This window comes from Weissella confusa (assembly GCA_041871065.1).
Classification (GTDB): Bacteria; Bacillota; Bacilli; order Lactobacillales; family Lactobacillaceae; genus Weissella; species Weissella confusa_A.
In genome coordinates this window covers 910,857-968,527 of sequence record CP168942.1, presented here as the reverse complement: position 1 = coordinate 968,527, position 57,671 = coordinate 910,857, and the positions used below count along the sequence as shown (strand labels likewise).

55 protein-coding genes and 1 riboswitch (2 of these 56 cut by a window edge) are annotated in these 57,671 nt (G+C 45.0%); of the genes, 4 read left to right on the top strand and 51 right to left on the bottom strand.

What is annotated here, in order from left to right:
- Positions 1–373, bottom strand: partial view of a hypothetical protein gene (locus ACAW68_04290; GenBank protein ID XGA16787.1) — the 5' portion only. It extends 14 nt beyond the left edge of the window; only the first 373 of its 387 coding nucleotides appear in the window; its start codon is at positions 371–373; the stop codon falls past the left edge of the window.
- A 125-nt stretch (positions 374–498) separates the two neighbouring features.
- Between ACAW68_04290 and ACAW68_04285 the strand changes: the two genes are divergently transcribed.
- A complete protein-coding gene (locus ACAW68_04285; GenBank protein ID XGA16786.1) occupies positions 499–975 on the top strand; it encodes an NUDIX domain-containing protein in 477 nt (158 codons plus the stop codon).
- A 47-nt stretch (positions 976–1,022) separates the two neighbouring features.
- Here ACAW68_04285 and ACAW68_04280 read toward each other — a convergent pair whose 3' ends face one another.
- The 24 genes from ACAW68_04280 to ACAW68_04165 form a co-directional block, all read right to left on the bottom strand.
- Positions 1,023–1,166, bottom strand: coding sequence for a hypothetical protein (locus tag ACAW68_04280; protein XGA16785.1), 144 nt, complete (start codon positions 1,164–1,166; stop codon positions 1,023–1,025).
- Between the two features lie 40 nt (positions 1,167–1,206).
- Positions 1,207–1,737, bottom strand: a complete 531-nt coding sequence (locus ACAW68_04275) for a hypothetical protein (GenBank protein XGA16784.1) — start codon at positions 1,735–1,737, stop codon at positions 1,207–1,209.
- Between the two features lie 114 nt (positions 1,738–1,851).
- Positions 1,852–5,037: an AAA family ATPase gene (locus tag ACAW68_04270; GenBank protein XGA16783.1), complete on the bottom strand. Its 3,186-nt coding sequence runs from the start codon at positions 5,035–5,037 to the stop codon at positions 1,852–1,854.
- Between the two features lies 1 nt (position 5,038).
- Positions 5,039–6,208, bottom strand: coding sequence for an exonuclease SbcCD subunit D (locus ACAW68_04265; GenBank protein ID XGA16782.1), 1,170 nt, complete (start codon positions 6,206–6,208; stop codon positions 5,039–5,041).
- A 69-nt stretch (positions 6,209–6,277) separates the two neighbouring features.
- Positions 6,278–7,210, bottom strand: coding sequence for an L-lactate dehydrogenase (locus ACAW68_04260; protein ID XGA16781.1), 933 nt, complete (start codon positions 7,208–7,210; stop codon positions 6,278–6,280).
- Positions 7,211–7,293: 83 nt separating this feature from the next.
- Positions 7,294–8,502, bottom strand: a complete 1,209-nt coding sequence (locus ACAW68_04255) for an MFS transporter (protein ID XGA16780.1) — start codon at positions 8,500–8,502, stop codon at positions 7,294–7,296.
- A 102-nt stretch (positions 8,503–8,604) separates the two neighbouring features.
- On the bottom strand, positions 8,605–9,114 hold the full coding sequence (locus ACAW68_04250; GenBank protein ID XGA16779.1) for an ECF transporter S component: 510 nt from the start codon (positions 9,112–9,114) through the stop codon (positions 8,605–8,607).
- A gap of 1 nt (position 9,115) precedes the next feature.
- Complete coding sequence (locus ACAW68_04245) at positions 9,116–9,928, bottom strand: bifunctional hydroxymethylpyrimidine kinase/phosphomethylpyrimidine kinase (GenBank protein XGA16778.1); 813 nt, start codon at positions 9,926–9,928, stop codon at positions 9,116–9,118.
- A 497-nt stretch (positions 9,929–10,425) separates the two neighbouring features.
- Entirely contained in the window at positions 10,426–10,701 is a 276-nt protein-coding gene (locus tag ACAW68_04240) for an HU family DNA-binding protein (GenBank protein XGA16777.1), read from the bottom strand.
- Positions 10,702–10,979: 278 nt separating this feature from the next.
- Positions 10,980–12,290, bottom strand: a complete 1,311-nt coding sequence (gene der, locus ACAW68_04235; protein XGA16776.1) for a ribosome biogenesis GTPase Der — start codon at positions 12,288–12,290, stop codon at positions 10,980–10,982.
- A 182-nt stretch (positions 12,291–12,472) separates the two neighbouring features.
- Positions 12,473–13,705, bottom strand: a complete 1,233-nt coding sequence (gene rpsA / locus ACAW68_04230; GenBank protein XGA16775.1) for a 30S ribosomal protein S1 — start codon at positions 13,703–13,705, stop codon at positions 12,473–12,475.
- A 98-nt stretch (positions 13,706–13,803) separates the two neighbouring features.
- Entirely contained in the window at positions 13,804–14,478 is a 675-nt protein-coding gene (cmk, locus tag ACAW68_04225; protein ID XGA16774.1) for a (d)CMP kinase, read from the bottom strand.
- Positions 14,479–14,574: 96 nt separating this feature from the next.
- Positions 14,575–15,162 carry a LysM domain-containing protein gene (locus tag ACAW68_04220; GenBank protein ID XGA16773.1) on the bottom strand — a complete coding sequence of 196 codons (588 nt, stop codon included), beginning with the start codon at positions 15,160–15,162 and terminating at the stop codon, positions 14,575–14,577.
- 82 nt (positions 15,163–15,244) lie between these two features.
- On the bottom strand, positions 15,245–16,687 hold the full coding sequence (locus tag ACAW68_04215; protein XGA16772.1) for an ATP-dependent DNA helicase RecQ: 1,443 nt from the start codon (positions 16,685–16,687) through the stop codon (positions 15,245–15,247).
- On the bottom strand, positions 16,680–17,732 hold the full coding sequence (locus tag ACAW68_04210; protein ID XGA16771.1) for a hypothetical protein: 1,053 nt from the start codon (positions 17,730–17,732) through the stop codon (positions 16,680–16,682). The genes ACAW68_04215 and ACAW68_04210 overlap by 8 nt, the downstream gene beginning before the upstream one ends.
- Positions 17,733–17,808: 76 nt before the next feature.
- Positions 17,809–18,387, bottom strand: coding sequence for an ECF transporter S component (locus tag ACAW68_04205; protein XGA16770.1), 579 nt, complete (start codon positions 18,385–18,387; stop codon positions 17,809–17,811).
- An 87-nt stretch (positions 18,388–18,474) separates the two neighbouring features.
- A riboswitch (FMN riboswitch) is annotated at positions 18,475–18,615 on the bottom strand.
- A 37-nt stretch (positions 18,616–18,652) separates the two neighbouring features.
- Positions 18,653–19,171 carry a hypothetical protein gene (locus tag ACAW68_04200; protein ID XGA16769.1) on the bottom strand — a complete coding sequence of 173 codons (519 nt, stop codon included), beginning with the start codon at positions 19,169–19,171 and terminating at the stop codon, positions 18,653–18,655.
- Between the two features lie 113 nt (positions 19,172–19,284).
- Positions 19,285–19,872, bottom strand: coding sequence for a TMEM175 family protein (locus ACAW68_04195; protein ID XGA16768.1), 588 nt, complete (start codon positions 19,870–19,872; stop codon positions 19,285–19,287).
- A gap of 63 nt (positions 19,873–19,935) precedes the next feature.
- A complete protein-coding gene (locus tag ACAW68_04190) occupies positions 19,936–20,703 on the bottom strand; it encodes a pseudouridine synthase (GenBank protein XGA16767.1) in 768 nt (255 codons plus the stop codon).
- Between the two features lies 1 nt (position 20,704).
- On the bottom strand, positions 20,705–21,340 hold the full coding sequence (gene scpB, locus ACAW68_04185; GenBank protein ID XGA16766.1) for an SMC-Scp complex subunit ScpB: 636 nt from the start codon (positions 21,338–21,340) through the stop codon (positions 20,705–20,707).
- The gene (locus tag ACAW68_04180; GenBank protein XGA16765.1) at positions 21,330–22,124 is read right to left on the bottom strand and encodes a ScpA family protein; all 795 of its coding nucleotides are present in this window, start codon (positions 22,122–22,124) and stop codon (positions 21,330–21,332) included. The genes scpB and ACAW68_04180 overlap by 11 nt, the downstream gene beginning before the upstream one ends.
- Entirely contained in the window at positions 22,117–22,491 is a 375-nt protein-coding gene (locus ACAW68_04175) for a reductase (GenBank protein XGA16764.1), read from the bottom strand. The genes ACAW68_04180 and ACAW68_04175 overlap by 8 nt, the downstream gene beginning before the upstream one ends.
- 19 nt (positions 22,492–22,510) lie before the next feature.
- Positions 22,511–23,422, bottom strand: a complete 912-nt coding sequence (xerD, locus tag ACAW68_04170; GenBank protein XGA16763.1) for a site-specific tyrosine recombinase XerD — start codon at positions 23,420–23,422, stop codon at positions 22,511–22,513.
- A gap of 1 nt (position 23,423) precedes the next feature.
- Complete coding sequence (locus ACAW68_04165) at positions 23,424–24,299, bottom strand: S1 RNA-binding domain-containing protein (protein ID XGA16762.1); 876 nt, start codon at positions 24,297–24,299, stop codon at positions 23,424–23,426.
- Positions 24,300–24,537: 238 nt separating this feature from the next.
- On the opposite strand from ACAW68_04165, the gene ACAW68_04160 reads away from it, so the two are divergent.
- Positions 24,538–25,089: a hypothetical protein gene (locus tag ACAW68_04160; protein XGA16761.1), complete on the top strand. Its 552-nt coding sequence runs from the start codon at positions 24,538–24,540 to the stop codon at positions 25,087–25,089.
- A 64-nt stretch (positions 25,090–25,153) separates the two neighbouring features.
- Here ACAW68_04160 and ACAW68_04155 read toward each other — a convergent pair whose 3' ends face one another.
- The 10 genes from ACAW68_04155 to ACAW68_04110 form a co-directional block, all read right to left on the bottom strand.
- Positions 25,154–26,119: a cation:proton antiporter gene (locus tag ACAW68_04155; protein ID XGA16760.1), complete on the bottom strand. Its 966-nt coding sequence runs from the start codon at positions 26,117–26,119 to the stop codon at positions 25,154–25,156.
- Positions 26,120–26,251: 132 nt separating this feature from the next.
- A complete protein-coding gene (locus ACAW68_04150; protein XGA16759.1) occupies positions 26,252–26,422 on the bottom strand; it encodes a type II toxin-antitoxin system RelB/DinJ family antitoxin in 171 nt (56 codons plus the stop codon).
- A 146-nt stretch (positions 26,423–26,568) separates the two neighbouring features.
- Entirely contained in the window at positions 26,569–27,015 is a 447-nt protein-coding gene (gene dtd, locus ACAW68_04145; GenBank protein XGA16758.1) for a D-aminoacyl-tRNA deacylase, read from the bottom strand.
- Positions 27,015–29,249, bottom strand: a complete 2,235-nt coding sequence (locus tag ACAW68_04140; GenBank protein XGA16757.1) for a bifunctional (p)ppGpp synthetase/guanosine-3',5'-bis(diphosphate) 3'-pyrophosphohydrolase — start codon at positions 29,247–29,249, stop codon at positions 27,015–27,017. The genes dtd and ACAW68_04140 overlap by 1 nt, the downstream gene beginning before the upstream one ends.
- A gap of 228 nt (positions 29,250–29,477) precedes the next feature.
- Positions 29,478–32,855, bottom strand: a complete 3,378-nt coding sequence (dnaE, locus tag ACAW68_04135; GenBank protein ID XGA16756.1) for a DNA polymerase III subunit alpha — start codon at positions 32,853–32,855, stop codon at positions 29,478–29,480.
- A gap of 120 nt (positions 32,856–32,975) precedes the next feature.
- Entirely contained in the window at positions 32,976–33,176 is a 201-nt protein-coding gene (locus ACAW68_04130) for a YjzD family protein (protein XGA16755.1), read from the bottom strand.
- 99 nt (positions 33,177–33,275) lie between these two features.
- Positions 33,276–33,773: a dihydrofolate reductase gene (locus ACAW68_04125; GenBank protein ID XGA16754.1), complete on the bottom strand. Its 498-nt coding sequence runs from the start codon at positions 33,771–33,773 to the stop codon at positions 33,276–33,278.
- Between the two features lie 6 nt (positions 33,774–33,779).
- A complete protein-coding gene (locus tag ACAW68_04120; GenBank protein ID XGA16753.1) occupies positions 33,780–35,669 on the bottom strand; it encodes an ABC-F family ATP-binding cassette domain-containing protein in 1,890 nt (629 codons plus the stop codon).
- Complete coding sequence (locus tag ACAW68_04115) at positions 35,669–36,889, bottom strand: CCA tRNA nucleotidyltransferase (protein ID XGA16752.1); 1,221 nt, start codon at positions 36,887–36,889, stop codon at positions 35,669–35,671. Before ACAW68_04115 ends, ACAW68_04120 begins: the two co-directional genes overlap by 1 nt.
- Positions 36,890–36,996: 107 nt before the next feature.
- Entirely contained in the window at positions 36,997–38,136 is a 1,140-nt protein-coding gene (locus tag ACAW68_04110; protein XGA16751.1) for an acyltransferase, read from the bottom strand.
- 606 nt (positions 38,137–38,742) lie between these two features.
- Between ACAW68_04110 and ACAW68_04105 the strand changes: the two genes are divergently transcribed.
- Positions 38,743–39,819 carry a type I restriction endonuclease gene (locus ACAW68_04105; GenBank protein ID XGA16750.1) on the top strand — a complete coding sequence of 359 codons (1,077 nt, stop codon included), beginning with the start codon at positions 38,743–38,745 and terminating at the stop codon, positions 39,817–39,819.
- Positions 39,820–39,927: 108 nt separating this feature from the next.
- Here ACAW68_04105 and glmS read toward each other — a convergent pair whose 3' ends face one another.
- From glmS to ACAW68_04050, 11 genes are all read right to left on the bottom strand, one after another.
- The gene (gene glmS, locus ACAW68_04100) at positions 39,928–41,745 is read right to left on the bottom strand and encodes a glutamine--fructose-6-phosphate transaminase (isomerizing) (GenBank protein ID XGA16749.1); all 1,818 of its coding nucleotides are present in this window, start codon (positions 41,743–41,745) and stop codon (positions 39,928–39,930) included.
- 467 nt (positions 41,746–42,212) lie between these two features.
- Positions 42,213–43,430 carry an ammonium transporter gene (locus ACAW68_04095; protein ID XGA16748.1) on the bottom strand — a complete coding sequence of 406 codons (1,218 nt, stop codon included), beginning with the start codon at positions 43,428–43,430 and terminating at the stop codon, positions 42,213–42,215.
- A gap of 186 nt (positions 43,431–43,616) precedes the next feature.
- Entirely contained in the window at positions 43,617–44,174 is a 558-nt protein-coding gene (gene frr / locus ACAW68_04090) for a ribosome recycling factor (protein ID XGA16747.1), read from the bottom strand.
- A 1-nt stretch (position 44,175) separates the two neighbouring features.
- On the bottom strand, positions 44,176–44,898 hold the full coding sequence (gene pyrH / locus ACAW68_04085; GenBank protein ID XGA16746.1) for a UMP kinase: 723 nt from the start codon (positions 44,896–44,898) through the stop codon (positions 44,176–44,178).
- A 24-nt stretch (positions 44,899–44,922) separates the two neighbouring features.
- Positions 44,923–45,801, bottom strand: a complete 879-nt coding sequence (gene tsf, locus ACAW68_04080; GenBank protein ID XGA16745.1) for a translation elongation factor Ts — start codon at positions 45,799–45,801, stop codon at positions 44,923–44,925.
- Between the two features lie 181 nt (positions 45,802–45,982).
- A complete protein-coding gene (locus tag ACAW68_04075) occupies positions 45,983–46,831 on the bottom strand; it encodes a CHAP domain-containing protein (GenBank protein ID XGA16744.1) in 849 nt (282 codons plus the stop codon).
- Positions 46,832–47,158: 327 nt separating this feature from the next.
- On the bottom strand, positions 47,159–47,722 hold the full coding sequence (locus ACAW68_04070; protein ID XGA16743.1) for a hypothetical protein: 564 nt from the start codon (positions 47,720–47,722) through the stop codon (positions 47,159–47,161).
- Between the two features lie 165 nt (positions 47,723–47,887).
- Positions 47,888–51,514, bottom strand: a complete 3,627-nt coding sequence (locus ACAW68_04065) for a glycosyl hydrolase 53 family protein (GenBank protein ID XGA16742.1) — start codon at positions 51,512–51,514, stop codon at positions 47,888–47,890.
- Positions 51,515–51,727: 213 nt separating this feature from the next.
- Positions 51,728–52,504, bottom strand: coding sequence for a 30S ribosomal protein S2 (rpsB, locus tag ACAW68_04060; GenBank protein ID XGA16741.1), 777 nt, complete (start codon positions 52,502–52,504; stop codon positions 51,728–51,730).
- A 155-nt stretch (positions 52,505–52,659) separates the two neighbouring features.
- Positions 52,660–52,950, bottom strand: a complete 291-nt coding sequence (locus ACAW68_04055; protein ID XGA16740.1) for a GIY-YIG nuclease family protein — start codon at positions 52,948–52,950, stop codon at positions 52,660–52,662.
- Entirely contained in the window at positions 52,943–53,704 is a 762-nt protein-coding gene (locus ACAW68_04050; protein ID XGA16739.1) for a tRNA1(Val) (adenine(37)-N6)-methyltransferase, read from the bottom strand. Before ACAW68_04050 ends, ACAW68_04055 begins: the two co-directional genes overlap by 8 nt.
- A gap of 76 nt (positions 53,705–53,780) precedes the next feature.
- Between ACAW68_04050 and ACAW68_04045 the strand changes: the two genes are divergently transcribed.
- Positions 53,781–54,425 (top strand): lysophospholipid acyltransferase family protein, encoded by a 645-nt coding sequence (locus ACAW68_04045; GenBank protein XGA16738.1) that lies wholly within the window; start codon positions 53,781–53,783, stop codon positions 54,423–54,425.
- A gap of 103 nt (positions 54,426–54,528) precedes the next feature.
- Here ACAW68_04045 and ACAW68_04040 read toward each other — a convergent pair whose 3' ends face one another.
- From ACAW68_04040 to ACAW68_04020, 5 genes are all read right to left on the bottom strand, one after another.
- Complete coding sequence (locus tag ACAW68_04040; protein ID XGA16737.1) at positions 54,529–55,536, bottom strand: NlpC/P60 family protein; 1,008 nt, start codon at positions 55,534–55,536, stop codon at positions 54,529–54,531.
- A gap of 217 nt (positions 55,537–55,753) precedes the next feature.
- Complete coding sequence (locus ACAW68_04035) at positions 55,754–55,981, bottom strand: YneF family protein (GenBank protein ID XGA16736.1); 228 nt, start codon at positions 55,979–55,981, stop codon at positions 55,754–55,756.
- Positions 55,982–56,071: 90 nt separating this feature from the next.
- Positions 56,072–56,326, bottom strand: coding sequence for a DUF896 domain-containing protein (locus ACAW68_04030; protein XGA16735.1), 255 nt, complete (start codon positions 56,324–56,326; stop codon positions 56,072–56,074).
- A gap of 222 nt (positions 56,327–56,548) precedes the next feature.
- Positions 56,549–57,316, bottom strand: coding sequence for a DUF6020 family protein (locus tag ACAW68_04025; protein XGA16734.1), 768 nt, complete (start codon positions 57,314–57,316; stop codon positions 56,549–56,551).
- Positions 57,235–57,671: the end of a DUF6020 family protein gene (locus ACAW68_04020; GenBank protein ID XGA16733.1), read on the bottom strand. It continues 559 nt past the right edge of the window; 437 of the gene's 996 nt are visible here — the last part of the coding sequence; its start codon lies beyond the right edge, outside the window; its stop codon occupies positions 57,235–57,237. Before ACAW68_04020 ends, ACAW68_04025 begins: the two co-directional genes overlap by 82 nt.

The following is a 57,671-nucleotide window of genomic DNA, read 5'->3' as shown; positions in this document are numbered from 1 at the left end:
CATCGGCCATGCGGTTCATCAAGTAAGCTTCAGCTGCTTCAACCGCATCTTCAAGCTCTTCTGCATCATCTTCGGTAAAGTTGCCAACCGCCTCACGATTGTGTAGGTTGCGAATGGTTAACAACGTTGTGCGCTCGCCATCTGATAAATCAGTGTGCAAGTTTGCCAAAGCCTTGGCAACCGCCCCATCGTTAGCTGGCAAATCAGCAAACGCCAGGAATGAGCGCATAATCATTTCACGTTGTGCTTGATAGTCGGCACGTACGTCAGCTTCCGGCAACTTTCCCTTAGCGATTTCAGCTTCCTCACGCTCGGAAACACTATCAAGGTAGAGCACCGTTCCCAATTCAATGTTAAATTCATCAAAAGTCATGCCAAAATCTCCTGTGTAAAGGTTAGTAGTCTTAATAAGCTTATTGTATCACAGGCAAAAGTGCTTTTTGAAATTCTGCGGCTGAACGGATACAATTGAGAAAACGACAATTCGGGGTATTCACAATGGTAATGGAGAATTATTTCAAAGACCTACGTGCCAAAATTGGTCACGAAGAAATTATTATGCCAGGTGTGGCCGGGATTTTATTCGATGAAACCCGGACAAAGGTTCTCCTTGAGAAGCGTGGCGACGGTGAAGTTGGCTGGAGCCTGGTTGGGGGGATGCAAAATCTCGGCGAATCAGCGATGACTTCTTTGCAACGCGAATTCAAAGAAGAAGCTGGAATCGATGTTGAAATTGCTGCGTTGGTTGGTGTGGATACGAACTTCCACCATGTCTTCCCGAGTGGCGATAAAGCGCAAATCCCCATGTTTTTGTTTGAAGTCACCCAGGTCGGCGGTGAGTTGCAAGCTGATGGGGATGAAACGCTAGCATTGGAGTTCGTACCACTCGCTAGTCACCCGAAAATGTATAACGTACAACACCAACTCGCTATTGATCAGCTAATTGCCGAAGTTCCATACGGTTGGTATAACTAATAAAAGCGCTGCCGGATGACGAATAATCATCTGGCAACGCTTTTTAATTACTTATCTTCTGACAAGAATGATGCAATTTCATCTGGCGTATCAACCAATTCGATGTGAATCAATCCACGCTTCAATTGCAATTCTGTTTCCTTTGTCAAACGAGTTGCTTGCTTCTTAGCTAGCTTTTCTGACTTCTTCATGGGTGAAATGCCTCTTTTCAGTTAATAACTGTATTATACGCTATTGTTCACCCGTTCGTCGAATTTGGGCTAAGTGAATCATCACCCATTGTTCAACGCGTTCGCCAAGTTTTGTATAGGTCATGATAAACCATGCCAGATACACCACCGCTAAAATACCAAACGCACCAATTTCAGAATCCAAAATTGATAGACCAAAGTGACGCAGTACTACTGTGTCCAATAGCATATATAAAATCGGTGCCACAATCACCAACGTTAACGTCATCATCAACGTGTTTTCATGATTCGTTTGGCGTTCATCAGCAAGCCGGTACTCTTTCAATGTCAAATCATGCAATTGATGAATCGTTAAAATTTGTGCGTCTGCCTGTACCAAGCCGGCTTCATGCTTCAACAACATCACATCGCTCATTTTATCGCCAGCCATCAACGTCACCAACAACTCAGCCCGTCGGCGTGGCAGCATGGTATACAAGTCCGTGGCATCAATTTTTTCAACTTGGTAGCCATTTTCATCTTGGAAGTGGAATACGATTTGGCCGTCCTGATTTTGAACTAGAAAAAGCATAGCGCACCTCCTTCACGAAACTTTTTACCTTACTTTTTCTCTGTGCGAAAACCATTATTACCCAGAAAAAAGGTCGTTTCAATCTAAAAGTTCCATGAAATCGGTTACAGTCCCTTATACCATGCGATAAGTTAATTTACTGCGTCCGCTACCCTGTTTTGTGACCACCATTTGCTGTGGAATTTGTTGTTTCATTGACTCAACGTGTGAGATAACCCCAATCAAACGACCACTTTGTTCGACTGATGCCAACGCCTCCATCGCTTGTGACAGCGTGGTGCCGTCAAGTGAACCAAATCCTTCATCAATAAACAACGCATCAATCTTGGCGCCACCAGCACGGTGTTGGACAACTTCGGCCATCGACAACGCAATTGAAAGTGCTGCGATAAATGATTCTCCACCAGACAACGTACTCGTTGAACGGACCTTACCGGCATCTTGATCGTAAATATCAATATCCAAACCATTTTGGTTGGCACGACCAGCTTGACGGTTTGAAAGAACAAATTGGTATCGGCCAGCTGACAAATTACCGATGTAGTGCTCATTTGCGTATGCCAAAACTTCATAAAGAAAACTACGCAACACATATGGCTCTAGGCGAAGATTCTTAGTGTTCACGCCATCTACTGCTCGCGTCAACTTGATCAAATCGGCTGACTTAGCTGTAATTGCCGTAATTTGTGCTTCTAAATCAACAACCGTTTCGTGTTCCTTACGCAATTTATCTAGCTCAAATTGCAACTTAGCCTTGCGGTCGCGCGCAATCGTTTCCGCTTCATTGGCTACTTCTTGTTGTGCTTGAAGTGCCGTCAGATCAGGGGCGGTCTGGTCACCAATTTCAGCCGTAACTGCCGTCAGTTGTTGCTTATTTTCAGCAACTTGCGTATCATACGTGGCAATTTCGGCACTCAAAGTCGTCATCAATGACTTGTCGGCATCCAAACGCGCCAATAAGTCCTTAAAGGCTGCTTCATCCGCAACTGGACCAGCTGCAATCTCAGCACCTAAGCGCCCTGACATCGTCGCCAATTGTTCATTAGCCGCTGTCAATCCTGCAGCTAATTCTGCGTGACGAGCTTGCAATGTCTGTACCGTCTGTTGGGCGCTACGGACCGCTTCTTGCGCGGCTTGTTGTTGCTTTTCAAACGTTGCGATTTCTGTTGCCAACGTTTGACGCTCATCTTCATAGGTTGCAACATCGCCCAATTCACCTAGCGCGTTCAGTTTTGCCAACGCATCTCGGTCAGCTGTCAACTGACGTTCTTGTTCTTGCAATTGAGCCGTCGTTGACGCAACTTGTTCTTTAAGTTTGCAAAGCTTCGCCGTCAACTCAGCGAGTTCGCGAGTCGTCTTAGTTTGAAGCGCAATATCGTTTTCCACAATTGCCTTCAGCTCGTCATAACGTGCTGATACCGCAGATGCATCATATGTGTCCGGTAGCAAGTTATCTGGGAAAATCTGTTGCCAATCGACATACAGCGTTTCATAGGCATCGGCCAAATCAGCTTTAGCTTGATTAAATGATGTCGTCGCCTTCGCAACCATGTCTTGCAACTCATTAACTGAGGCTTTCACACCAGCTTCATCCGCAATAGCTTGTTGCTCAGCGGTTTCAGCCTCTTCCACTTCGGCCATGGCAACCTTCAAATCGTCGTAGGTAGTTTGAACAGCGTGCGGATCTTCATTTTCACCAGTGTAGATTTGACCACAAACGGCACACGGCTCACCAACCTTCAACTCATTATGCAATTGTTGAATCATCACATTACGACGAAGCGTTGCCTTTGACTCACGCATCGCAATCACTTCCGCTAGTGTTGTTTGCGCAGCGGTTAACTTGTGTTGTGCTGATTCATATGATTGTTGCGTATTTGCCAAGCTGGCTTGCTGTTGATTCAACCGTATTTGAGCCTGTGATAATGATGCAATACGACCAGCAAAGCCTGCCAAAGCCGTTTGTTGCATTGTAACGTCAGCTAGTGATGCCAAACGTTCGTTCGCAGCCGTCATTTTTTGTTCAACTTCTGTGACGTGTTTTGCTGTTCCAGCCTGCATGTCATGTAATGCTGACAGACGCTCCTCAGACGCATCAATCGTCTTTTGTAAATCGGCTTGACGCTTCGCATTTGGTAGTAACGTTTCCGTCACCAACGTCAAGCGCTCGCGTTGGGCGACAACTGCCGGTTCACCAGCTGTTAACGTCGCTTGTTCTTGACGTGCAGTTGTTGCTGCCTTTTCAGCCTCAACTAACTTACTTGCGGTCTGAGTAGACTCATCAGTCAAACGTTGCACTGTTCGCTTGGCATCATCAACCTTCGCAACCAAATCGCGTTGGGTATTTCCCCAATCCAAGACTGCCAAGTCAGCACGCTTAGTCGCAATTTCCTCAGCTAGCGTCGCTAATTGTGTTGCCTGGGCCTGCAAGACCTGTTGGCGCTCAATCGCTTGCGCCAACTTTTGACCAGCTTGTAACGCAGCTTGCGCAGTTGTCAAAGCAGCAACCGTTTGTTCATGGACGGTCGTTTGTTGCGTAACCGCTGTTTGTGCGTTAGCAACTTGAGTGGCTAAGTAGGCCACTTGTTCAGTTGGTGTTGGCGCAAGTTCAGCAATGTTTGGCACATCCCAACTAACCTGCTTCAATGCAGCCCGCAACTCGTTCGACAAGCTTTCAATCTTTTTGTTGGCATCCTTACGTTGGTTCTTCAATGCTTCAGTAAACGCATCAAAAATTTCAGTCCCAAACAGACTACGCAAAATCGTAATTTTGTCGTCACTTTGGGCGGCCAAAAACTCACGGAATTGATTCTGTGGCAGCAAAATAATCTTGCGGAATTGATCTGCCGTCAAATGCAATAATTCTTGGACAGTTTCATTAACCAACGTTGCCTTTTCACCTAAATCGGCAATCGGGGTCTGCAAAGAATCATCCACTTCAGCAAAGGATACTTCCGCCTTACGCTCCGTCGTGTCGTCATCTGACTTAGCGCCACGCTTCTTCTTTAGTTGTTGCGTTGGCTTACGCGCAATGCGGTAGTACTGACCATTATGCTCAAACCAGAACGTCACCGCCGTTTCAGCCGTGGTTGGTGCGAACTCACTACGCATCGCTTCCGGCTTGCGATCGCCCGTTCCTCCACCAAATAACGCATATGTCATTGCGTCGAACATGGTTGTCTTACCAGCGCCAGTATCACCCGTAATCAAAAACAACTTTGATTCCGTAAAACGTTCAAAATTAACGGTCGTATCTTCGTACGGCCCAAAATATTCAAGATGTAATTTAATAGGTCGCATATTATCCTTCTTCCGCTTGTGAAATCGCAACTAACGTATCTGACACCAGTGTTTCTTGCAACGGCGTCAACGATTCCCCCATCACTTCTTCATAGAACTGGCCAATCAAGTCTTCGTTCGAAATATCCTCATCGACCGGCTCTGGGACAACCTGCTGGTCCAAAGCGATTTTTGGCATGTCGTATTGCAATTCCACGACATCCCCATAAATTTCCGTCAAATCAGCACGCGCATTTGAGGATTGCGCAGCACCTTGAATGCGAATACTAAAGAAGTTCGCATGTGCGCGATCATATTGTTGATAGAAAGCTGGATCAATTAACGTTTCAAACGTTTCCTGCAAGACAATCAAATCCTTCGTCGGCGCGATTGGGCGCCACGTTGTTGTCACACCTGCGTCAGTTACATCAACAATATAGACACCCTTTTCAGTTTGGGCTTCCTTGGTATTGAACTTTACCGGTGACCCTGAATAACGAATTGTCTTAGTTGGGCTAGCTTCACGTAAATGCAAATGACCCAATGCGACGTAATCGAAATCTGCAAATTGTCCCGCCGTGATGCCCTTCAATCCGCCGACACGTGAATTCGTCTCACTCGTAAATTCATAATCTGCATTGTCAGAACCCGTTACGTAATAATGGGTTACCAAAATGTGACGCTTGTCCGGATTAAAGTTTGCGACCATCTCAGGCACAATACGCGCCATGACTTGTTCAATCGATTGATAGTCCGCGATTTCATCTTCAGATACTTGGTAGTAAACACGCGCAGCAGTTGGTTCCAAAAATGGCAGCATAAAAATCTGCGCTTCCTCAGTTTCAACCGGCGTAAATGCCTCCGCCAAAGTTGTGTTGATGTATAACTCAGTCTGTTCACGCCACTCGTGGCCAGCACCAAGACGCGTTGCCCCATCGTGGTTTCCTGAGACTGCATAAATGGGCAAATGATGCGTCAAATTCATCTCACGCAACATAGCTTCTAAGGCCGTCACTGCACTTGTCGGCGCAATGGCGCGGTCATACAAGTCACCTGCCACAATAATGCCATCAACTTGTTCCTCTAAAGCCAACTGCAAAATCTTTTTAAAAGCAGCTTTTTGTTCTTCTAATAGTGAGAAGCCACCCAGTTCTTTACCGATATGCCAATCGGCAGTATGTAAAAGCTTCATAAACCTTCCTTTCAAGCATAACTAGAAAAAAGTGGTCCAATCGCCTGATTGAAGCCACTTTTTGTGTTTTTAGAGTGTATCAACAATTTCGTCGAAACGTTGTTGGATGTAATCACGTGATTGCAAAAGCTTCTCTTGCTCATCCGTTGTTAAATCAAGCGTCGTTTCTGCCAAGACACCATCACGCCCAATAATCGCTGGGTATGACAAGTACATGCCCATGTCATCGCGTCGGTTTGACACAACCAATTCAGCATGCGCATCAGCCATCACAGCCTTAGCAATGCGAATTGCTGACGTTGCAACACCGTAACTTGTGTATCCCTTACCATTCAAAACCGTGAAGCCACCCTTACGTGCTTCCTCTTCAATGGCTGCCAAATCAATATCGCCAGCATCGGCCAACGTCACGATTGGTTGACCCATAACACGCACCGTTGACCAAGCCACGAATTGTGAGTTACCGTGCTCACCCAAGTTGTATCCTGAGACAGAACGTGGATCCAAATCAAACGCTTCACCAACCGCACGTTGCATACGCGCTGTATCAAGCAAAGTACCCGTTCCAATCACCTTGTGAGCTGGGAATCCAGTCACGTGTTGGAACAAAGCCGTGATCACGTCAACTGGATTTGAAATCACGACCAATACGCCGTGGAAACCAGAGTCCTTCAAATTCGTCCCGACTGATTGGACCATGCTGCTCGTGAACTTCAACTCAGCAAAACGGTCACCAGTTGGGTTGTCTTGTTGCAACTTGATGTTTCCCAATGTTGAAATTACAACATCTGCATCAGCCAAGGCCGCCCAATCATTAATCACAATGTTACCGTGCGCTTCCAAGTTCGCCATTGCATCTTGGAAATCAATTTGATCAGCCTTTACCTTTGCCTCGTTTGCATCAATAAAGACGTAGTCGTCGGCTACCCCTTGTGCAATCAATCCGTGCGCTACCGCAGCCCCAACGTTTCCAAGGCCGATAATTCCAATCTTACGTGCCATAATATCCCCCAAATTGTTTTTGTCGTATGTTCATTATACAAAAAAGAGACGTTGTTCACCACTGAACAACGTCTCATAATCATTTAGTCAAACAAATGTTTTGTCATTGCCATCATCACGGCAGCCACAATCATCACAATTACCAACAACAGATAAACCACATTTTGGATGCCCCCGTTTGGATTAGCCGTAAAGGCCATACCATAAAGCATTGGGCCAAATGCGGACATGAAGTAACCACCCGCTTGGGCCATACCTGACAAACGGGCCGTTTCGACTGGTGAAGATGTCTTCCCCGCAAACATTGTCATCGTGTACAAGAAGAAAAATGACGTTGCAAAACCGATCAAAATCGTCAAGAAGAACCAGTACACAACTGAAGACGTTTCTTGATCAAACAACATCACCGCACCAATTAGTGACATCACGGCAGCAACTGCAATGGTTGCCAACGTCCCCTTGCGACGCATGTTTACCAAGATATTCGGTACCAAAATTGAAATTGGCATCCCAATAAATGAATAGAATGACATAATCACAGAGATTGAGCCGGCTGAAACATGATGCTGCGCCATCATGGTTGGAAGCCAGGCCACACCCGTGTAATTAATAATCGCTTGTACACCGAAGACAACCAAGAATGGCCACGCCTTAATATTTGTCCAAATCTTCTTCTTGGGTGCGTTAGCGTCATGGTGACGACCACGCGTTGCAGGTACCTTCTCCGGCACACGCAAAGACGTGTAGATCCAGAAACCAAGTACAATGGCTGGCAACAAGACCAGCAACCACATCACGGCGTGCCAACCGAATGTTGCCACCACTGCCGCCGTCAACAAGCTAAACGTCGCTGACCCAATCATAATCGTGAGTGAGTACATTGATGTGTAAACCCCCACCTTATGTGAGAAATATGACGCCACGAATGTTGGCATAAACACGTTTAGGTGCGCAATTCCTGCACCGACCAGAACCGTTCCAATCAACATAGTTGGCATCGTCACGACCAAGCGCAACGCCGTTCCCAAAAAGATTGATGCCAATGACAGGCCCAACGCCTTCTTTAAACCAAAGAACGCCATCGTCTTTGAGGCAAAATTAGAAATCAGTAGGAACATGACCAATGGAATCGTCGTCAAAATACCCAGTTGACCCTTAGGTACGCCCAACTCGCCTGAAATCTGCGTTAACATCAAGGGGAGCGTCGTAATGGGTGATCGCATGATTAACCCAATCAAGAGGACACTTGCTGCTAAAATTGCGCCAGTTGACGCTACTTGTTTATTACTCATACTCACCCTGCTTTCAAAAACGTAAAAAACCTAGATGTCTAGAATATCATTTTTTCAGGCAGTAAAAAAGCCGTCATCCGACGAAATGACAGCTTTTCTGTATTATTTACGCAACACCTTGCGGAATGGCACACTTAGCAACAGCGCTAGAATGAAGCCGACCAAGACTTGCATGATATTTGCGGGTACCCCAGTCAAACTTGCCAATGCCGCACTTGGCATGGTCATCTTGGCACCACCAGTTAGCCAAATCAAGAAAGCCCCGGCAATCCAATAACCACCGACCATGACTAACCCGCCTAAGAAGTTCCCCCAGACACGCTTACCAATACGTTCGTCCATCGCAAATTTACCAAGCACCCAACCTTCAAGTCCGTGGATAATGAATGAGAAAATCATCCATTGTGGATAACCTGCTAGCAAATCAAGTAGCAGACCGGTTAGTCCACCAACAAAGGCGCCGGTTTTTGACCCATAATGCCAGGCAGCAATGAAAATTCCCGTTTCAACCAACGACACGAAGCCGGTTGGCGTTGGCAATTTCACCACGTAACTCAACACAATATTAACAGCGATAATAACTGCTGCGATTGTTAATTGCTTTGTTTTCATGTTATTTACCCCTTAAACGGCGGGCAGCTTGCCACACATTGCCGACCGAAAAATCATCGTTTAATGCGACACCGTTTTTAATTCCCCAATAAACAAAATCTTTTGCATCTTTCACCGCGTCTACCGGCGTCTTACCGGTCGCTAGTTGACTTGCAATGGCTGAGGCAAATGTACATCCAGCCCCATTGTTAAACGCACTGTTGAGCTTCTGAGAGCCTAGAAAGGTCGGTTCTGCCCCAGTTGTGACAACATCAGTCGCCTCATCACCAGATAAGCGTGCGCCACCCTTTACAACAACGGCGTCAGCACCAAAGTCACGAATGATTTCCGCGGCCTTTGCTAAGTCGGCCTTATCCTTAATCTTAATACCAGCAAGCAATTCGCCTTCAACCAAGTTAGGTGTCGTCATAGAAGCCAGTGGCAACAAGTCGTTTTGGAACGCTGCCACCAACTCAGCAACATCCACATCGTCCGTTTCTTTGAAAGCCATCACCGGATCGATAATCACAGGCAGATTAGTTGCATAACGACGCAAATAATCTGCCACCATGTGCACGTGACCGACAGTTGGCAGCAAACCTACCTTCACGCCAGCAATATCATCTAAAGCAAAAATAGACTGCAATTGCGCATCGAGAACATCCAACGATACTGGGTGAATCGTGAAGTCATCCTGAGTCACCGTGACAATACTCGTAATAACGCTTAGTCCAAAATAACCATACTCATTAAAGGTCGCCAAATCAGCCTGTATCCCACCGCCAGCTAAAATATCTGAGCCGGCAATCGTCACCATTTTCTTTGGATTCTCCATCAACTTCGCTTCCCTTCACAAGTCATACATGTAGTTTATCACAGAATATATTGTCAGAGTATGAAGAACTAATATGCTCGCAACATCAGTCTTAGTCCATGGGTTGCACCAAATGTGTTCATTTTAGCCTCGCCAAGTATTATTCGTGCAATTGCAGCGTTATACGTGGTAATTAAGCGCGTAAACTTCGAGACAAAAGAAAAGCGTCCACCACAGTAGTGATGGACACCTAACCAACGAATTCCTAGGAACCTGTCGCCCACTGAAGCTTGCACCTTCAGTGGGCTTTTTGTATGTCAAAATTTTACCACAGTTCACACAAAGGTGTCTATTTCGAAAAAACATGTGTGCTACGCAAAGCAAATAAAAAAGAGTGAACATTGAATTCACTCTTTTATGGTGGATAAGCCACGTAAGCACGAAATTCTATTTCAAAAAATCATGGCCCCACGGTGGCCCCACGAATCGCTTTAAAGCCCGATATAATAGGCTTTAAATTACTTCACGGCATCCTTCAAGGCCTTACCAGGCTTGAATGCAGGAATCTTTGATGCTGCGATTTCGATTTCTTCACCAGTTTGTGGGTTGCGACCCTTACGAGCAGCGCGCTCACGAACTTCGAAGTTACCGAAGCCGATCAATTGAACCTTTTCATCCTTTGCAAGGAATTCTTGGATTGCGGCGAATACTGCATCAACAGCTTCGTTTGCATCCTTCTTCGTAAAGTTAGTTGAAAGAACAACCTTTTCTACCAAATCTTGCTTGTTAGCCATGCTAATGTTCCTCCTGCTTAATAGCTTAATGGAATTTCCCAAATGTACGAAATTGAACGAATCGTTCTTTGATTTCGTTATTTAGAATAGCATAGTTAAAACCCCATAACAACCCACAATGTGGCAAAAACGTTGATATAACGCGGTTTTTTCCACATTTTCACGTTTTATTCACTGAATGTTTGTTTTTCAGTACTTGCCTATTGTTCGGTATTCTTGAGTATGCAACCAAATAAAAAACCTCGTAGTGAAAATCGCTACGAGGTTTTACTCATTCATTAAGTACGAGCACGCTTAATCAAGTGAATTGGCGTACCAGTAAAGTCGAATGACTTACGAATTTGGTTTTCCAAGAATCGTGCATATGAGAAGTGCATCAATTCAGGATCGTTAACAAAGACCACGAATGTTGGTGGTTGGATAGCAACTTGAGTCGCGTAGTAAACACGCAAACGCTTTCCGTTTACCGTTGGCGTTGGGTTCAATGCCAAGGCATCCATGATAACTTCGTTCAACGTTGCAGATTGCACACGCTTTTGGTGGTTCTCGTTAACTTGCTTAATCAACTCAGGCAACTTGTTCAAACGTTGCTTCGTCTTAGCAGAAACGAAAATAATTGGGGCGTATGACAAGTATTGGAACTCATCACGAATTTGCTTTTCAAAGTCAGCCATCGTGTGGTTGTCCTTTTCAAGCGTATCCCACTTATTAACGACGATGATAATCGCACGACCAGCTTCGTGGGCGTATCCGGCCACGTGCTTGTCTTGTTCGCGAATACCTTCTTCGGCGTTCAAAACCATCAAAACAACATTAGAATCATCGATGGCACGCATGGCACGCATAACTGAATACTTTTCAGTATTTTCGTACACCTTACCACGCTTACGAATACCGGCCGTGTCGACCATCACGAATTCATCACCTTCAGCAGACGTGAATCGCGTGTCAATGGCGTCACGCGTCGTTCCAGAGATATCTGAAACGATGACACGTTCTTCACCAAGGATGGCATTAACCAATGATGACTTACCAACGTTAGGACGACCAATGAATGAGAAACGAATTGAATCGTCTTCTTCTTCTTGATCAGTCGTTGGGAAGTGAGAAACCACTTCATCCAACAAGTCTCCCAATCCAGTACCGTGGGCACCAGAGATTGGGAATGGATCGCCAAATCCGAGTGCGTAGAATTCATAGATTTCTGAACGCATCTCGATGTTGTCGACCTTGTTTACGGCCAAAACAACAGGCTTCTTTGAACGGTACAAAATCTTTGCAACGCGTTCGTCAGCTTCAGTCAAACCTTCTTGGGCAGAAACCATGAAGATGATGACGTCAGCTTCGTCAATCGCAATTTCAGCTTGTTGCACAATTTGTGTCATGAATGGCTCATCAGCCATATCAATTCCACCTGTGTCAATCAAACGGAATTCACGGGTCAACCACTCAGCGCGTGTGTAAATACGATCACGCGTTACACCTGGGGTATCTTCGACAATTGAAATACGGTCGCCGGCAATACGATTAAAAATCGTAGACTTACCAACGTTTGGGCGGCCAACAACGGCCACAACAGGAAATCCCATGTTACCCTCTTTTCTGCCAATCACCCACTGGGAGACTGGCGGTTACTTACTATTCTCTATTGTACCGGTTTTCACCGGCACTGTCTGTTGTCGTGACCAGTAGAAAATCGTGTTTTAACGAAATTAAGCGTGCGTTGAGACAACCCAACACACGCTTAATCTTTTGCGCTATTTAAAGCTTATTAGTTGAAGTCCTTGAAGATATCTCCAAAGGCGTCACCCAACGTAGCTGAACCCTCTTCTTCTGAAGTTGAGTAGTTAGTTGGTGCTTGCTCTTGGCGAGGACGACGTTGACGACGAGGACGGTCGTTGTTGTTTGAACCCTCTTCGCGTGCAGGAGCCTCTTCCAAAGCCTTGATTGACAATGACAAACGTTGCTTGTCAGGGTTTACTTCCAAAACCTTAACCTTAACCTTGTCACCGGCCTTCAAAACATCACTTGGGTTAGCAATGTGCTTGTGTGAGATTTGTGAAACGTGAACCAAACCTTCAACACCAGGGAACACTTCAACAAAGGCACCAAAGTCAACAACGCGCTTTACAGTACCTTCCAAAACAGTTCCTTCTGGAGCTTCAGCAGCTGCAGCTTCCCAAGGACCAGGTTGCGTAGCCTTGATTGACAATGAGATACGCTCCTTTTCAGGATCCAATCCCAAAACCTTAACCTTAACTTCTTCACCAACTGACAAAACGTCTGATGGTTGTGAAACGCGCTCGTGTGAGATTTCAGATACGTGTACCAATCCGTCTACACCACCAAGGTCGATGAATGCACCGAAGTTGGTCATGCGGGCAACCTTACCTTCAACGACGTCACCAACTGACAATTCGTTGAATACGCGTGACAAAGCTTCTGAACGCTCTTCGTTCAAAACGTCACGACGTGACAAGATCAAGCGGCTGTCAGCAGCGTTGATCTCGATAATCTTCGCGCGGATAGTTTGACCCTTGTATTGGTTCAAATCTTGCACGAAACGGTTCTCGATCATTGAAGCAGGTACGAATCCACGTACACCTTCAACGTCAACAACCAATCCACCCTTAACGACTTGCGTTACAGGTGCTTCCACAATGTCATCAACATTGTGCTTGCTTGCGATTTCTTCCCAAGCACGACGAGCTTCCAAGCGACGCTTTGACAATAGGTATGATCCACCTTCCTTGTCAGAACCGATAGTTGATACAACTACCAAGTCCAATACGTCTCCAACCTTGACAAGGTCGTTAACGTTTGCATCACGGTCAGCCGTCAATTCGCGCATTGGGATAACACCCTCAACACCGGCACCTTCGATACCTACGATAACTTGACGAGCATCGTCAATTGCCAAGACTTCACCCTTAACTACATCGCCAACCTTAACTTCGGCTACGCTGTCAAGAGCTGCCAATAGCTCGTTGTTCTCTTCGTTCATTACAATATATCCTCCTGGTCACACGACTCTAGTAGTTATTATACCGAATCCTTTTATAAATTACTAGTAGTCTTTTACAACTTTCTTTATGTTTTTTGTTAGTTTTGCGTCTTTTCCGCAATAATTGCCTTAACTGCGTCAACGACACCGTCAATTGACAAGCCAGTTGTATCCAATTCAACCGCATCATCCGCCTTCTTCAAAGGAGAAATCTCGCGGTGTGAATCTAGATAATCACGCTTTTCAATGGCTGCCTCAAGCTCAGCAAGAGATGTATCCATCCCCTTAGCTTGGTTTTCCTTAAAGCGACGTTGCGCACGCTCAGCAACTGAAGCAATCAAGAAAATCTTGACTTGCGCATTTGGCAACACCGTCGTCCCAATATCGCGTCCGTCCATGACAACGCCATTTTCTGACGCAATATCACGTTGCAAGGCAGTCATTGCCTCACGAACAGCGGCGTATGAAGAAACAGCTGATACATTAGCCGTCACTTCGACTGATCGAATTTCTTCAGTTACTTCTTGACCGTTCAAGAAGACACGTTGCACTGGCTCACCAGGTTGGAACGTAATGGTCAAGTCAGGCAACAAAGCTGTTACGCCTGATTCATCATTTGGATCCACACCCGCTTGAAAAGCAGCCAACGTGATTGCACGGTACATTGCACCAGTGTCAACGTACACAAAATTTAAGTCTGATGCCAAAATCTTGGCGATTGTTGACTTTCCAGCAGAAGCTGGTCCGTCAATTGCGATTTGAATCGGATTCATAATCAATTGTCCTCACTCATTTATATAACAACTAATTGTACGTTAATTTCACGCAAAATAAAAGACACACTCCCATCGGAATGTGTCTTTTGGGGATTACTTAACCTTCAAATCTTGACCATAGTAGGTTGAATAGTTTGAGGCAGTCAATCCTGGGTTCAATGAGTACAACGCTTCAGGTGTTGTCCCATTGGCAACAGCGAAACTGTACAAAGTACCAGATTCAAACTTCACCGTATTACCATCAGATTCTGAACTAGAACTTGAGGCTGACGATGATGAGGCTTCAGATGACGAAGCAGCTGATTCAGATGCAACTTGGCTTGATGCTGCTGCGGCTGATTCACTAGCTGCCTTCGCCTTCTTTTCAGAAGCACTGGCTGCTTTCTTAGCGCGTGATTCTGACTTTGCAGTTTCCGTAATTTTGCTCGTTGTAGTGGTTGTCTTTGTTGAAGTCGTTGCTGGCAATTCCGTGCTAGTTGTGGCATCAACCGGCTTGTTCAACGCTTGCAAATACTTATAGACAGGCACAAATGACAGAGCAATCACAATCAATACCAAAATTCCAACAACCATACTTACGCGTTGAGACTTGCGTCGGTTTTGCGTTCGTGAGTATTGACCGGTTGCTTCATCTTTAAAAGATGCCTCCCATGGCTGTTGTTCATTGTTCTTCTCGGTCATGATTGGTCTCCTAACTTTCTCTCTTTGAATACTACTAAGCATACACTAACTCGCATTCAATTTTGAGTGTCACACCTAATCCTTAACCTAAATTAAAAAGTTTTGCGACTTGCGTGCGCCAATCCGTCACACCTGCTAGTTCCGTCGGTGCTTCAGTAGCTACTAACGACAAGTTTTCTGGATGCCAATCAACAACACCAACCGATTCAGCCTCATCATTTGACTTAGCATCGTCGCCAAAGTGATCCAACAATTGGCGACGCAATCCCGCATCAGACTTTGCATAATTAACTAAGTTATACAAATCTTGTTGGCGCTGTTGACGTCGTGCCTCAAACATCGTGGCGACTTCATCCGGATTCATGCCTTGCTTAGCATAAAAATCAAGCAAATTTGCTTTGTCACGACCAATTTCGTCGGCACCGAAGCGCTTATCATAGTATCCCATGACCACTTCACGGTTCGGAATCGTGCCATCAATCATATTTAGCTGTAGGTTTTCATCACCAGGCACGTACAACAAAATGGCGGCTGACTGTTCGCCATCACGACCAGCGCGACCGATTTCTTGAAGATAATTAGCCAAGTCATTACTCAAGTGGTAGTGAATCACATAACGGACATTATCCTTATCGATTCCCATACCAAAAGCTGATGTCGCGGCAATAACATCAATTTGTCCCAACATGAATTGTTGTTGGATGCGGTAGCGTGACATCGTATCAAGTCCCGCGTGGTAAGCCGCAACCCGACGACCCGTATTTTCTGCCAACCAATCCGCCATTGAAGTTGCCAACTTACGACTTGAGAAATAAACAATTCCTGGGCCTTGTAGTTGGCGCACCAAATCAGCCAAGCGCTCACGCTTTTGCCCTTCATTTGCCAACGTTTCCGTGTGCAAATAAATATTTGGTCGATCCACTGATTGACGATAAATAAACCAGTCTGCTTCAGGCAAACCAAATGGCATCGTAATATCAGTCATCATCTTTGGTGTTGCAGTTGCCGTCAACAACAACAATTGTGGTTGACCAAGCTTCTTGTGAACTTGTGGCAACGCCAAGTAATCAGGTCGGAAATCCGGCCCCCAACTGACAATCGTGTGTGCTTCGTCGACCACCAGCAAGTTAATCTTCACCTTACGCAAAGCAGATTGCACAACAGTTTGTCCCAACATTTCTGGTGACACAAACAAGAACTTGTATTGGTCCAAACTACGCAAAATCGTACGACGGGCATCCTGTGGCAACGTTGAATTCAAGGCCACTACCTTTGATTCACCGGCATAGTTCAAGCGTGCAACTTGATCTTGCATCAATGATAGCAACGGCGTCACGATGATAACCAAACCATCACGCATATTCCCCATCATTTGGTAAATCAATGACTTACCACCACCAGTTGGCAACATTGCCAAGGTATTTTTACCAGCAGTCAATGCTTCAAGCACTTCTGCTTGGCCCGGCTTAAATGAGTCGAAGCCAAACTTTTCTTTTAGAACCGCAGTCAATGCTGTCTTATCCACGAGCGGCCTCCTCTTGCTTCGTCAAATAAATCTCATACAAACGGAATAGGAAGAACTCTAGCGGATCGTCAGATGTACGAACCATGCTAAATTCCCAATCGTTAATCGGTCCGGTTAGGTTTTGTTCAAAGTGTGCAACCACATCCGGTGTTAAGTAGTTCTTATATGGAAAATCATTCATAGGTAGCCAAATAGCCGCGGTCAACAAATGCTCACGAATCGTCCCAATCTTTAGGCGACGACTCTGGACCATCTCGTCCATTGGGCGACCAGCAATCACGCCGTTATATGACGCTTGCACACTGTTTGGCAATAATGGACGGTGGGCAACCAAATCCCACAACAACTTCAACGGTGTGTTCGCACCACGTTGCAATTCTTCTGACCAGATTGCGTATTGATCAATCTGCCAGAAATAGAAATCATCTTCCGTCCACGTTGCCGGGAAGCCCAACTGTTCAAAGTTTAGACCTGGCGTTTCGTGACCAACCCACGTCGCTACCAAGCGGTCTGCATCTTCTTGCGGTCGACGTTGCAAGAATCGTTGAATCGTCAAAGCCCAAGTTGCAACCAAACGTGGTGAATTCATGTTGCCATACCATGTCTTAACCGTGAGCATTGTACGTGGATCAATCTGCAAAGGATAATACTTCTTATTGCTGTAAGCCACTTCTGAGACCACTTGATTTGCCAACCAAAAGGCTTGCATAAAGGTCAACACGTCTACTTTCAGCAATGTGCCCAAGTGTTCCGGCATATAGTGATTTGCAGCGTATTCAGCTTGGGCATCTTGACCAGCTGGCGTCAAAAGCAATTGACCTTCCCCAGCTTCAACCAATAACCCAGCTTGCTCCAATGCGTTAATGCGGGCATCAAACGTGTCCTTATCTAGGCGAGGCATCAAACCTGAGATTTGCAACAAACCGTAGCGCAAACCCCAATATTCCGTTGACACTGTTACCTGACGCTTCAATAAACCAAAAATCACCCTGTGACGACGAGGTTCAGACGCCGAAAACAGGGTGATCAAGAAATCATTTGTCAACTGCTTGACCACCTCTCATGTATTTCTTCCAAGTGTAATGAAGAAACCAAAACGGTGCAAGCAGAATAGGACTTATTTAATTAAGTTGTGAGCAGGTCGTGTTAATAATCTGACGCAACCCCAAATAGACCAAACCCGAGACAGCTGTTAGAATTGCCCCTTCAATCAGATTGAACGGAATAACCATCCATAGTAGATATGTTCCAAGACCAATTGTCTTTGCAATATCGAAGTTAGCGAACATCGCATATAGCGGCACCGCATAAACGTAGTTCAAAATCACCATCGCCAACGTCAAACCAAGTGTGCCTAGTACTGCGCCAACAACATAGCGCTTGGCTGAGATATCTCGGCGCTTCACAATTAGCATAATCACTGTCAGTAAGACCGCCATTGCAATAATATTCATTGGCAAGCCAATGTAATCATTCACACCTTCATTGTTCAACAACAACTTCAATAATGAACGTAGCAGCAAAATGGCATAACCGCTCTTCAAATCAAGCATCAACGCACCCAACAAAACTGGTACAAATGAAAAATCAATTTTCAAAAAAGATGCACCAGGAATCAATGGGAACTGCGGGAAAATCATCAAAACAAATGATATCGCAGCTAATAAGGCAATAACGGTCAAACGACGCGTCTTATTCATAACAACAAACCTCCACCTGGTCGTAAAAACAGCCGGTTCCTTCATGCCAGGGCGACACAAAGAAACCGGCTGTGACCAGTCAATCTATTTTTTCTTCTGCATACCAGACTTTACTGTCGGTCACGGATTCACACCGTATCAGCCACACCAATACCTGGTGTGGGTCGCGGACTTCTACAAAACGCAGTTACCGCCGGTCGGGAATTTCACCCTGCCCTGAAGATATTCAATTGTAGGTTAAGATTAGCACGCGACTAACTAATGGTCAACCGTCCAGGTCAACCTTGTGGCGTAGCTTGTCGTAATCATGCTTCTCATTATTCAACAAATCATAGATACGGCGAATCTGTGGTGCAAACCACTTCAACGTCAAATCTTGGGTTCCTTGCAAGGTTTGAATTTGCAAACGGCCACGAATAATACCAGTGTCAGGATTAATTGTGTTCACTTGATCAAGCGTCATACGCAAAGAATCCAAATGGAATGGACGCCAATGTGCGAAATACAAAGTCCCAGAATCACCAAGCGCAAATGCATACCACTTGTAACGACCAGTCGGCTCACCCGCATCGGTCAGCCCAGCCATCTTTGTTAAGAAAGCGACGACTACCGTTTCGTCATCAGCAAGTGAATTCTCAATGTTCTTAAAATGCTTACGGCCAAGCCAGCCCATTGGCTTCAATAGCCAAGGCCAACCGGCAACTTTGTGTTCCTTCGCAAAAGCGTACATGTCAGGGCCTGTTTTCATATAATTCCGGCCAGAACGTGTATCTGGTGTTGCCATCTTGCATCCCCCCATTCAAATTTCATCACAATCACTGTGAAACGTTTCTGTGAGAGGCACATCACCTCTCCACAGTTCTTCATCTTACTGTAATTGTAACAAAAGTCGAGCGGTTACATGTCCTGAATAGCTCGAACGTGGATGACATTACGTAAAAATAGCCACCCACCTGAAATAACAAAAACCATACCACCGGTAATTGGTGGCCAGACAAAGGCCAAGCACGTTCCAATCAGCCCAATGCCGATTAACCAAAGGCGACTACGATTGACGCGCCACATTCTTTTTTGTTGCGCTGGATCGTCCAAGTGCTTCGCGATGACATGACTCAAGTTATACAAAGCAATCACGGACATGACATACACAATCCCGTAAGTCACGCTTGGTGCCACTCGGGTTGGAAATTCACCAAACCAAGCCGTTGTAATGGGTACCAAAGACATTGGCAAAAACGTCAATGCATTGGTCCACAAGACACCACTATCTACTTTTTCGATATTACTAATAATCAAGTGGTGACTAACCCAAAAACTAGCCGTGATAATAAAACTTACCAAGTAAGCCAAGAAAGTACTTAGCCACGCAGCATTGCCAATTCCCGCCCAAGTACCGATTGACGGAATTTTCAAATCCAATACCATAATTGTAATGATGATTGCAAAAATTCCATCACTAAACGCTTCTAATCGACTTTTACTCATAACCTTCCCCTTTTAATGACAAAAAAGAGGCCTCCAGGAAGCCCCAGACGCCTCAATTATAGCTTACCAGCGTCCTGCTGACTTGCGGTATTGCTTACCAGCCTTCAACGCTTGTACTTCTTCGTAACGCAAAGGACGGTACTCACCTGGTGTCAAACCAGTCAAATCAAGCATACCGTAACGCTCACGAGTCAACTTCAACACTTCATGACCAACCGCCTTCATCATTTCCTTAACTTGGTGGTACTTACCCTCGTGAATCGTCAACTTCACAATCGCCGTGTGGTTCTTAGTGTTCGTTGATTGGATTTCAGCACGGGCAGGCGCAGCGTTAAATGTCGTGTAACGACCGTTTTGCTTTGTCTTAACTGTGACACCATGACGAAGCTTCTCTAGTTCTTCGTTCGTTGGAATTCCCTTCACCTTAGCAACATAAACCTTGTCGATACGGTAACGTGGGTGCATCAACTTGTTGGCCAATTCACCATCGTTCGTCAACAACAAAACACCGGTTGTATCGTAGTCCAAACGACCAACTGGGTAGACACGCTCAGGTTCATCGACAATGTCCATAACCGTTGCGCGACCCTTATCATCACTGTTTGTTGTCACAACGCCACGGGGCTTGTTCAACAAGAAGTAAACCAACTTTTCACGTGAGTCAATTGGTTCACCACTCACTTCAATCTTATCTGACGGCTCAACCTTAGTTCCCAATTCGTGAATTGTCTTACCGTTGACCGTTACTTTACCATCCAAAATCAATTGTTCTGATGCACGACGTGATGCAACTCCCGCTTGAGCCATCACTTTTTGCAATCGTTCTGCCATGTTATTCTTCTCTTTCTGCTGTTTCAGCAAGCTCTGGTAGGGCCACATCAAATGCAGATCCACCTTCTTCTCCTGGCATCAAAGGCAATGCCACATCCTTTTGGGCACGCAAGGCATCCAACGCCTCAGCAGTTACCAATGGTGGCAACTCTTGCAAATCACTCAAACCGAAGTAGTTCAAGAAATAAGCGGTTGTCCCGTAAAGGATTGGGCGACCCGGTTCATTAGAACGGCCGCGTCCTTCTACCAAATTACGTAGTGCCAATTTTTGAATCGTTGCTTGTGATTGCACCCCACGAATTTCGTCAATCTCAACTCGTGTGATTGGTTGCTTATACGCAATAATCGCCAAAACTTCTAGCGACGCCTGTGACAAAGCCGTTGTCAATGGCGCCGTAAAGTAACGGTGAATCGTCTCAGCAAGTTCCGACTTGGTAACCAATTGATACTGGTCATCAGTCTTCAAAACGTCGAGCGCACTATTCTCGTCGCTCTCGTATTTGGCGGCAAGATCTTCTAACAAGCCAATGACGGCAGGCTTCGCGAAACCAGTCGCATCCGCCATTTCTGCAACCGTGATGCCTTCATCCCCGGCTACAAAAAGCAAACCTTCAATTTGTTGTAAGCTAGTCTTCATCGTCAAAATCGACTCCCTCATCTGCAGTTTCATCATATGGCACATCACCTAAGGTCAGGTAAATGGCACCATATTCATCTTCTTGGGCAACACGCAAATGTTGGTGACGCACCAACTCTAGCATGGCTAGGAAGGTCGTAACCATCTTATCGCGACTATCATGTTCCCCAAAGAAAGTTTCAAATTCTATCGTTTCACCCGGTGTCATCCGTGCCACAATCGTTTTCATTTGAGCACTAATCGACCACGTTTCACCACGCATTGTGCGCGGACGAACTTGTTTCTTCGTACGGTTAGCAACCATTTGGTTAAAAGCCAGTTGCAAATCAAACAACCCTAAGCCTTCTGGCAATGGCGCTATGTAAATATCGTCTGGAATCGCCATCGGCGCACGTGAGAACTGCAATTGACGTCCTTCTTCGCGTTCGCGCAAGTCATCAGCTGCTTGTTGATAACGTTGATACTCCAAAAGTTGGGCCATCAAGGCCTCACGTGGATCTTCTTCATACACAAATTCAGCCAGTTCTTCGTCATATGTCAATTCTTCGTTTTTCGGAATTAAATATGACGCCTTGATTGACATCAAAGTAGCCGCCATTACCAAGAATTCACCAGCAATATCTAAGTTTCGTTCTTCCGCTTGATGCAAAAACGCCAAGTACTGCGCCGTAATTTCAACAATCGGAATATCCATAATATCCATTTCGTTGACTTTAATCAGGTGCAGGAGCAAGTCCAGCGGTCCTTCAAAGTCATTCAAGCGATACGTTAAATCTTCAGCCATGATGCAAATACTTCCGCCATTCCGTCAAGATTGGTTGCGTGCTAATCGTACCAACAATCGTTTTATCTGGGTATCGTAGCTTCATCGCTTCATATATTTCTGAACCAACGGCGATACGTGATGTAACCGGCACTTCCGGTCCAAATACTACCAGGCGCAACACGATTGAATCAAACACTGCTTCAACACCAAGTACAGCCACATAGTGTTGCGTTTCGGTTGATTGCCAGAGCAGGATTTCACGTGCGTCGCTGGCTTGATACCAGTCGATTTCACGTTGTACAGAAGCCACATCGTGTAGACGTGGCAAATAAGACAATAGCCCCATCGCAATTTTCGGTTGATCTTTGCGTACCACAACTAACATGTGTGGCCTCCTTTCTTAATTAAGCACGCGGATGACTTTTGCCATAGACTTCAGTCAAACGCTTATTTGAAATATGTGTATAAATCTGAGTCGTCGAAATATCAGCGTGACCGAGCAACTCTTGCACAATGCGTAAATCAGCACCGTTTTCCAAAATGTGCGTCGCAAACGAGTGACGCAACGTGTGTGGTGAGACATCCTTGGTAATACCTGCCGCCGTCACCCAGCCTTTAATCAGCTTCCAGACGCCTTGGCGTGTCAATTGATGGCCGTGATCATTTAAGAAAATCACTTGTTCATCTTGTTGCTTACCAAGAAATGGTCGCCCATCGGTTAGATATCGTTGCAACCAGTGCGACGCAACATCCCCAATCGGAATAATGCGTTCTTTGTCACCTTTTCCAAGCGTTTGAATCAAGCCAAGTTCTAGGTGCAAATTATCCAAGCGTAAATTAACCAACTCGCTTACACGCAAACCAGTCGCATACATCACCTCTAGCATCGTCCGGTTACGTAACCCCAACGGTGTGTTGGGGTCAGGCACAGCCAGCAATGCTTCAACTTCAGCCAGTGTTAATACAGCTGGCAGATGTTGCGCTTTTTTGGGCGGATCAACTTGTGTCATTGGATCAATCGCCACCCAGTTATTACTGGTCGCAAATTGGAAAAACTTTCGTAATGTCGACACCATGTGAATGACCGTATTACGTGACTTACCGTTTTTCTCTAACTCACCGAGAAAGGCCATAATCGTGAAGCGGTCGATATTCGCCAACGGCATCGACTTTTCTTTTTCAATTAAATACGTAAAGAAATGACGCAGGTCTTGCTGATAGGATGCCCGCGTATTGGCTGACAACCCCCGCTCCACCGTCAGATAGTGCAGGAAGTCAACCATATTATCTTCATATCGACCTACCTGATGTAACATCTTATTCGCCGTCGCTTTCTTCTACCAAGAACAATCCATTCTCGTTTTGCGTAATCTTACGTTGCTTGTACAAGTTTCCGACTGCACGCTTGAATTGTGACTTTGACATACCAAAGTACTTCTTAATTTGCTTTGGATCTGACTTATCAGTAAATGGCAAGCTGTGCGTTGATGAACGTTGCAACAACGCCAACAACATCGCTGCGTCATCTGAAATTGCCTCGTGAGCACGTGGACGCAATGACAAGTTCAACACACCATCTTCGCGTACACCGATAACACGTGCATCAACTTCTTCACCAAGACGTGGTTCGCGTTGACGCTCGTCCGGGTGAATAAAGCCGAAGTTGTAATCTGGTGTGATAACCAACGTTCCAACCATCTTCAAACGGTAAACTGTCGCCTTAACTTGCTTATTCTTCATATCAGGCTTAGCTGGAATACGCACAGCTTGCAGGATGTCAGCTGAGGCCAATTCACCCCACAAACGATCCTTCTTATCAATGCGCAACGTAATCATCAACTTGTCACCGCGTTGTGGCCACAATTCCTTAATTGTTGGCAACTCATCAAGTGACACAACCACATCCTTGTTTGGCAAACCGATATTCACGAAGACACCAAGGTCACGACGAATATCCGTTACTTCACCCCATGCATAGTGGCCAAGACGAACGTCAGGAATATTCTTCGTGATTTGCAAGTTGTGCTTTTCGTTCTCGTATGCAAATCCAGTTACAACGCCACCAATCTTCAATGGCTTTTGCAATTCACTCTTGTCGATTTCGTATGTCAAACCGTCAATTTGTGCGTAGTAATACTTGTCGTTCTCATCCGTCACCTTGGCTGAGATGATTTCTCCAATTTTGTGTGTCATATTATTTTCTCCATATATCTCTTTGCATCAGCTGCATCAACCTAAGGTAGTCCGATGCCACAGCGCTGGCAAAGCCGTTGTTCAACTGACATGCCGTCAGTAAACCCATTTTCTGTCTACTCTAGTTTACCAGAAGTTAGGCGTTATATGTAAACTAATTCGAATTCATTTCTGACATTTTCCCAGAGTTTTGTTAAAATAAATAGACATCTATTTATTTGAAAGTGAGATACATCCTATGAAGGCTGTTGGTATGGAACCACAAGTCTTGATCGACATCTTGGTCGGATCAAAGATTGGTGTGGTTTACCCATTTGGAACTGATCACCGTGGCGACTTGGTCGTTACATCATACGCATTGAAGCAAGCTGGTTTGCCATCAAACATGGCTGGTGCTGTCGTGCAACTTGAAGACGTTGAAGAAACTGCGCCTGGTAACTTCGTTTGGAAGTTCAACCCAGACGTTAAGTTGATTCGTCCATTCCGTGTTCACGGAACGATGGAATTGTTCGACGTTGAAGATGACTTGATTCACTACGAGACAACGAACTGGTTCAACGTTGAAAAGGAAAACGAAGGTCACGCTAAGATTGCTGACTGGATGGAAAGCTACGTTGCTGAGCACCCAGACATCGACCGTATCCCACGTGCCGACATTCCTGAAGACATTGCTGAATTGGCTATTTCTTTCGATGACTGGCGCGCAGCCTACTTCGACTTCTTGTTCAAGCCAACTAAGGCACAAAAGCAAGAGTTGCGTACGAAGCGTTACGACGTTGACCCATTGTAAGATACAACATTAAACAGGACCTGATGACTCGCAACGAGTTCTCAGGTCCTGTTTTTTATTGTTTCTATTTAACTTTCGCAATCAACGGACGCATCATCAAAGGTGCAATAATCGTTGACGCAATGATAACAATGACCATTTCACCAAACACCTGGTTCGATAGAATGTGGCCAGTTGCCCCAATTTGGGCAATTACCAGCGCCATTTCACCACGCGATACCATCCCCGCGCCAATTGCGTTACTGGTGTGCTTGTCCAGTCGCGCCATACGCGCACCGAATCCGGCACCGTAGTACTTTGTAGCCACCGCCAAGGCCGTTAGCAAGACCATAATCCACCATGTTTCAGCCAAGTTATGAAAGACGACGTTAAGCCCAATTGATCCAAAGAAAATTGGGAACACTGTCCATTCGCCAAACAACTCAGTCGTATGCAACAGCTTATCTGACTTTGGTAACTGACGAAGCAATACACCAATTGCAAACGCAATAATCGGCATCACCGTGTTTAATCCCAGTCCTGATCCGCCGATAAAGGCAGCATAGGCCGTCACCAATAGCAACGCTAAAATATCATCTAGCACGGCGGCGCCCAACACAACGGCGCCCATAACAGTTCCAAGTTTACCTTGTTCACCCAAAACTGAAATGGTGATTGAAATTGACGTTGCAGCAAACACAACACCCCAGAACAACGCAATTTGCCACTCGTAACCAAACAATAAGGCAACAACCGGAAATACCGCTAACGGTGCAACAACACCCATCAAAGCAACTAAATTAGACGCCTTGAAGTTTTGCAATAATTGTCGCGCATCAGTTTCCAAACCGGCGTTCACCATCAGCAACATCACCCCAAATTCTGAGACAACGTGCATCAAATGTGATGGTTCAACAAACCCGAGCAACGCTGGTCCCACAACCACACCGGCGATTAGCTGTCCCACAACTTTCGCAAACCCTAACTTGCCGGCAATCCAGCCGAATCCCAGCGTCACAACAAGCAACCCTAACATCATCAAAATTTCCATCTCTACCTCCTACAACTTATTTTATATAAGTCCCACAAAAACAAAAAAGCGCATACTCCAAATTCCCCCTGGTTACCCACCCAGGAAACTTGAAGCATACGCCCAACCGAAATCTCTATTCACTTCTACAAATTATTGATTGCGTGAGAACAAGTTGCTAAATGGTGACTCACCAGTGTTCGCAACTTGCGTCAAGAAAATCTTGATGGCTGTTTGAGTTGTCAAACCTTGTGACTTGAAAATCTCATCTGCCTTGTCCTTGACATTGTCCTCGACGCGCAATTGAATCAGCTTCTCTGCCATAACGATACTTCCCTTCGCAATTGTCTTAATTTGTATATGTGTATTGTAGCACACGCGCAACAGACAATACTATCAATATCATTGCATATTACTAGGGAATTGTAGGGCGAAACTATGACTTTTGTTTGACCGCGTCAAAATTCATATTATTTATTATCGGTATCAAAGATAATTGTAACTGGTCCGTCATTGACCAAGCTGACTTTCATATCAGCACCAAACTCCCCTGTGGCAACCGTCAAACCAGTCGCTGCCAATTTTGTATTAAATTGGTCATACATCTTTTCAGCGTAAGCTGGTGCACCCGCATCAGTGAAACTTGGTCGATTACCACGGCGCGTATCGGCATATAGTGTGAATTGCGAAATTGACAGAATTGATCCGCCAACATCTTGAATACTTAAGTTCATCTTACCGGCTTCGTCTTCAAAGACCCTTAAACCAGTAATCTTACGAACCAGGTAATCCAATTCAGCTTCCGTATCCGCATCTTGAATGGCGACAAGCAACATGTACCCTTGATCGATTGCGCCCAATTCTTGGCCGTCAACCGTCACACTCGCTGATGATACTCGTTGTAAGACAACTCTCATTACTTAAATGCTCGCTTTACTTCATAGATATCCTTGACATTCTTAATCGAATCCATGATGTGTTCCAATTGTTCCAAGTTACGGACGCCGACGCTCAATGAAATGTTCACGTTGTTATTGTGATCAATACGCCCGTTAACAAAGTTCAATGACTTCGTTGTGTTATTCACTGTACGAATAACGTCATTCAACAACTTGTTGCGGTTAGTTGCTGCCACGGCCAAGTCAGCGTCATACTCGTTCTTCGTATCACCTTCTGGCTTTTCCCAGGCAACATCAACCAAGCGTTGACCTTCCGTTTCAGCTGCACGCAAATTTGGGCATCCCAAACGGTGGACAGACACACCACGACCCTTGGTCACATACCCGATAACTTCATCACCGGGTACTGGTGTACAACAACGACCCAAACGAACCAACAAGTTATCAACGCCTTGAATCACAATACGATCTTCACCGTGCTGTGGCTTCTCCTTAGACTTCTTGCTTTCGTTTTCAATCGTTTGGTGTTCTTCCAAGATGGCCTTTTGTTCGGCTGCTTGACGCGCTTCTTCAAGTTCCGCACGCTTTTCTTCCGTAAACTTATTTGCCACACCTTGGGGCTTCAAGTCACCGAATCCAAGTGACGCATACATGTCGTCAACACTAAGGAAGTGCAACTTTTCAGCTGCCTTCGCTTCGTTGTCAGCTTGCATCAATTCTTCAACATCAAAGCCTTCTTCAGCTAGCCAGTCAGCAACCATCTTCTTACCGGCTTCAATGTTATCGTCCTTATCCAACTTACGGAAGTATTGCTTAATCTTGTTACGGGCACGACGCGTTGATACCAAATTCATCCAATCACGATTTGGCTTGGCGTTTTGTGACGTCACAATTTCAACAATATCACCCGTCTTAATTGGGTAATCCAACGGCACCATGCGGTCGTTAACCTTGGCACCTGTTGTGTGGTTACCCACATTGGTGTGGATGCTGTACGCCATATCCAATGGGCCAGCACCCTTTGCCAATTCAATCACGTCACCCTTTGGCGTAAAGGCAAAGACACGGTCCGTGAACAGGTCACCCTTAACCGATTCCATAAAGTCATCAGCATCACGCGCATCTTCTTGCAATTCCAAGATTCCTTGGATCACGTTCAACTTTTGTTGGTCCGCATTTTGTACATCAGCCCCAGCAAAGTTACCTTCCTTGTAGGCCCAGTGTGCAGCCACACCGAATTCAGCAACTTCGTGCATTTGGTACGTACGAATTTGCACTTCAAGCGGACGACCACCTGGTCCAATTACGGACGTGTGCAATGATTGGTAACCATTTGCCTTTGGTAGCGCAATATAGTCCTTGAAACGACCAGGCATTGGCGTCCAACGCGCGTGGATAGCGCCCAATACGGCGTATGTTTCAGGAATTGTATCTACCAAGACACGGATGGCCAACAAGTCGTAAATCTCGTCAAACTTCTTCTTCTTGTCCACCATCTTTCGGTAGATTGAATAGATGTGCTTTGGACGGCCGTACACCTCGGCGTGTTGCAAATGCAATTCTGTAATCGCGTGCTCAATATCGCTAACTGCTTGGTCAACGATTTCCAAACGCTCTTGACGACGCAATTGCATTGACTTAGCGATGTCGTGGTATGCCTCTGGCTCAAGATAGCGCAAAGACATATCTTCTAGTTCCCACTTAATCGTCATAATTCCCAAACGATCAGCCAATGGTGCGTAGATTTCCAACGTTTCTGACGCAATGCGCTTTTGCTTTTCTTCACGCAACGCGCTCAATGTACGCATGTTGTGCAAACGGTCAGCCAACTTAACGATGATGACACGAATATCGTGTGACATCGCCAACAACAACTTACGGTGATTTTCCGCCAGTTGCTCACGTGATGACTTGTATTCAATCTTTGACAACTTTGACACGCCGTCAACGATGACCGCCACGTCATGACCAAATTCACGTTCAACATCTTCTAACGTTGCTTCAGTATCCTCGACAACATCGTGCAGGTAACCTGCCACAACTGTATCTGGATCCATATGCAAGTCAGCCAAGATGCCAGCGACTTGAATCGGGTGAATAATGTAAGGTTCACCTGACTTACGCTTTTGTTCCTTATGCAGGTTGTAAGCAAAGTCGTATGCTTTATCAACTTTTTTAACATGGTCCTCGTTCATGTACCCAGCAACGAGGTCATGCACTTCTTGTGCGGTTAACACTTTTGCTTCTGCCATATATTTATCCTCTGTTTCCAAACAACCGCCGATGGGGATTCGAACCCGCAGCGTGTCATTCGTGCTTTATCCATCCGGATAGTTATTGTTTATTGTAACGCATTCACACCCATTTTTAATAGTTATTCGTATTACAAGCATAAGTCATTTATTCTTCCTGCAGTTAATCTGAGAAAAATAAAAAGCGAGTTCTCATAATTTGGAACTCGCTTCATTAAAAACAATCATTTAATCTGCCTGGAAAACAACATTGTTAGCGCCCAAAACTTCTTGTAGCGCCTTCATTGTGGCATCCCCAGCCGATAACCAATTACGTTGACCCAACGCCAACTTCTTACCATCAGCTTCGTATACCGCCAGCACCGGATTATTACCATGATGCGACATCACAACGGCATTCAACGCATCAAGCGCACCAGCCGCCTGGGCTGCTGCCGTGATACGCAAATACCAGCGTCCAGTACCCGGTTCAGTTGCCGTCACTTGCTCGGTTTGATTCTCAAAACGCTTAATAAACTGGCTTGCTTCAACAATCGTGTTCGCGACAATCTGAATATCATCACGACCGCGTTGCTGCTCGACCTTACCCGTCACTACCAAAACCTTTTCAGGTACTAACAATGGCGCAACGCGTTGGAAGAGTTGTGGGAATAGCGTAATTGAAATTGATCCTGACAAGTCCATACCATCAACAAACGCCATTTGATCGCCCTTCTTGGTACGAATCTTTTTGACGTTCTCAACATAAATGACAACCGTCGCCTGGTTCATTCCCACTGCCAATGACGAAATATCAGTATGGCTGTTATCAGGAATCGCTGACAAGTATGGCTCAATTGGGTGTCCACTGAGATAGACACCCAGATAATCACGCTCGTAACCCAACTTTTCGGCCGGTGTAAAGTCTTCAATTTCACGAACCTTTGGCGTCAATGAAGCAAACAACGACATTGACTCACCCGCCAATCCAATCGCATCAATGAAACCTTGTAACGACGCTAGGATTGACTTGCGATTGAAACCAAATTCATCAAGTGCGCCAGCATAAACGAGTGGCTCAAGTTGTTCAACCTTGCGATACTTGCTCTCTAGGCGCCCAATCAGGTTACCCAAATCCTTGTAAGCCCCGTTTTCTTGGCGTTCCTTCAAGATTGATTCACGGAAATCACGACGCATTCCGGCAATCGAGGCCAACCCCATCTGAAGTTCACCCTGCTTATTCATTGAATAACCTTGCCATGAGTGATTGATACTTGGTCCCAGCAGCTTAACGCCAGAGGCTTTCGCTTCAGCAATATATGCACCGACCTTTTTCTTATCGGCGATGGCATCATTCAAAACAGCCTTGTAGAACGCAGCTGGGTAATGTGCCTTGATATAAGCCAACTGGAACGCTAGCTTTGAATACGCCACCGCGTGCGAACGATTAAATCCGTACTCGGCAAACGTTTCGATATAGCCAAATACTTGTTCAGCAACCTTTTCGTCATGACCATTTGCCACCGCACCAGCGATAAAGTCTGTCTTCATTGCTGCAATCTTAGCACCGTCTTTTTTCGACATCGCACGACGTAGCAAATCGGCGCCACCTAGTGAGAAGCCTGCAAATTGTTGTGCAACACGCATAACTTGCTCTTGATAAACAATAACGCCATAGGTTGGCGCTAGAATATCCGCCATACTTCGATCTGGCACGTCTTGCTTTTCTTGTCCATGCTTACGAGCCACGAAATGTGGAATGTTTTGCATTGGACCCGGACGGAACAGCGCATTGGCCGCCACGATATCTTCAAAGCTATCTGGTTGCAGCTGACGCAAGATGTTCTTCATACCCGCTGATTCGAATTGGAACACGCCATTCGTCATACCGTGACGGAACAAACGTAGCGTTGCATCATCATTCAGGTTGATGTTCGCAATATTAAAGTTGGCCCCATCTTCTGTTTTCTGAATTTCACGTAACGCGATATCCAAAATGTTCAAATTGGAAAGTGCCAAGAAATCCATCTTCAACAATCCAAGCGCTTCAACGGGTTCCTTTGGTAATTGCGTCACCAAACGCCCATCTTCGCCCAACTGAACCGGCATTGTTTGGACTAGCGGATCAGCTGAAAGGACGACACCGGCTGCGTGCAGTGATGAATTACGTGGCAATCCTTCCAACTTACGCGCTGTTTGATACAACAATTCACCATCGACCGGCAAATCAATCAACGCATTACGGAAAGGCTGTGATGATTCATACGCTGCTTCCAAATTGGCCGCATCACGTGGCATCGACTTAGACAGTGCATCAATTTGTGTCGGATTTAAGCCAAACACACGCGCAACGTCACGGATAACGGCACGTTGCGCCATGGTTGAAAACGTAATAATCTGAGCAACCCGTTCATGACCGTACTTCTCGTGCAAATATGATAGGACTTCTTCACGACGATTATCAGGAATATCAATATCGATATCGGGCATTTGGGCACGTTCTGGATTCAAGAAACGCTCAAACAGCAAATCGTACGCAATTGGATCAACATCTGTAATCCATAACGTGTATGCCACTAGTGAACCTGCGGCTGATCCACGTCCCGGACCAGTTCGGATAGCGCTTTTGTGTGCAAAATTAAGCACATCCCAGACAATTAGGAAATAATCCGCAAATCCTAATTCAACAATAACATCCAATTCATGGGCCAAACGTTCTTGATAAGCCGTTTCATCAACCGACAAACCATGCAAACGATTCTTTAACCCAGTTGTTGCTAATTCACGTAAATAGTCAGCTGACGTTTGACCATTCGGCGTTTCAAACGGCGGCAAGGTTACCTTTGACTTCACTAGTTCAAACTCACTGTGCTCAGCAATCCAATCGGTATTCGCAACCGCATCCCCCAAACCACGCGCCACAAATTCAGCCGTCCACTCATCAGCAGATTCCAAATAAGCTGTGGCGGGTTCACGTTGCGCCTGAGCGACATTCGCAATAACTTCACCTTGACCAATCTTACGAATTACCTGTGCCGCAAATTGATCCTGTGGGTCCGCGTAGTCAACTTCTGTCAATGCTAGCAAACGGGCACCAGTGTTCTCTGACAATTGGCGTAATTGTGCGATCAATTCGTCACGCATCCCCGTTGATACACCCAAAAAGACATGGTTCGCATCGCTTACCGCACTGATACTTTGCACCATATCCATTGCACGGTCTGGTTCGGCGCCCAAAATAACTGGCAACTCGCCGACACTCGGCAACACAATATATAATCCAGCCAAATAAGCCGTCAACATATCGAACGTCACAACATCCGAAGTCGTCTTCAACAAGCTACTAATAGCCAACAGGTTGTGATAACCGGTTTGATTCTCAACCAGCAACACAATCGGATAATGTTGTGAAGTCGCCAACCCCTGAATTGTAATCGTTAATCCTAAAATCGGCTTGATATCAGCTGACTTGGCAGCACGGTAAAAATTGTCCATGCCATACAAGACGTCATTGTCCGTCATCGCAACGGCGGTGTACCCCTTAGCTTTTGCTGAGGCCACAAGTTGACTTGGCATCATGGGACTTTGTAACAAACTGAATGCTGTTTTTGTTTGTAGTGGTACCATATCTGCCCCTTCCTGAACGTCATCGTTCAAATTCGTTTTAACTTAATTTCATTATAGCGATAACCCGAAAAAAAGACCACCTGCAGAACGGATGGTCTTTTAGAGTCGTGTGTACAACTATTAATCTTCCGCCTTGGCCGCATCCTTAGGAGCAGCAGACTTTGAGATAGCTGAAAATGCAACCGTACCGATTACACCAATCACCATCGCAAACAATGACGTAGTAGTTGCGTTGTATGAAGTTCCTTCAAGGGCACTACCGATGTAACCGATAATTTCGCCCAAGATGAACGTCCAGAAGAAAGTTACGACGTACTTCATTTTTCTACCTCTTAGCCTCTTTCGGCCAAAATGATTTTACCTGAACAGTTTACGCCTATTTTTGAAAAAAGTCACATGTTAATTGCTACTGTAACAAAATTAACGGCGCGTGTACTTCACAATACGCCAATCGTATTGATTGTCGTCATTGGCTGGACCAGAAGCAATTTCCTCGCCAAGCCAAATCGTCTTATCAACGGGCGCCATTAAAACGTCACCCATAAAATCAGTATCCAAGTAAGTAACGTACAAGATGTCGGCCACCGGCAAGTAGCTGTCGTAAATCGCCTTGCCACCGATAACGGCCAACTTCATGTCGTTTTCGTCAGCAATTCGCTCAGCTTCGTCCATACTGTAAACTTTATCGAAACCAGCTGGCACTTCCAAATTCTCGTCGTGTGTCAACACCATGTTAATGCGTTCCGGCAATGCACGTCCACCAAAACTTAGCATGGTGTTACGTCCCATCAACGCCACTTGGTGAATCGTTTGTTCCTTAAAGAACTTCATGTCGGCCTTTTGGCGCCATGGAATTGACCCATTCAACGCAATTGTCCCATTGTTAGTTTGTGCCCAGATCAAAATCTTTTCAGCCATTATCGCTTACCCCTCTACGCGTTCTGATAGCTCTTCCCAGCGCATCATCTTATCTTCGAGCGCTTGGTTTGTTTCATCTAATTGTGTTTGCAACTCGCTTAACTTACCAAAATCAGCCCCATTTTCGACCATATCGGCCTCAATTTGGCTAATCTTCCCCTCAAGTTCAGCAATGTCGTCTTCGATTGTGTCCCACTCTTTTTGTTCGGCCCACGTCAACTTCTTTTTCTTCGGCGTCTCAGCGACCGGCTTCTTTTCAACAGCTGGCTTAGCAGGCTTTTGAGCATCCGTCGTCGGTGCACCAAATTCCGCCAAGTAATCGCTGAACATCCCACGGTAACGGGTAATTTGACCGGCACCGCGGAAAATAATCAATTGGTCAGCAACCTTGTCCAAGAAGTAACGGTCGTGGGAAACGGTAATAACCGTACCAGCGAATGAACGCAAATAATCTTCCAAAACCGTCAACGTGCCGATATCCAAGTCGTTAGTTGGCTCGTCCAAAAGCAACACGTTTGGTTGTTGAATCAACAACTTCAACAAGTACAAACGACGCTTCTCGCCACCTGAAAGTTGACGAATCAACGTACCGTGCATGAAGCTTGGGAACAAGAATTGCTCCAACAGTTCAGCAGCAGACACAACGTTACCATCACGATCAGTCACTTCTTCAGCAACTTCAGAAAGGTATGCCAGCATGCGCTTGTCCTCAGGAATTGGTTCTGTGACTTGTGTGTAGTAAGCCATCTTAACCGTCTCACCGATTTCAATCACACCAGAATCTAGTTGTTGTACACCTGCAATCGCATTCAACAACGTTGACTTTCCGGTTCCGTTTGGACCGGTAATTCCAATGCGTTGGTTCGCTTGAATCAATTCATTGAAATCATCCAAAATCACACGACCATCAAAGGCCAAGCTAGCATGTTCAATGTTGATAACCTTCTTACCCAAACGTTGTTGACCCATATTCACTTCAACGTCGCCTTCAACTTGGCGGGTTCCTTGTTGCTCTGCCAAGTCAGCAAAGGCATTTTCACGGGCCTTTTGCTTCGTAGAACGGGCCTTCGCACCCGTACGCATCCAAGCCAATTCCTTCTTGTAAAGTTGGGCAGACTTGTGTTCAGCAACCGCTTCAGCCTCAACACGTTCAGCCTTAGACGTCACATACTTCTCGTAGTTACCAATGTATTCGTACAACTTACCAAATGACATTTCAAAAATGCGGTTCGTCACGATATCCAAGAAGTAACGATCGTGGGTAACCGTCATCACAGCACCCTTGTAATCAGACAAATACTTTTCCAACCACTCGATTGAATCAAAATCCAAGTGGTTGGTTGGCTCGTCCAAAAGCAACAAGTCAGGCGCTTGAATCAACACTTGGGCCAATCCAACACGCTTACGTTGTCCACCAGACAAAGCTGACACCGGCAAATCCAAGTTAGGCAAGTGCAATTGCGTCAAAATCGTCTTCACTTCAGACTCAGCTACCCAAGCATCTTCTTGCGTCATTTGTTGTTCCAACTTCGTGTAACGGTTCAACAATTTCTCGTCAGTTGGGTTAGCTGAATAAGCTTCCAAAGCCGCTTCGTAATCACGAATCAATTGGAACACTGGTTGCGCACCAGCAAAGATAGCTTCCATCACCTTCTTGTCACCGTCTAGTGGTGGCTCTTGTTGCAAATAACCAATCGTGTAGTCATTTGGCGTATCGATTGAGCCACTGTCAGCTGGGTTCAAACCAGAAATGGCGTTCAGCAAAGTTGTCTTACCAGTTCCATTCACACCAACAATCCCGACACGGTCGCCCGTTTCAATCAAAAAAGATACTTGGTCAAGTAGTGTTTTCTCACCATAAACACTCTTTAAATCAGTCGCGCGTAGTTGCTTCATTACTTATTCGTCTCTTTCTCTACCATCTTTTGTGCTTCAGCTTGCAACACAGCATGGTTGTTTGCCAAATCACCAGCAACGACCTTACGTTCAAGGGTTGCCAAAATCTTGCCAAACAATGGTCCTGGCTTAAGGCCCATGCCCTTAGTCAAATCACCACCATTAAAGGCCAATTCGTTCTTCGTCTTAATCTTCAAGTCAGCATAGCGACTTTCAAGCTTTGGCACATCAACCACTAGCTCACTCAAAGTTGCAACACGAAGTGCGTTGTCGATTGCTGCCCCAGTCTCGTACAAATCCCAGGCTTCAACATCACCTAAGCGTAACTTGTTCAACAACTTGATTGATGCCTTGATGGTCTTCACCATGTCATTTGAATGCTTCCACTTCTTCAAGAACATACCTGCATCTTCAGGTGTCAAACCAAGTTCGAAGGCCAACAACGTCCAGGCCTCTTCATCGTTGGCTGGTTGTTGATCAGCCAACAAGTCCGCATAGCCAATCAAATCAATGTCGACCGTTTCAAGACCGGGCATGTACTTGTTCAACGTCGTGGCAATCATTTCTAGCAAACCATAACGTGCTGCCTTACCTTGAAGGAGCTTCGTGAATTCGACATTCGTACGCTCAATCGCAATGTTGGCCAACAAGTGTGCGTTATCCTTAACAGCTTGTAGCGTCCTCTCTTCAATCTTGAAGTCCAATTGCGCCGCAAAGCGAACCGCACGCATCATGCGCAACGCATCTTCGTGGAAACGTTCTTCCGCTTCGCCAACCGCACGCAAGATATGATTGTCCATGTCTGACAAGCCGTCAAACATATCAATAATTTCGCCGTCCTTCGTCAACGCAAAGGCATTCACCGTGAAATCCCGACGCTTCAAGTCTTCTTCTAGTGAACGGACGAACGTTACTTCGTCAGGACGACGGAAATCCGTGTACGTTGATTCCGTTCGGAACGTCGTCGTCTCATAACCTTGGCCGTGATCCAAAATCATCACTGTGCCATGTTCAATACCAGTATCAACTGTACGATCAAACAAAGCCTTTACTTCTTCAGGATAGGCAGAAGTCGCAATATCAACGTCGTGGATTGGCTTGCCCAACAAAGTGTCACGCACTGATCCACCAACGAAGTACGCTTCAAAACCGGCTGCTTCGATTGTTTCAAGAATTGGTAGCGCCGCCACGAATTCGGCGGGCATCTTTTCTAACTTCATTTCAAAGGTCCTCCTTGGACTTACTCGTCCCTTAAGTATACCAGGAAATGGCCGTTCGTACGGCATTAAATTAAAGCAACCCACATTTTAAAAGAATGAACATTCATTTATGAACGCCGTGGTGACTTGCCCGCTAAAACGCTGAGCTTCGGCGTGCGATACAGCATACCAGAGAGAAAGTATGTGAACCCGAAGACCACCAGCAAACTTACTGGTACTGTTACCAATAGCAGCCATGAATCCACCGACAGATGTGAGAGTAACGCACTTAGAATAGTCAAAATGACAGTTTGACTCAGATACATACCAAACGAAATTTTTGACCCAAATGATACTGCATCCACTACCCACTTTGGCAGCTCATTGTTTTCGCGTACTTGGGCATACTTCATACCGAGTGTCATCGCCCATGCAATGACAACCACCGCATAGAATAAGACAAACGGTTGATGCACGTTTTGTGCTTGATCAATTGTGCGATCCAAAACATTTCGATTAATGCCAAACACAGCAATTGTTAAGGCACCCAGCACCCCCACGGCCACCGTTAATTGACGGCGATACATCATTAGCTTCGACATCACTTGATGATAGTGAATAGCCACGTAGCCACCTAGTACAAAATAGAATTGATACGTGAAGAAATTGTAGCCGTACTCTCTAAACCACCATAGCCAGTGCGACGTATCTACGTTTGGAATAACATATTTGATAACCGTCAACGTGATTAGTTGCAAAATCAGCGAAACTACAAGTAATCGCTCGTGATTAAATCGCTTAAATAACCATCGCAACGCCGGAAAAACTAGATAGAACTGTAGCGTCACGATCACGTAGTACATGTAGAAGTCATCCCCATACAACCAGTTCTTTGTTAATGTACGCCAGAATTCGGTAGCCGTCGCATTTTGAATCGCCGCTTGAATACTGGTATAAATCAAAATCCAAAGCAGGTACGCCCAGATAATCCCGAAGAACCGCTTCCGCCAGAACCGCCAAATATCCAGTTTCTTAGCGTAATAGTTCAAAAAGATGACTAACCCAGACACGAACATAAAGCCCAACCGACTGAAGTGTAGCGTCATGTGCGTCGCAAATAAATACTGTGAAGCAAATGTATCATTTGGAATTGCTTCATTAATTTTCGTCGTCACGTGCGTCGCAATCACGCTGAAAATAAACAACACGCGCAATAGGTCCACCTCATAGAGATAGTTTCTTGGTTTCTCTGCATTCTCACTTGGCATAAGCGCCTCCTCAATATCACTTTGCTTGCTATGGTAGTGAACGCGACTTAAACCAGACTTGAACATAGAAAAATTCTAAGAAAACCGGTCCCAGCATAGCGACAATAAAAGCTATCGACTTGTGGATTTTTTGTCACTTTATTTTTCTGTCCATTAAATTCAAACGGGATAAGTATGCTTCACCTGACTAATTACACGGGTTGTTCATGTCACTCCACAGGAAATGCGGATTAAAACTCTCGCCCACTCGCACTTTCCATTACAATTCGCGCTTCCTTTACGTTCATTTCAAATTTCCCTGCTAGCCTATAATATTATTATTCAATTTGTACGCCGGCTAAAATAGGTTCTCATCACAACTGGCTGATGAACAGAAATTCAAGTCACATGAAATAGCTAAGTTTATGTTTGGTAAATTGGTGAAATCGAGAGACTTTCTTAACTCGCTACCGCCATTCCAGAAAAAAGCAATAACTTGTTGGACTTTATTGGTTTTCAAGTCTTGCCACCTCATTTTAGGACAATGGCAAAAGCGATTATCTCAAAATAATCAACACGTCCAAACGTGAATGACGCTAAAAGCTTCGGAATATTAGGGGTTATAAAATGGAAAAGCAAGAGTTCGCTTCAAAAATGAAGCAATTTTCATCTCGTATTGAACAATTTGGGGGAACTATTACAAACGAAGAACAGACAAAAAACTCGTTGATCCTGCCATTTTTCTCTGCTTTGGGATATGACGTATTTAATCCGCTTGAATTCATTCCAGAATTTACTGCTGATGTTTCGGGTGTTAAAAAAGGTGAACGAGTAGACTTCGCCATTAAACTTGATGGCCAAGTAGCGATTCTCGTTGAGGCAAAAGAGTTGAATGCTTCCCTTGATAAGCACACTACTCAAACCAATCGCTATTTCAACGTTGTAGATGCAAAATTCGCAATCATTACAAACGGTCGTGAGTACCGTTTCTACACCGATTTAGAAAAAGAAAATATCATGGATGAAAAGCCGTTCTTGACCATCGATATGACTGACTTGAAGGACGCTCAGATTAACGAATTATTTAAGTTCGTTAAAGAGAACTTTGATTCAGAAAACATCACAAGCACAGCCTCAGACTTGAAGTACGTTAGTCAAATCAAAGCATTTTTCACACATGCCATTGAATCACCAAACGATGACTTTGTGAGGCTTGTTCTTGACGAAATTGGTTACGACGGTGTCAAGCGTCAAAATGTTATCGACGAATTTAAGCCAATGGTGTCACGCGCCGTTCAGTCATTAATCAGCGAACGCGTAAACGACCGCTTATCAAGCGCACTTAACTCCACAAAGGTTTCTAATGATGAAGAGATTGTCGTTACTACCGAAGATTCTTCGATTGAAAAATCAGATAATCAAATAGTCACTACTGAAGACGAACTTGAAGCATACACAATCACCAAGCTAATTCTTAGCAAGATCATTCCATCTAACCGAGTGTTTTACCGAGATAATACGACGTACTTTAACATCCTAATTGACGATAATAATCGTCGCTGGGTACTCCGCGCATACTTTAACTCTTCACGTTCATGGATTGTGCTAAAAGACAAAGAGAATACACAAATCGAATTTAATCAGCCAATTGATATTTACTCACACGCTGACCAAATTATTGAAGCTGCAAAAGAATTCGCTTAAATTCACAAACATACGCACAACAACAACTTAACAAGACATTAATGCCAAATAAAACACCGTTGTAATCGAGCTCACAGACTCGATTACAACGGTGTTTTTTGTTTTTCCTTATTGCACAGTCACTGACTTAGCCAAGTTACGTGGACGATCCACGTCTAGGCCACGGCCCAATGATGTGTAGTAGGCCAACAATTGTGTGGGCACAACTGATAGCAATGGTGACAACAATTCGTTGACGTTTGGCAAGATGAAGTCATCACCTTCCTTAGCCAATTCTTCAGTCACAATTGTGTAAGCGCGTGAACCACGTGCTTGTGTTTCAGCCAAGTTTCCACGAACCAAGCCCGCCGTCTTTGATTGCGTAATCAACGCAATCACTGGCGTACCTTCTTCGATCAAAGCCAAAGTACCGTGCTTCAACTCACCAGCGGCGAATCCTTCAGCTTGTACGTATGAGATTTCCTTCAACTTCAAAGCAGCTTCCAATGAAACCGTTGAATCAACCCCACGACCGATGAAGAATGCGTTACGTGACTCAACCAACATCTCGTTGGCAACGCGTTGCAACGTTTCCTTATCGTCGACGATTCCTTGGATACCAACAGCAATCTTTGACAAGTCTTGCTCCAAGTTGAAGCCAAGCGCATCGCGGTCAGCGACTGCGTATGCCAAGATAGCTTGCAAACCAACTTGGGCAACGTAAGCCTTCGTTGAAGCAACGGCAATTTCAGGTCCTGCCAACAATGGCAAAGCGTACGTTGCTTCACGCCACAACGTTGACTTTTCAACGTTCGTCAACGTCAATGACTTAAAGCCTTGTTCGTTAACGTTTTGCAAAACTTCACGTGAGTCAGCCGTTTCACCTGATTGCGTCAAGAAGATAAAGAATGGCTTCTCTGACAACAATGGTTGCTCATAAGCAAATTCAGATGACAAGTGCACTTCCGTTGGAATACCTGCCCATTGTTCGAACAAACGCTTTCCGACCAAACCAGCGTGGTATGACGTACCAGCAGCAACGATGTACAAACGATCAGCAGCCTTGATGTCATCCAAGATGGCTTGACCGACGTGTACACCACCTTCGCTATCCAAGTACTTTTCAATCAAGTGGCGGATAACGATCGGTTGCTCGTCAATTTCCTTCAACATATAGAATGGGTAAGTTCCCTTATCCGTCTCTGATGCGTCAATGTCCAAGTGGAATGGCTCACGTGACGTTTCAACACCATCTGCACCGAACAAACGAACGTTATCAGGATCGATGATGGCAATTTCACCATCGTGCAATTCGATAAAGTCGTGCGTTTGGTCCAACATCGCAACCGCGTCAGACGTTACAACGTTAAAGTCTTCACCAACCCCAATTAGCAAAGGTGACTTTTGCTTTGCAACATACATACGATCTGGCTCGTTGCGGTCCATCAACAAGAATCCGTAAGCTGAGTTAACATCCAACAAGCTAATCAACTTCTTCAAAGCATCGAATGTTGTCATGCCTTCATCAACAAACTTACCAATCAGTTGCACGGCCACTTCAGTATCAGTATCTGAGTGGAACGTCACATCTGACAAGTACTCTTGCTTCAACTCAAGGTAGTTTTCGATAACCCCGTTGTGCACCAAGTAGAAACGGCCGTCTGCAGATAGGTGTGGGTGTGCGTTGTTAATTGATGGCACACCGTGAGTTGCCCAACGAGTGTGTGCGATACCACTTGTACCCGTCACGTTCTTCGTATCAACCAATGCTTCAAGCTGCGCAACACGACCCTTTTCCTTAACCAATTGGTCGGTTCCCAAAGCTTGGTCAGCCACGAAGATACCAGCTGAATCGTAACCACGGTATTCAAGCTTTTCCAACCCCTTCAACAAGATTGGTGCTGATTGGTAGTTCAAACCAGTAAATCCAACAATTCCGCAAAACATATATATTTCCCCCTAATGCACTTTCATAAACCAAGTGGTATACCACTTAGAGTTTTCATTGCGTTTTAATACAAAGACTATTATTGCACAAACAAAAGCATAATCAACTGGAAATCGGACATTTGTGAATTAATTGGTATAAATTGGTATAGGTGTAACTATACAAAATTTAGCGAATCGTAAAACGTTTTAGAATTCATACCATTACCGACATGCACAGAAAAACGCCGAGTCACTTGCGTGATTCGGCGTTTCAAATTTAGCGACTTAACGCTTCTTAGACTTCTTTACGGGGCGATAGTCCGGATCCATCTTCTGATACTCACGGACGGCGCGATCAATTTTCTTATTCAATACATTCATTCCAAACATACTGTTACCCCCTTTTGTTCTTTGACATTGTAAAGGAAACCTTTACAAATCTGTAATATTAATTTACTCCTAATATCGAACAATGTCAACAGTCATTAGCGTGTTGTTTGGATTTGCGTCACAATTGTTTCACCGTGTTGCCACAAATCAAGTCCAGTTGCCTCGGCCTTCTCATTCACACGCAATGGCGTTATCACGGCAACTGCTTTCGCAATTACCCAAGTCATGACAACCGACAAGATGATTGTCAGCACAATTGCTGCTACCTGAATGCCGAACAAATGCCAGCCACCAGCCAACAAACCGGCTTGTCCTGATAATGCCTTAGTTGCAAAAATACCAGTAAACAAACCACCAGCGACACCGCCAACACCGTGCAAGCCAAAGGCATCCAGTGTGTCATCATATCCCATTCGGTACTTAATGACCGTGGTTGCGACGTACACAATCAACGCGACGATACCACCTGTGATCGCCGCACCGACCGGTTCGATGAACCCAGCACCTGGCGTTATCGCCACCAGTCCTGCAATACCACCGGATACGGCGCCAGAAACCTTAACCTGCTTAAACACCAACAAATCGAACATCACCCATGTTAGCATCGCCGTTGCGGCCGCAATACTTGTGTTCAAGAAGGCCAAGATTGCCACGCCATCGGCTGCCAATGCTGAACCCGAGTTGAATCCAAACCAACCGAACCACAACAGGCCACCACCAATAACGATTGAAAGCATGTTATGCGCAGTTAATTGCGTAACGTGCTGACGCTTACCAATCAACAATGCCAAAACCAATCCTGAAACACCCGATGAAATGTGAACCACATCTCCTCCAGCAAAATCAATGGCACCCATTTGAGCTAGCAAGCCACCACCCCAAACCATGTGAGCCAATGGTACATATACCAACATCATCCAGCCAATCAAGAACAATACAAACGCTTTGAAGTTCATACGTCCCACAACCGCACCAGCAATGATTGCCATCGTAATCATTGGAAACATCCCCTGGAACAAGGCAAACGCACCATCAGGAATTGATAGGCCACGCGTACTTTGTGTCATCGAGACACCGTTCAAAAAGGCATGTTTTAGATCTCCAATAATTGGCCCGTTACCGCTAAACGTCAATGAATAGCCAACCGTGAACCACAACACACCCCCAATGGCGATGGCAATCAAAACCATAGCCAGTGTGTTAACCGTTGATCTAACGTCCGAAAATCCACCGTAAAACAACGCAAGGCCTGGCACCATTAACCAAACTAACGCTGAACTCATTAATACCCATGCTATATCCGATCCGCTCATGTTATCACCCTCCGTCTTTCTAATCGTTCCTTAACTTTACGATTAGTATAGGCGCCATTTTGATAATCGGAACGAACCTTGTCAGGAATCCTTACATATTGTGGTATAGGCCAAAATCCCCTGTATACACAAAAAGACTAGGTCCATTCAGACCTAGTCTTTTGTTGAATTGTTAAATACCTAGAATTAGATAGTCAACAATTCCTTTTCCTTTTCAGCAGCGATGCTGTCGATGTTCTTCACCGCAGCGTCAGTTGCCTTTTGGATGTCATCTTCAAGCTTACGAGCTTCGTCTTCTGACATGTCACCGTTCTTCAATGCCTTCTTGGCATCGTCCATGGCGTCACGACGAACGTTACGAACCGCAACCTTAGCCTTTTCAGACTCACCCTTAACTTCCTTAGCCAATGACTTACGAGTCTCCTCAGTCAAGGCAGGAATTACCAAACGGATTACAGATCCGTCGTTGGCAGGCGTCAATCCTAGGTCAGAAGCAAAGATAGCTTGCTCAATGTCCTTCAAGATTGACTTGTCAAATGGTGTAATCAACAAAACGCGGGCTTCAGGCACCGTAATTGATGCCAATTGGTTCAATGGTGTTTCTGCACCATAGTACTCAGCCGTAACGTTACGCAAGATTGATGGGTTTGCAACACCCGCACGGATGTTACCTAGCTCACGACGCAAAACGTCAGCAGCCTTACCCATACGCTCATTTGCTGAATCAAGAATTGGGTTTGCCATGTTACTTTACCTCCACGGTCGTTCCGATATTCTCGCCTAATACAACACGCTTGATGTTACCAGCCGTGTTCATGTTAAAGATTACCAAATTGATGTCGTTATCCATAGACAACGTTGAGGCCGTTGAGTCCATGACCTTAAGTTCCTTCTCAATGATGTCCTTGTGAGTCAAAGTCTCATACATCGTTGCATCAGGATTCTTACGTGGGTCATCGCTGTACACACCGTCAACACCGTTCTTAGCCATCAAGATAGCTTCGGCGTTGATTTCAGCGGCACGCAAAGCAGCCGTTGTATCAGTTGAGAAGTATGGTGAACCAGTTCCGGCACCAAAAATCACAACGCGTCCCTTTTCCAAGTGACGAACAGCCTTACGACGTACGTAAGGTTCAGCCACTTGTCGCATCTCGATAGCAGTTTGTACACGTGTAGGAACGTTGTGTGACTCCAAAGCATCTTGCAATGCCAAGGCGTTCATCGTCGTTCCCAACATACCAACGTAATCAGCTTGGGCACGTTCCATGCCTAGCTTAGCGCCAGCTTCTCCACGCCACAAGTTACCACCGCCGACAACGATAGCAATTTCAACGCCAAGGTCGTATACGTCCTTAATTTCTGCCGCAATACTGTTGACAGTTTCAGGATCGATTCCATAGCCGCGTTCACCAGCCAAAGCCTCACCTGACAACTTCAAAAGTACGCGCTTGTACTTTACGTCTGCCATTTTTTTAGTAGCCTCAGTTCCGGATTAACCGATTTGTGCGGCAACTTCAGCAGCAAAGTCAACGTTAGCCTTTTCCATACCTTCACCAACTTCGTAGCGAACGAATGAAACAACCTTGCCACCCTTTGACTCAACAAACTTAGCAACAGTTTCCTTACCGTCACCCTTAACGAATGGTTGGTCAACCAATGAGATGTCAGCCAAGAACTTGTTCAAACGACCTTCAACCATCTTTTCCTTGATGTTGTCAGGCTTTCCTTGCAAGTCTTCTGAGTTCATTTGAACTTCCTTCTCGTGTGCCAAGACATCAGCAGGAACTTCTTCGCGTGATACGTATTGTGGTGCAATGGCTGCAACGTGCATAGCAACGTCCTTAGCAGTCTCTGCATCAGCACCGTCCAACAATACTACAGATGAGATACGTCCACCCATGTGTGAGTAAGTTCCGAACTCTTGTCCTTCAACCTTTTCAACGATTTGGAAGCGACGCAAAGTGATCTTCTCACCAGTAACTTGCGTCGTGCGGATGATCATTTCGTTCAACGTAGCGTCTTCAGAAACTTGCAAAGCCAATGCAGCTTCTACATCAGCTGGCTTGAATTCAACGATTGCGTTTGCAACAGCGTGCAACAAGTCGTTAAACTCAGCGTTACCAGCAACGAAGTCAGTTTGTGAGTTCAATTCGATGATTGCAGCAGCGTTGTCCTTAACGGCAACGAAAGTCATACCTTCGGCAGCAACGGCGTCAGCCTTCTTAGCAGCCTTAGCCATTCCCTTTTCGCGCAATACGTCGATTGCCTTGTCCATGTCACCGTCAGTCTCAACCAACGCCTTCTTGGCGTCCATCATTCCGACACCAGTCTTTTCACGCAATTCCTTAACTTGTGAAGCAGTAATAGCCATTGTTATGGTCTCCTTGTAAATGCTAAATCTTTATCTATAAAAGTATACATGATTTCTTAGGTTATATCTAGTATACCGACATAGAACTTTCAAAATTAAAGATGCCCAATCACATCTTCTACTTACAATACGAAAAAAGAGCTACATCTGCAAGCAGACATAACTCCATTAGTTCTTAATATTAGTGGATGAACAAGACACCAGCTGGTGAAATCGTGCGTGATGACACAACGTATTCACCTTGTGCGTTCATTTCTGAAATCGTCACCATACCACCGTTAACACCCGTCACAACGGCAACGTGTCCGTATGATGAGGCACCGGCTACGCCTGGCATGAAGACAGCAACTGATCCAACAGTTGGGTTTGAGTCTACCAAACGGCCTGCAGCGGCTGCGCTGGCTGCCCATTGGTTAGCGTTTCCCCAGAAGTTACCAACCCATGGCAACGTGTTCTTTACGTACCACGTGCATTGACCAGCGTAGTATGAGTTACCGGCAACTGCAGTCGTATCCGTGTTGTAGCTTGGTGCTTGTGATACCGGTGCTTCTGAAACAGCTTCTGAGGCCACTGGTGCTTGTGCAACAACTGACTCTTCAGCAGGTGCTACTTCAGCAACAGGTGCAACTGATTCTGCAACTTCTTCAGCGGCTACTGGTGCAACCGTAGCTTCTGACGCTACAACTGCGCCTGACGTCAACTTGATTTCTTGATCAACTACGATGAAGTTCGCATCTGAGATATCGTTTGCGGCAGCAATTTCTTCAGTCGTCAAATCCGTTGCTGATGCAATCGTTGACAAAGTGTCACCCTCTTGCACAATGTAAGTCTCACCGGCAGATTGTACGGCCACCTTAACATCATCAACCGTCTTCGCGCGCCATGATGACGTTGGTTGTGCTGACTCGTCGGCTGAAACAGCCGTCGTCATAACCATTGGTACGATTGCAACTGCGGCTGCAACAACCGTCGCTGTGACCCAGTTCTTACCTGACTTGTACATCTTCTTGTGTGAATTAGCGTTTTGCATGATTAACTCCCTTTGATTGTCGCTCGTGTAAAGCGTCTCTTCTCTTGTTTTTCTTAAATCGTATTTCGTTGTCGCCTGAACAACAGATATAAGCTTATCGAGCGCACGTAACACTCATATAACAGCTATAAAACAAGTTGTAATTCACACAATATTCACAAACTAAAATAGGCCGAAACCTTGACAACTAGGGTTTCGGCCTATTTTAACTAATTCACAACTTCACATTTGATTCATGATTAAAAGTTTCTTTTTAGCGATTTTCGTTACTTTATCCAACGTAATATGACAAAATGTTACACATTTTTCAGAAAATAACACAAAATACTACTTAAATTCACCCGTCACGTCGTCCAATTGTGTGACTTGGTTAGTCGTTGCATCGTAGTGGTACATCCCCGCCGTACTCGTCACTTGTGGGTCAGCCGGATTATCTTCACGAGATTCAATTTGATAAACCGAACCAGTGTTTGATGTAATGTAGAACGTTACACCATGACGTAGTGAACCGTGATCACGTGCATAAGCAGCAACCGCATCAACTGCACGTTCAGAATCACTAACTGGCGCTGGCGTTACAGACTCAGCTGTGACAGACGTGGCTGCTGGTTGCGCAACTGGTGCCACTTCAGTTTGTGATGTTGCTTCACTGACAACCGGTGCCGATGACGCAACTGAAGAACTGACAGATGATGAACTACTTGATGAAACAGATGAGCTGCTTGAAGACTCACGACTTGATGATGACTTTACAACCTTTGAGTTAGACTTCGCCTGCTTAGCTTCCTGCGTTGTTGTATCGCGACCATCAGCCACATTCCACGCCATCGCACCACCAAACCCTAGCAGGAATACTAGTGCGACAATTCCAATTGCCTTTACGCCTTTCATCGATTTATCCCCCGTTTAATCTTATTTGTTGTCATAATCATAACATACGTTACAGCAATGTAACAATGATGTTTATAAGACTTTTCATGAACGGATTTTTGAATTTTAACCACACAAAAAAGGCAGTAACCCTGACACAGGTTACCACCTTAAAAAACATATTCATTAACGCAAGTAGAATGTTCCGTTGTCACCAAAGTTGTACGTCTTGCCATCAATAACTTGACGTCCTTGAACCGCACGACCGTCAGCACCAACGTAATACTTCATGCCCCAAGCAGTTTCCCACTTGTTGTTTTGGCGAACACCCTTTTCGAACCAGTAATAAGCACCCATGTAGTAACGGAAGCCTGTAAACTTTGATCCATTATCGAACCAGTACCAGTGGCCATCTGTGTCTTGCAAGTAACCTGAAGCGTTTCCCTTCAAGTTAAATGTACCATTCGTGCCAAAGTCATATGCCTTACCATCGATTGCATGCACACCTTGTGTTGCGCGACCGTCAGCACCGACATAGTACTTCATACCCCAAGCAGTTTCCCACTTGTTGTTTTGGCGAACACCCTTTTCGAACCAGTAGTAAGCACCCATGTAGTAACGGAAGCCTGTGTACTTCGATCCATTATCGAACCAGTACCAGTGGCCATCTGTGTCTTGCAAGTAACCTGAAGCGTTCCCCTTCAAGTTAAACGTGCCATTCGTGCCAAAGTCATACGCCTTACCATCGATTGCATGTACACCTTGCACCGCACGACCATCCGCACCGACATAGTACTTCATGCCCCAAGCAGTTTCCCACTTGTTGTTTTGGCGAACACCCTTGTTAAACCAGTAGTAAGCACCCATGTAGTAACGGAAGCCCGTAAACTTCTTACCGTTTTCAAACCAGTACCACTTACCATCGTTAGCTTGCAAGTAGCCCGTCTTCGCATTTCCCGTTGGTTGCGCTTCAGTCAACTTAACCGTCACTGTCTTCAAGCCTTCAGTATCAGCCTTGCCGGTATATTGACCTGAAAGATAACCTTCAACATCACCTGATGGAACCGTGACCGTTTGATCAAGAACCGTTGAACCATAATGGGTAGCTAGCACTTCGCCAGATTCGCCATGAACAAAATTAACACGTGTCGTTTGGACTTTTTGTTCGCTTGCAGCATCCTTGTAGAACTTCAAAGATTGCAATGCATAACCACGGTCATCGAACAACGTGTTGTTATCCCATGACGTTCCGCCCCATGCAGGCTTACCGTTGTAGTACATCTTCTCATCAGGGAAGTAACCAAGCGCACCCGATGATGCCCAACCAGTACCGTACTTTTCAGCAGCATCCTTGTTGGCTTGCCAGTTATTCCACCCCGCCTTAACCGGAACCCAAGCTGGTTCCCAGTAGAATGCACCAAGTCCGTTCGGTTGGCTCATCATCGTCTTGTACAAGTCAGACAATTCATCGACTTGACCTTGTGGGCCAACGCCGTATGCCTTTGTGTTTTGCCAATCTGATTGCTCATCACCGATTGAGTTAGGCGTACCATCAGCATCTTGCAATGAGTTTACCCATGCCGTCTCCATAACAGCAAACAACTTACCGTACTTCTCGCCAGCCATTTTTTGAACAGCCGTCAACGTCTCTGGCGTATTTGCTTTTGCTGAGACCGACCAGTATGGATAGTATGAAGATCCTAAAACATCGTAATCAACATTATTAGCTTTTAGGACACTCATAATATCATCATACTTATTCATTTCAGGCGTTTCGATGTGCACTGTAATCAATGCATTTGGCGCAGTCTTGCGAACGGCCTTTGACCCTGCGTTCAAAAGAGCGGTTAGGTTCTTACTCTTGTTCGCGTCGTCCCAGACACCAGAGTAAGACTCACCCTTGTCGCGGTTAGTCGTAATTCCCATCATACCATTGGTAATTTCGTTACCAATTTGAACCATACCAACATTCACACCAGCATCTGTGAACTTCTTCACCGTGTCAGATGTGTAGTTGTAAACATCTTGTTCCAATTGCGCTTGAGAATGGTTCTTCCAAGCCTTTGGCAAAATTTGTTGTGCCGGATCCGCCCAGAAGTCTGAGTAGTGGAAATCAAGCAACACCTTCATACCGTATTGCTTAGCTTCCTTAGCGATTTTCAACTCATGTGCCACATCAGAAGCACCACCACCATATGTTTGCCCCTTGTCATTGTATGGATTATTCCAAATACGCAAACGGATGTAGTTCACACCTGATTCGGCCAAAATCTTCATCAAAGGAGCTTCATTGCCATCATAGTCGTAATACTTTACGCCAGCTTCTTTCAAAGCCTCGTATGAAGAAACATCCACACCACGAATCGTATCAGATGTCATGTTTGGCACCTTGTTGATTGTAACTTGTTGTTGCTTCAAGCCAGTGTCCTCACCCGTTTGGAAAGGATCAGACTTTACATTGCTCGTTGTATCTTCCGTCGGCGTATCACTAGTGTTTGATTCATCAGCAATTTGCTTAAACGTCGTCAATGATTGGAGTGGCTTACCCATGTCATCGAAAAGCGCTTGGTTGTCTTGTGAACCAGCTCCCCAATACTGAGCAGCACCATCAACATAACCATCAGCATATTGCGTTGCCCAACCTGTACCAAACTTGTCCGCATTATCACGGTTAATTTGCCAAGCTGGATTACTGTTTCCAGGTTTCGTTGCAATCCAGACAGCGTCACCATAGAAAACACCAGCGCCTGAATTGTTGTCCGCCGTCGCAACAGTGCTAAACAACTGTTGCAAGTACGTCGCTTGCCCTTGCGGACTCACTGTACCAACGCCTGAACTTAGGATATCGCTAGCAGTCGTCCCATTGTTTTGTCCATCCGAATCTTGATCAGTAAATGGATACGTTACTGAGGCAATTGAGAACTTCTTGTGATAGTTGTTAACAATTTCATCCTTAGCGTCCTTGACGTCACTCAACTTATCCCATGCTGGGTAGATAACTGCAGCCATGGTATCGTAATCAACCTTGCCTTGTTGCAAATTCCAAGCAATCGTTGACCACCAAGAACCTGAAGGCTTTGCGAAAGACAAAGCAATATTTGCCTTTGGTGCCTTTTCACGAATCGTCGCTGTCGCAGCACTCAACAATTGCGTAATGGTAGCCCAATCAGTTTGAGACAAGAAATTTTGGCCCATCTCATTTCCAACCGTAACCATATCGGGCGTTACACCGGCACTTGCCAATTGCGCTAGTGAATCAGCAGTATAGTTCTTCACCTTTGCCGTCAAACCATCAGCGTCCGTTGGCCAACCCTTAGGCAACTTTTGGTTATTATTTGATGTCATTGCATCTGAGTACAAGAAATCAATATTTACCTTCAAGCCGGCTGCCTTTGCCAACTTAGCCGTCGCAATCGCGTTCGTTAACGTTGGATTTCCTGCACCATAAGTGTGTCCCTTATCATCTGAAGGGTCTACCGCAACCTTCAAATTAATATAATTAACACCGCTGTCAGACAATAATTTCATCAATCCTGCGCCATCAACACGCTTACCATCGAAATCGAAGTACTGAACACCAGCCTTTGACTCAGCTTGATAAGATGTTAAATCTACACCACGAATTGTATCCTTTGTAACTGTAGTAACTTTTCCAACAGTCGCCGCTTGCTTACTTGCACCAGTATCAGTACCGTTAGCATAAGCATCAGAAATAGAATCTGCATGCACCAAAGCAACATTGGCTGGAGCTGCCACTAACGACAACATTAGGGTTGCTGTCATTAGACCGGCAACAATATTGCGCTTACCCATCAATAAATCTCCCATATCCTTTTTCAAAACAACTAAAAATCTCAGCAGTTTTTATGACAATAGTAAGTTTACCACATTGAGAGTAATGCACACCTTTTGTACTAATTATCGTATTTTTAAAAAATGAATATTCCAAAAGTTCAGACATGCAACGACATAAAAAAAGAGCACTTACCCGAGAGTAAGTGCTCTTTTTAACCGATTAAAATCGAATTAGTTGTTACCTTCAACGATTTCAGTCAATTCTTCGATTGAAGCTGCCTTGTCAGCACCTTCAGCTGCGAAGTCATCTGCAGAAACTGCGTCTTCACCTTGGTTACCCTCGATGATAGCGTCAGCCATCTTAGCAGTGATCAAGCGAACGGCACGGATAGCGTCGTCGTTTGATGGAATCTTCACATCGATTTGGTCAGGGTCGGCGTTCGTGTCAACCATAGCCACGATAGGAATGTTCAACTTGTGTGCTTCTTGCACAGCCAATTGTTCCTTGTGAGGATCAACGATGAACAACAAGTCAGGAATCTTAGGCATATCTGCGATACCACCCAAGAACTTCTCCAACTTCTCGCGTTGCTTGTTCAACAAAGCAACTTCCTTCTTTGGCAAACGGTCGAAAGTTCCATCTTCTGCCATTGCGCGCAATTCCTTCAAGCGTGCAACACGCTTTTGGATCGTTGACCAGTTAGTCAACGTTCCACCCAACCAACGGTGGTTTACGAAGTACATGTTTGCACGAGTTGCTTCTTCAGCAATTGCATCTTGAGCTTGCTTCTTAGTACCAACGAACAAAACCGTAGCACCGTTAGCAGCTGCGTCGCGAACGTAGTTGTAAGCTTGGTCAACCAACTTCACCGTCTTTTGCAAGTCGATGATGTAGATTCCGTTACGCTCCGTAAAGATGTATTCTGACATCTTTGGGTTCCAACGACGAGTTTGGTGTCCGAAGTGAACACCAGCTTCAAGCAATTGCTTCATTGAGATAACTGCCATGAGTATCTGCCTCCAAATGTTTTTCCACCTAGCCTCGCATGTAATTCCGCGACCCTTTGCGGGCACACCGTAGAACTATTGAGAACTAGTGAGTAATTTTTTATGGTCTAAGACCAAGAACAAATGATACATGATTTTGGGTAAGTAGTCAACTACTAATCCCGCTTTGCCGGTTCAAAATCCGTCACACCATGTTCCTTCAAAAACGCAACTTTATCAACGCGCTTTAACTTCTTGAAAGCTGCTTCAGCTTTCAATGCGTCCGACTTATTATCAAAGGCTTCTGCATACAGCAGCTTCAATGGATGCCGACTAGCCGGGCGCGTGTACTTTGCCCCTTTACCTGCCTCGTGTGTCGCGAAACGTTTCCCAACATCATCCGTAAAGCCACCATAAAATGTGTTGTCAGCAGTCAACAACACATACATATAGTACGGTTTAGTCATTACTCTTGCCTTCGTAGATGTCCCAAACAGCCTTCGTGTACGTATCGTCGTCATTGTGCGTCACGATTGGTGGCAAAATCGTTGCCCCCGTCAAGGCGCCGTCTTTAATCGCATCAATCAACAAGACATTAGCCGGCTCACCAGCTTTTGGATACACAAATTGAATACGCTTAGGCGCCAAATGATTCTTTTGCAAAGACTCAAGGATCTCAAATAAACGATCTGGGCGGTGAACCATGAAAAAGTGTGCTTTATTCTTCAACAACTTCTTGGCAGTGTAAGTTACCAAGTCCAAATCAGCCTTAATTTCATGACGTGCAATCGCATAGTGCTCATCTTCGTGCATCACCGTATTTTCATTGTCGACTGTAAAGTATGGTGGATTTGAAACGACCATGTCTGCCGAACCTGGACGAATATCTTCGAAGATATCACGCATATCTTTATTGATAATTGTAATTTTGTCCGTCAAATCATTCATTTGAACTGAACGTGTCGCCATATCAGCCAAACGCTCTTGGATTTCAACGCCAACGATTTGGCCTGCCACCTTGTGCGCCATAAACAATGACACTGCACCGTTACCAGCGCCCAAGTCAACGTTCAAGCCACGGCCGTTTTTACGCGGTTGGGCAAAGTTCGCCAACAAGACGGCATCTAGCGAGAAGGAAAAGACTTCCTTACTCTGAATAATATGTACCTCATCGTTATAAAGCATGTCGACCCGCTCGTCGGGTAATAATTTCACGTCCATGATGTTCTCCTGTTAGTTTGCCAAGATTGCCTAACCTGTGGGATAATAAATCGTTATTATTAGGAGGATTAACCAAATGTTCTATACATTTATTCGTTATGTCGCTGCCGGAGTGGTATGGCTAATTAACGGCCGTTACACGTTGACAGGTCAAGACAAACTACCTCAAGGCAATTATATTTTAGTTGGCCCACACCGCACTTGGTGGGACCCAATTTTCTTCGCTCTTGCTGCTTGGCCACACAAGTTTAGCTTCATGGCTAAGAAAGAGCTCTTCAAGAATCCTATTTTACGCTGGATTTTGGTTCACGCCAATGCTTTTTCCGTTGATCGTGAAAATCCAGGTCCATCAGCGATTAAGATTCCAGTGAACAACCTAAAGAAAACTGAACTTGGCGTTATCATGTTCCCATCAGGAAGCCGTCACTCACAAGAGATGAAGGGTGGCGCGATGATGATTGCAAAGTTGTCAGGTGCACCACTTGTGCCGATGGTTTACCAAGGACCCGTTAAGTTTGGCGACTTGTTCAAGCGTAACAACGTTAAAATGGCTTTCGGTGATCCAATCTACGTCGACAAGAAGATTAAGTTGACCGACGAAACAATGGCCGAATTTGGCGACACGTTGACTAATGCTTTCGATAAGATCGACAAGTCAATCGACCCAACTTGGGTATACATTGATCCCAAGCCCAAGACAGAACAAATTGAATCAAAGTAGTACAAAGCGCTGGTCAACTTTTGACCGGCGTTTTCTTTTTGCCATCACGCAACGCAACAAAAAAACACGACCTGCCGAAGCAGATCGTGTTAACCATTTGTTATTAGATAGTGTGGTAAGCCAATGGTTGTCCCCAAACTTGGTGAACACCGGTCGTCATACCAGGTTGTGGTGCGTCGATCATTTGACCGTTACCAATGTACATACCAACGTGGTACTCACCACCAACTGAACCCCAGAACAACAAGTCACCTGGTTGTACTTGTGAGGCTGACTTTGGTTGTGAACCGTGTGAACGCAAGTATGCAGCTTGTGCATTCGTCGTGCGACCCAAATCAGTCAAGTGCGCGTGTTGGCGAACCAAGTAAACGAATCCTGAGCAGTCAACACCGTATTGCGTTGCCCCACCGTAAAGGTAAGGAATTCCAAGCCAGTGGTTGGCCTCCGCAATCATACGAGCACCGGCATCGTCGTCACGCAAGTAGTACGTACCATCATTACCGAAGAAGTATGACTTACCGTCAATTACGCGTGTTCCTTGAACAGCACGTCCTTGTTCGTCAGTATAATACTTGTATCCCCATGCCTCACGCCATCCTGCGTTTTGGCGAACACCGTTAACAAACCAGTAGTACGTTCCCATGTAGAATCGGAAGCCTGTGTAAACAGTTCCATTTTCATACCAACGGTAACCACCGTTTGCTGGCGAGCCATCGAACAAGTAACCTGATCCGTTACCACGCAAGTAGTAAGTACCGTTGTCTCCAAAGTTGTAAGCAGTGCCGTCAATTACGACATTACCTTGAACAGCGCGCCCTTGATTATCAGTATAGTACTTCAATCCCCAAGCTTCACGCCAACCAGCATTTTGACGGACACCGTCAACGAACCAGTAGTATGTTCCCATGTAGAATCGGAAGCCTGTGTAAAGCTCACCATCCTCGTACCAGCGATAACCACCATTATACTGAGACCCATCATGAATGTAACCCGTTTGGCCGGCGGCTGAAACTGAGTGACCAGCATCAAGTCCCATCGCAAACGTGAAACCGGCAACGACTGCTGCGATCAGTGCCAATGCCTTTTTAGTTTTCGTTTTAAACAATGTCATATAAACATAACCCCTGTTGTTGATGTTATTAGAATACCAATTGAATGTGACACGTTCATTACAATAGGCGCCTTAATATTTTATTAATTTATTACAACGTGAAACAATACACAATCATTTCACATTTTATTCAAAAATATAGAATTTCCGCCACGATTCTCGTTCCATAGTACGCAAAAAAGGACTGAATCACGCGATTCAGTCCTTTAATATATCCTTACTTCTTTGAAGAAGATTGTGCCTTCATTTGAGCCATCATTTGGTTCAAACGCTTTTGAGAAGGCTTTTGACCCATTGAAGCCATCATTGACTTCATCATCTCTTCTGAGATAGGTGGGTTGTTCTTCAAGTACGTTTGCATTGAGCGACGTGCCAAGAAGAAACCTGCAACTGCACCCAAGACTGCGGCAAGGATGACAATCAAAATCCAAATACTAGTGCTCATGATATTACTCCATTATGTTATTCGTATATTATTGTAGCGAATAAACGCCCGTTTGACTAGGTTATCCTGGGTTTCTTCCCAAAATATTCACTAGTTATCACGCAATCCCTTATCACGTTGAATGTCCTTAACCTTTTCAGGTGTAACTTCATTACCGTTTTCATCGAAAACTTGCAACATTTCAACTTGTGAACGGAAAGCAGCCTTGAAGTTCTCCAAGAACTCCGTACGCAATTCTGCACGCTCTGCGATTTCATCGTCAGTCAATCCTTCAGGCGTCTTCGCCTTGGCTGCCAATTCATTAATGCGGGTACGAACAGCCATCATACGTTCTGTTTCTGCCATGGTTTTCACCACCTTTATCTGCTTTTGCATCTATTTTAACACGAAAACGCAACCATTCCTGTCTTACTTTGTTTCTTATTTTAACAGCCCTCTGGATCGCCTCTCCGAATCTACCACATAAATCAACGATAGATTAATCATCTTGCAATCTTATAGAGGAAATATTGTGCTAACGCATAACAGTAAAAAATCAATAAGCTACCTTCACACTTTTAAAAAACATCACGATTCTTCCTTGTGTTGGAACAAAATCGCCAAAATGATTGGCACAGAAACCATAAGTGGCATTACATAACGCAAATAACCATCTACCGGTGATAACATTCCAACACCGACAGAACCTAACGAAAGTGCCGCAAGTAGTATCGCGCGTTTATTTTTCGTTTCTACAGCCAAAACTAACATCAATAAAATAGTGACTCCCCAAAATCCCGTTGTCAGCATAGTCTTCAAAATCGGCACTGTTCGTTGTACATCAGACCAGTTTGACAAATTTTTGCGACCTACCGAATCTCTGTAATCTAATCCCTTGAATAAGGTAGTATTTTCATAATCTTCAAATCCACCTCGATAAGACAAATCAAGATTAATTTTCATATCTCCAAAATAAAAGTAATGATAATAGTTAAGCAAGTAGGCCTGTACATATGTGGTTGGTGATTTTATCAAGCCATTAAACCATACTCGAAAGTACTCCGATTTATTTTTTACAATAGGCGCATTCTCCAGTAATTGCCGAGCCTGTTCATAACTTTTACCTTTCTGCCAAAATCCATCTGGATAGTAATAAAACGTATGCTTAACAGGATCATATGCGCCATCGGTGTATGCTTGTTTCATCGCACCGAGATCCGCTACTTTTTTCAATACCGTAAGATCCCGCTTAGTATATGCCTTCGGATTATGAATTAATGTATATGCAATTTGCTGACTTGGAACTGCCAATGCTTCGACAGGCTCCGTGGGAAGAACTTTAACTGCGGGTAACATAACCTTATTCCACCCAATAAAAATAACAAGCGCGATAGCGGCAGATAGATATATTTTTTTAGGGGCAATTTCAAAATTGGAACCATTAACAGCAATACAATTAATAATATTATCGTATCGTTTCTCACCAAAAGCAGGATTGTTGTCGCTGCTGTAAACGAAACAATATGATTTTTATTTTCACTTGATATAACGCGAAGCAATGATCCAATAAATAATGCATAAATCGCCAAAAGTAGCGCTGTCTTATTAACATTAACTACAACCAACGGAAATACGGGAAATAACGCAAAAAAGAAAAGTGTCAATCTCAAAAATGCCTTTTGCCATTTTTTTATAGCCATTATTAAATACG

Bases quoted from the DNA above. Each gene is read 5' to 3' on its own strand.
- ACAW68_04285 (XGA16786.1), top strand. From the start codon at position 499: ATGGTAATGGAGAATTATTTCAAAGACCTACGTGCCAAAATTGGTCAC.
- ACAW68_04280 (XGA16785.1), bottom strand. From the start codon at position 1,166: ATGAAGAAGTCAGAAAAGCTAGCTAAGAAGCAAGCAACTCGTTTGACA.
- ACAW68_04275 (XGA16784.1), bottom strand. From the start codon at position 1,737: ATGCTTTTTCTAGTTCAAAATCAGGACGGCCAAATCGTATTCCACTTC.
- ACAW68_04270 (XGA16783.1), bottom strand. From the start codon at position 5,037: ATGCGACCTATTAAATTACATCTTGAATATTTTGGGCCGTACGAAGAT.
- ACAW68_04265 (XGA16782.1), bottom strand. From the start codon at position 6,208: ATGAAGCTTTTACATACTGCCGATTGGCATATCGGTAAAGAACTGGGT.
- ACAW68_04260 (XGA16781.1), bottom strand. From the start codon at position 7,210: ATGGCACGTAAGATTGGAATTATCGGCCTTGGAAACGTTGGGGCTGCG.
- ACAW68_04255 (XGA16780.1), bottom strand. From the start codon at position 8,502: ATGAGTAATAAACAAGTAGCGTCAACTGGCGCAATTTTAGCAGCAAGT.
- ACAW68_04250 (XGA16779.1), bottom strand. From the start codon at position 9,114: ATGAAAACAAAGCAATTAACAATCGCAGCAGTTATTATCGCTGTTAAT.
- ACAW68_04245 (XGA16778.1), bottom strand. From the start codon at position 9,928: ATGGAGAATCCAAAGAAAATGGTGACGATTGCCGGCTCAGATATTTTA.
- ACAW68_04240 (XGA16777.1), bottom strand. From the start codon at position 10,701: ATGGCTAACAAGCAAGATTTGGTAGAAAAGGTTGTTCTTTCAACTAAC.
- der (XGA16776.1), bottom strand. From the start codon at position 12,290: ATGGGATTTCCTGTTGTGGCCGTTGTTGGCCGCCCAAACGTTGGTAAG.
- rpsA (XGA16775.1), bottom strand. From the start codon at position 13,705: ATGAACGAAGAGAACAACGAGCTATTGGCAGCTCTTGACAGCGTAGCC.
- cmk (XGA16774.1), bottom strand. From the start codon at position 14,478: ATGAATCCGATTCAAATCGCAATTGACGGACCAGCTTCTGCTGGAAAG.
- ACAW68_04220 (XGA16773.1), bottom strand. From the start codon at position 15,162: ATGACCGAGAAGAACAATGAACAACAGCCATGGGAGGCATCTTTTAAA.
- ACAW68_04205 (XGA16770.1), bottom strand. From the start codon at position 18,387: ATGAATAAGACGCGTCGTTTGACCGTTATTGCCTTATTAGCTGCGATA.
- ACAW68_04200 (XGA16769.1), bottom strand. From the start codon at position 19,171: ATGGCAACACCAGATACACGTTCTGGCCGGAATTATATGAAAACAGGC.
- ACAW68_04195 (XGA16768.1), bottom strand. From the start codon at position 19,872: ATGAGTAAAAGTCGATTAGAAGCGTTTAGTGATGGAATTTTTGCAATC.
- ACAW68_04190 (XGA16767.1), bottom strand. From the start codon at position 20,703: ATGGCAGAACGATTGCAAAAAGTGATGGCTCAAGCGGGAGTTGCATCA.
- scpB (XGA16766.1), bottom strand. From the start codon at position 21,340: ATGAAGACTAGCTTACAACAAATTGAAGGTTTGCTTTTTGTAGCCGGG.
- ACAW68_04180 (XGA16765.1), bottom strand. From the start codon at position 22,124: ATGGCTGAAGATTTAACGTATCGCTTGAATGACTTTGAAGGACCGCTG.
- ACAW68_04175 (XGA16764.1), bottom strand. From the start codon at position 22,491: ATGTTAGTTGTGGTACGCAAAGATCAACCGAAAATTGCGATGGGGCTA.
- xerD (XGA16763.1), bottom strand. From the start codon at position 23,422: ATGTTACATCAGGTAGGTCGATATGAAGATAATATGGTTGACTTCCTG.
- ACAW68_04165 (XGA16762.1), bottom strand. From the start codon at position 24,299: ATGACACACAAAATTGGAGAAATCATCTCAGCCAAGGTGACGGATGAG.
- ACAW68_04160 (XGA16761.1), top strand. From the start codon at position 24,538: ATGAAGGCTGTTGGTATGGAACCACAAGTCTTGATCGACATCTTGGTC.
- ACAW68_04155 (XGA16760.1), bottom strand. From the start codon at position 26,119: ATGGAAATTTTGATGATGTTAGGGTTGCTTGTTGTGACGCTGGGATTC.
- ACAW68_04150 (XGA16759.1), bottom strand. From the start codon at position 26,422: ATGGCAGAGAAGCTGATTCAATTGCGCGTCGAGGACAATGTCAAGGAC.
- dtd (XGA16758.1), bottom strand. From the start codon at position 27,015: ATGAGAGTTGTCTTACAACGAGTATCATCAGCGAGTGTGACGGTTGAC.
- ACAW68_04140 (XGA16757.1), bottom strand. From the start codon at position 29,249: ATGGCAGAAGCAAAAGTGTTAACCGCACAAGAAGTGCATGACCTCGTT.
- dnaE (XGA16756.1), bottom strand. From the start codon at position 32,855: ATGGTACCACTACAAACAAAAACAGCATTCAGTTTGTTACAAAGTCCC.
- ACAW68_04130 (XGA16755.1), bottom strand. From the start codon at position 33,176: ATGAAGTACGTCGTAACTTTCTTCTGGACGTTCATCTTGGGCGAAATT.
- ACAW68_04125 (XGA16754.1), bottom strand. From the start codon at position 33,773: ATGGCTGAAAAGATTTTGATCTGGGCACAAACTAACAATGGGACAATT.
- ACAW68_04120 (XGA16753.1), bottom strand. From the start codon at position 35,669: ATGAAGCAACTACGCGCGACTGATTTAAAGAGTGTTTATGGTGAGAAA.
- ACAW68_04115 (XGA16752.1), bottom strand. From the start codon at position 36,889: ATGAAGTTAGAAAAGATGCCCGCCGAATTCGTGGCGGCGCTACCAATT.
- ACAW68_04110 (XGA16751.1), bottom strand. From the start codon at position 38,136: ATGCCAAGTGAGAATGCAGAGAAACCAAGAAACTATCTCTATGAGGTG.
- ACAW68_04105 (XGA16750.1), top strand. From the start codon at position 38,743: ATGGAAAAGCAAGAGTTCGCTTCAAAAATGAAGCAATTTTCATCTCGT.
- glmS (XGA16749.1), bottom strand. From the start codon at position 41,745: ATGTTTTGCGGAATTGTTGGATTTACTGGTTTGAACTACCAATCAGCA.
- ACAW68_04095 (XGA16748.1), bottom strand. From the start codon at position 43,430: ATGAGCGGATCGGATATAGCATGGGTATTAATGAGTTCAGCGTTAGTT.
- frr (XGA16747.1), bottom strand. From the start codon at position 44,174: ATGGCAAACCCAATTCTTGATTCAGCAAATGAGCGTATGGGTAAGGCT.
- pyrH (XGA16746.1), bottom strand. From the start codon at position 44,898: ATGGCAGACGTAAAGTACAAGCGCGTACTTTTGAAGTTGTCAGGTGAG.
- tsf (XGA16745.1), bottom strand. From the start codon at position 45,801: ATGGCTATTACTGCTTCACAAGTTAAGGAATTGCGTGAAAAGACTGGT.
- ACAW68_04075 (XGA16744.1), bottom strand. From the start codon at position 46,831: ATGCAAAACGCTAATTCACACAAGAAGATGTACAAGTCAGGTAAGAAC.
- ACAW68_04070 (XGA16743.1), bottom strand. From the start codon at position 47,722: ATGAAAGGCGTAAAGGCAATTGGAATTGTCGCACTAGTATTCCTGCTA.
- ACAW68_04065 (XGA16742.1), bottom strand. From the start codon at position 51,514: ATGGGTAAGCGCAATATTGTTGCCGGTCTAATGACAGCAACCCTAATG.
- rpsB (XGA16741.1), bottom strand. From the start codon at position 52,504: ATGGCAGTTATCTCAATGAAGCAATTGCTTGAAGCTGGTGTTCACTTC.
- ACAW68_04055 (XGA16740.1), bottom strand. From the start codon at position 52,950: ATGACTAAACCGTACTATATGTATGTGTTGTTGACTGCTGACAACACA.
- ACAW68_04050 (XGA16739.1), bottom strand. From the start codon at position 53,704: ATGGACGTGAAATTATTACCCGACGAGCGGGTCGACATGCTTTATAAC.
- ACAW68_04045 (XGA16738.1), top strand. From the start codon at position 53,781: ATGTTCTATACATTTATTCGTTATGTCGCTGCCGGAGTGGTATGGCTA.
- ACAW68_04040 (XGA16737.1), bottom strand. From the start codon at position 55,536: ATGACATTGTTTAAAACGAAAACTAAAAAGGCATTGGCACTGATCGCA.
- ACAW68_04035 (XGA16736.1), bottom strand. From the start codon at position 55,981: ATGAGCACTAGTATTTGGATTTTGATTGTCATCCTTGCCGCAGTCTTG.
- ACAW68_04030 (XGA16735.1), bottom strand. From the start codon at position 56,326: ATGGCAGAAACAGAACGTATGATGGCTGTTCGTACCCGCATTAATGAA.
- ACAW68_04025 (XGA16734.1), bottom strand. From the start codon at position 57,316: ATGTTACCCGCAGTTAAAGTTCTTCCCACGGAGCCTGTCGAAGCATTG.